52 protein-coding genes, 2 tRNA genes and 1 pseudogene (2 of these 55 running past the window's edge) are annotated in these 55,357 nt (G+C 69.2%); 28 read left to right on the forward strand and 27 right to left on the reverse strand.

Features of this window, described 5'->3' with window-relative positions:
- On the forward strand, window positions 1-201 hold the 3' portion of the coding sequence (locus tag QF037_RS29025) for a hypothetical protein (protein ID WP_307030154.1). 138 nt of this gene lie to the left of the window's left edge; the window shows 201 of its 339 coding nt (coding positions 139-339); the start codon falls outside the window, past its left edge; its stop codon occupies window positions 199-201.
- 87 nt (window positions 202-288) lie between these two features.
- On the opposite strand, the gene QF037_RS29030 is transcribed toward QF037_RS29025, so the two are convergent.
- Window positions 289-786, reverse strand: a complete 498-nt coding sequence (locus tag QF037_RS29030) for a peptidylprolyl isomerase (protein ID WP_307030156.1) — start codon at window positions 784-786, stop codon at window positions 289-291.
- A 209-nt stretch (window positions 787-995) separates the two neighbouring features.
- The gene (locus tag QF037_RS29035) at window positions 996-2,027 is read right to left on the reverse strand and encodes a hypothetical protein (protein ID WP_307030158.1); all 1,032 of its coding nucleotides are present in this window, start codon (window positions 2,025-2,027) and stop codon (window positions 996-998) included.
- Between the two features lie 101 nt (window positions 2,028-2,128).
- Between QF037_RS29035 and QF037_RS29040 the strand changes: the two genes are divergently transcribed.
- Window positions 2,129-2,704: a hypothetical protein gene (locus QF037_RS29040; RefSeq protein ID WP_307030160.1), complete on the forward strand. Its 576-nt coding sequence runs from the start codon at window positions 2,129-2,131 to the stop codon at window positions 2,702-2,704.
- Here QF037_RS29040 and QF037_RS29045 read toward each other — a convergent pair.
- On the reverse strand, window positions 2,697-2,903 hold the full coding sequence (locus QF037_RS29045) for a DUF397 domain-containing protein (protein WP_307030161.1): 207 nt from the start codon (window positions 2,901-2,903) through the stop codon (window positions 2,697-2,699). The genes QF037_RS29040 and QF037_RS29045 overlap by 8 nt on opposite strands.
- Window positions 2,900-3,748 (reverse strand): helix-turn-helix domain-containing protein, encoded by an 849-nt coding sequence (locus QF037_RS29050; protein ID WP_307030163.1) that lies wholly within the window; start codon window positions 3,746-3,748, stop codon window positions 2,900-2,902. The genes QF037_RS29045 and QF037_RS29050 overlap by 4 nt, the downstream gene beginning before the upstream one ends.
- Window positions 3,749-3,937: 189 nt before the next feature.
- On the opposite strand from QF037_RS29050, the gene QF037_RS29055 reads away from it, so the two are divergent.
- Window positions 3,938-4,522 carry an ATP-binding protein gene (locus QF037_RS29055; protein ID WP_307030165.1) on the forward strand — a complete coding sequence of 195 codons (585 nt, stop codon included), beginning with the start codon at window positions 3,938-3,940 and terminating at the stop codon, window positions 4,520-4,522.
- Between the two features lie 8 nt (window positions 4,523-4,530).
- Here QF037_RS29055 and QF037_RS29060 read toward each other — a convergent pair whose 3' ends face one another.
- Together QF037_RS29060 and QF037_RS29065 are read right to left on the reverse strand one after the other, a co-directional pair.
- Window positions 4,531-7,614, reverse strand: a complete 3,084-nt coding sequence (locus QF037_RS29060; RefSeq protein WP_307037418.1) for a DUF3427 domain-containing protein — start codon at window positions 7,612-7,614, stop codon at window positions 4,531-4,533.
- Between the two features lie 302 nt (window positions 7,615-7,916).
- Window positions 7,917-8,933 carry an SEC-C domain-containing protein gene (locus QF037_RS29065; protein WP_307030167.1) on the reverse strand — a complete coding sequence of 339 codons (1,017 nt, stop codon included), beginning with the start codon at window positions 8,931-8,933 and terminating at the stop codon, window positions 7,917-7,919.
- A 179-nt stretch (window positions 8,934-9,112) separates the two neighbouring features.
- On the opposite strand from QF037_RS29065, the gene QF037_RS29070 reads away from it, so the two are divergent.
- Window positions 9,113-9,895, forward strand: coding sequence for a hypothetical protein (locus tag QF037_RS29070; protein ID WP_307030169.1), 783 nt, complete (start codon window positions 9,113-9,115; stop codon window positions 9,893-9,895).
- A 41-nt stretch (window positions 9,896-9,936) separates the two neighbouring features.
- Here QF037_RS29070 and QF037_RS29075 read toward each other — a convergent pair whose 3' ends face one another.
- Window positions 9,937-11,409, reverse strand: coding sequence for a beta-1,6-galactanase (locus tag QF037_RS29075; protein WP_307030171.1), 1,473 nt, complete (start codon window positions 11,407-11,409; stop codon window positions 9,937-9,939).
- A 231-nt stretch (window positions 11,410-11,640) separates the two neighbouring features.
- A complete protein-coding gene (locus QF037_RS29080) occupies window positions 11,641-12,078 on the reverse strand; it encodes a DUF3592 domain-containing protein (RefSeq protein WP_307030173.1) in 438 nt (145 codons plus the stop codon).
- A 96-nt stretch (window positions 12,079-12,174) separates the two neighbouring features.
- Between QF037_RS29080 and QF037_RS29085 the strand changes: the two genes are divergently transcribed.
- Window positions 12,175-12,942: a class E sortase gene (locus tag QF037_RS29085; RefSeq protein WP_307030175.1), complete on the forward strand. Its 768-nt coding sequence runs from the start codon at window positions 12,175-12,177 to the stop codon at window positions 12,940-12,942.
- Here the strand turns inward: QF037_RS29085 and QF037_RS29090 are convergent.
- Window positions 12,939-13,307, reverse strand: a complete 369-nt coding sequence (locus QF037_RS29090; protein ID WP_307030177.1) for a hypothetical protein — start codon at window positions 13,305-13,307, stop codon at window positions 12,939-12,941. The genes QF037_RS29085 and QF037_RS29090 overlap by 4 nt on opposite strands.
- 96 nt (window positions 13,308-13,403) lie before the next feature.
- Window positions 13,404-14,852 carry an MFS transporter gene (locus QF037_RS29095; RefSeq protein ID WP_307030179.1) on the reverse strand — a complete coding sequence of 483 codons (1,449 nt, stop codon included), beginning with the start codon at window positions 14,850-14,852 and terminating at the stop codon, window positions 13,404-13,406.
- Between the two features lie 69 nt (window positions 14,853-14,921).
- Between QF037_RS29095 and QF037_RS29100 the strand changes: the two genes are divergently transcribed.
- The 4 genes from QF037_RS29100 (at window position 14,922) to QF037_RS29115 (ending at window position 17,664) form a co-directional block, all read left to right on the forward strand.
- The gene (locus QF037_RS29100) at window positions 14,922-15,449 is read left to right on the forward strand and encodes a winged helix-turn-helix transcriptional regulator (RefSeq protein ID WP_307030180.1); all 528 of its coding nucleotides are present in this window, start codon (window positions 14,922-14,924) and stop codon (window positions 15,447-15,449) included.
- Window positions 15,450-15,504: 55 nt separating this feature from the next.
- Window positions 15,505-15,807 carry a DUF6412 domain-containing protein gene (locus tag QF037_RS29105; RefSeq protein WP_307030182.1) on the forward strand — a complete coding sequence of 101 codons (303 nt, stop codon included), beginning with the start codon at window positions 15,505-15,507 and terminating at the stop codon, window positions 15,805-15,807.
- Window positions 15,808-15,980: 173 nt separating this feature from the next.
- A complete protein-coding gene (locus QF037_RS29110) occupies window positions 15,981-16,679 on the forward strand; it encodes a YidC/Oxa1 family membrane protein insertase (protein ID WP_307030184.1) in 699 nt (232 codons plus the stop codon).
- 127 nt (window positions 16,680-16,806) lie between these two features.
- Window positions 16,807-17,664 (forward strand): fumarylacetoacetate hydrolase family protein, encoded by an 858-nt coding sequence (locus QF037_RS29115; RefSeq protein WP_307030185.1) that lies wholly within the window; start codon window positions 16,807-16,809, stop codon window positions 17,662-17,664.
- A gap of 100 nt (window positions 17,665-17,764) precedes the next feature.
- On the opposite strand, the gene QF037_RS29120 is transcribed toward QF037_RS29115, so the two are convergent.
- Complete coding sequence (locus QF037_RS29120) at window positions 17,765-18,277, reverse strand: heme-degrading domain-containing protein (protein WP_307030187.1); 513 nt, start codon at window positions 18,275-18,277, stop codon at window positions 17,765-17,767.
- Window positions 18,274-19,368, reverse strand: coding sequence for a Gfo/Idh/MocA family protein (locus QF037_RS29125; protein WP_307030189.1), 1,095 nt, complete (start codon window positions 19,366-19,368; stop codon window positions 18,274-18,276). Before QF037_RS29125 ends, QF037_RS29120 begins: the two co-directional genes overlap by 4 nt.
- Before the next feature lie 56 nt (window positions 19,369-19,424).
- Here QF037_RS29125 and QF037_RS29130 point away from each other — a divergent pair, with 56 nt between their 5' ends.
- From QF037_RS29130 to QF037_RS29150, 5 genes are all read left to right on the forward strand, one after another.
- Window positions 19,425-20,537 (forward strand): ROK family transcriptional regulator, encoded by a 1,113-nt coding sequence (locus QF037_RS29130; RefSeq protein ID WP_307030191.1) that lies wholly within the window; start codon window positions 19,425-19,427, stop codon window positions 20,535-20,537.
- A gap of 645 nt (window positions 20,538-21,182) precedes the next feature.
- Window positions 21,183-21,935, forward strand: a complete 753-nt coding sequence (locus QF037_RS29135; RefSeq protein WP_307030193.1) for a hypothetical protein — start codon at window positions 21,183-21,185, stop codon at window positions 21,933-21,935.
- Between the two features lie 116 nt (window positions 21,936-22,051).
- Entirely contained in the window at window positions 22,052-22,831 is a 780-nt protein-coding gene (locus QF037_RS29140; RefSeq protein ID WP_307030195.1) for an HAD-IIA family hydrolase, read from the forward strand.
- A 103-nt stretch (window positions 22,832-22,934) separates the two neighbouring features.
- The gene (locus tag QF037_RS29145; protein ID WP_307030197.1) at window positions 22,935-23,474 is read left to right on the forward strand and encodes a hypothetical protein; all 540 of its coding nucleotides are present in this window, start codon (window positions 22,935-22,937) and stop codon (window positions 23,472-23,474) included.
- Window position 23,475: 1 nt separating this feature from the next.
- Window positions 23,476-24,129 (forward strand): class F sortase, encoded by a 654-nt coding sequence (locus QF037_RS29150; RefSeq protein ID WP_307037421.1) that lies wholly within the window; start codon window positions 23,476-23,478, stop codon window positions 24,127-24,129.
- Here QF037_RS29150 and QF037_RS29155 read toward each other — a convergent pair.
- Window positions 24,126-24,743 carry a hypothetical protein gene (locus tag QF037_RS29155; RefSeq protein ID WP_307030199.1) on the reverse strand — a complete coding sequence of 206 codons (618 nt, stop codon included), beginning with the start codon at window positions 24,741-24,743 and terminating at the stop codon, window positions 24,126-24,128. The genes QF037_RS29150 and QF037_RS29155 overlap by 4 nt on opposite strands.
- A 159-nt stretch (window positions 24,744-24,902) precedes the next feature.
- Here QF037_RS29155 and QF037_RS29160 point away from each other — a divergent pair, with 159 nt between their 5' ends.
- On the forward strand, window positions 24,903-25,922 hold the full coding sequence (locus QF037_RS29160; protein WP_307030201.1) for a glycoside hydrolase family 6 protein: 1,020 nt from the start codon (window positions 24,903-24,905) through the stop codon (window positions 25,920-25,922).
- Between the two features lie 55 nt (window positions 25,923-25,977).
- Here QF037_RS29160 and QF037_RS29165 read toward each other — a convergent pair whose 3' ends face one another.
- The 3 genes from QF037_RS29165 to QF037_RS29175 form a co-directional block, all read right to left on the reverse strand.
- Window positions 25,978-27,915, reverse strand: a complete 1,938-nt coding sequence (locus QF037_RS29165; protein ID WP_307030203.1) for a kelch motif-containing protein — start codon at window positions 27,913-27,915, stop codon at window positions 25,978-25,980.
- The gene (locus QF037_RS29170; protein WP_307030204.1) at window positions 27,912-29,897 is read right to left on the reverse strand and encodes a glycosyltransferase family 2 protein; all 1,986 of its coding nucleotides are present in this window, start codon (window positions 29,895-29,897) and stop codon (window positions 27,912-27,914) included. The genes QF037_RS29165 and QF037_RS29170 overlap by 4 nt, the downstream gene beginning before the upstream one ends.
- A 315-nt stretch (window positions 29,898-30,212) precedes the next feature.
- Complete coding sequence (locus tag QF037_RS29175; protein ID WP_373463829.1) at window positions 30,213-30,611, reverse strand: FadR/GntR family transcriptional regulator; 399 nt, start codon at window positions 30,609-30,611, stop codon at window positions 30,213-30,215.
- Window positions 30,612-30,860: 249 nt separating this feature from the next.
- Between QF037_RS29175 and QF037_RS29180 the strand changes: the two genes are divergently transcribed.
- Both QF037_RS29180 and QF037_RS29185 read left to right on the forward strand, forming a co-directional pair.
- Window positions 30,861-31,820, forward strand: a complete 960-nt coding sequence (locus QF037_RS29180) for an ATP-binding cassette domain-containing protein (RefSeq protein ID WP_307030206.1) — start codon at window positions 30,861-30,863, stop codon at window positions 31,818-31,820.
- Between the two features lie 36 nt (window positions 31,821-31,856).
- On the forward strand, window positions 31,857-32,693 hold the full coding sequence (locus QF037_RS29185; protein ID WP_307030208.1) for an ABC transporter permease: 837 nt from the start codon (window positions 31,857-31,859) through the stop codon (window positions 32,691-32,693).
- A gap of 65 nt (window positions 32,694-32,758) precedes the next feature.
- Here QF037_RS29185 and QF037_RS29190 read toward each other — a convergent pair whose 3' ends face one another.
- Together QF037_RS29190 and QF037_RS29195 are read right to left on the reverse strand one after the other, a co-directional pair.
- Complete coding sequence (locus QF037_RS29190) at window positions 32,759-35,875, reverse strand: BTAD domain-containing putative transcriptional regulator (protein WP_307030211.1); 3,117 nt, start codon at window positions 35,873-35,875, stop codon at window positions 32,759-32,761.
- A gap of 441 nt (window positions 35,876-36,316) precedes the next feature.
- Window positions 36,317-36,390, reverse strand: a tRNA-Lys gene (locus tag QF037_RS29195).
- A 224-nt stretch (window positions 36,391-36,614) separates the two neighbouring features.
- Between QF037_RS29195 and QF037_RS29200 the strand changes: the two genes are divergently transcribed.
- From QF037_RS29200 to QF037_RS29225, 6 genes are all read left to right on the forward strand, one after another.
- Entirely contained in the window at window positions 36,615-37,904 is a 1,290-nt protein-coding gene (locus tag QF037_RS29200) for a peptidoglycan-binding protein (RefSeq protein WP_307030213.1), read from the forward strand.
- 64 nt (window positions 37,905-37,968) lie between these two features.
- On the forward strand, window positions 37,969-39,108 hold the full coding sequence (locus tag QF037_RS29205; RefSeq protein ID WP_307030214.1) for an SPFH domain-containing protein: 1,140 nt from the start codon (window positions 37,969-37,971) through the stop codon (window positions 39,106-39,108).
- 98 nt (window positions 39,109-39,206) lie between these two features.
- Window positions 39,207-39,812: a lytic polysaccharide monooxygenase auxiliary activity family 9 protein gene (locus tag QF037_RS29210; RefSeq protein WP_307030216.1), complete on the forward strand. Its 606-nt coding sequence runs from the start codon at window positions 39,207-39,209 to the stop codon at window positions 39,810-39,812.
- Between the two features lie 34 nt (window positions 39,813-39,846).
- Entirely contained in the window at window positions 39,847-40,278 is a 432-nt protein-coding gene (locus QF037_RS29215) for a DUF3592 domain-containing protein (RefSeq protein WP_307030218.1), read from the forward strand.
- Between the two features lie 75 nt (window positions 40,279-40,353).
- On the forward strand, window positions 40,354-40,869 hold the full coding sequence (locus QF037_RS29220; RefSeq protein ID WP_307030221.1) for a DUF3592 domain-containing protein: 516 nt from the start codon (window positions 40,354-40,356) through the stop codon (window positions 40,867-40,869).
- A gap of 56 nt (window positions 40,870-40,925) precedes the next feature.
- Entirely contained in the window at window positions 40,926-42,575 is a 1,650-nt protein-coding gene (locus QF037_RS29225; protein ID WP_307030223.1) for an AMP-binding protein, read from the forward strand.
- 301 nt (window positions 42,576-42,876) lie between these two features.
- Here the strand turns inward: QF037_RS29225 and QF037_RS29230 are convergent.
- Window positions 42,877-42,950, reverse strand: a tRNA-Lys gene (locus QF037_RS29230).
- A gap of 97 nt (window positions 42,951-43,047) precedes the next feature.
- Window positions 43,048-43,806: an IclR family transcriptional regulator gene (locus QF037_RS29235; RefSeq protein ID WP_307030224.1), complete on the reverse strand. Its 759-nt coding sequence runs from the start codon at window positions 43,804-43,806 to the stop codon at window positions 43,048-43,050.
- Window positions 43,807-44,255: 449 nt separating this feature from the next.
- Here QF037_RS29235 and QF037_RS29240 point away from each other — a divergent pair.
- Window positions 44,256-45,468: pseudogene (locus QF037_RS29240) on the forward strand (RNA-guided endonuclease InsQ/TnpB family protein).
- 49 nt (window positions 45,469-45,517) lie between these two features.
- On the opposite strand, the gene ehuA reads toward QF037_RS29240, so the two are convergent.
- The 4 genes from ehuA to ehuB are packed head-to-tail and all read right to left on the reverse strand — an operon-like array spanning window position 45,518 to window position 48,606.
- On the reverse strand, window positions 45,518-46,279 hold the full coding sequence (gene ehuA, locus QF037_RS29245) for an ectoine/hydroxyectoine ABC transporter ATP-binding protein EhuA (RefSeq protein WP_307037423.1): 762 nt from the start codon (window positions 46,277-46,279) through the stop codon (window positions 45,518-45,520).
- Window positions 46,280-46,298: 19 nt separating this feature from the next.
- Window positions 46,299-46,949, reverse strand: coding sequence for an ectoine/hydroxyectoine ABC transporter permease subunit EhuD (gene ehuD, locus QF037_RS29250; RefSeq protein ID WP_307030227.1), 651 nt, complete (start codon window positions 46,947-46,949; stop codon window positions 46,299-46,301).
- Complete coding sequence (gene ehuC / locus QF037_RS29255) at window positions 46,946-47,680, reverse strand: ectoine/hydroxyectoine ABC transporter permease subunit EhuC (RefSeq protein ID WP_307030229.1); 735 nt, start codon at window positions 47,678-47,680, stop codon at window positions 46,946-46,948. Before ehuC ends, ehuD begins: the two co-directional genes overlap by 4 nt.
- Entirely contained in the window at window positions 47,677-48,606 is a 930-nt protein-coding gene (gene ehuB / locus QF037_RS29260; protein ID WP_373463830.1) for an ectoine/hydroxyectoine ABC transporter substrate-binding protein EhuB, read from the reverse strand. Before ehuB ends, ehuC begins: the two co-directional genes overlap by 4 nt.
- Before the next feature lie 96 nt (window positions 48,607-48,702).
- Here ehuB and QF037_RS29265 point away from each other — a divergent pair, with 96 nt between their 5' ends.
- Window positions 48,703-49,197, forward strand: coding sequence for a DUF3830 family protein (locus QF037_RS29265; RefSeq protein WP_307030233.1), 495 nt, complete (start codon window positions 48,703-48,705; stop codon window positions 49,195-49,197).
- Here the strand turns inward: QF037_RS29265 and QF037_RS29270 are convergent.
- Both QF037_RS29270 and QF037_RS29275 read right to left on the reverse strand, forming a co-directional pair.
- Complete coding sequence (locus QF037_RS29270; protein ID WP_307030234.1) at window positions 49,178-50,563, reverse strand: amidase; 1,386 nt, start codon at window positions 50,561-50,563, stop codon at window positions 49,178-49,180. The genes QF037_RS29265 and QF037_RS29270 overlap by 20 nt on opposite strands.
- 32 nt (window positions 50,564-50,595) lie before the next feature.
- Window positions 50,596-51,543 carry a D-2-hydroxyacid dehydrogenase gene (locus tag QF037_RS29275; RefSeq protein ID WP_307030235.1) on the reverse strand — a complete coding sequence of 316 codons (948 nt, stop codon included), beginning with the start codon at window positions 51,541-51,543 and terminating at the stop codon, window positions 50,596-50,598.
- 132 nt (window positions 51,544-51,675) lie between these two features.
- On the opposite strand from QF037_RS29275, the gene QF037_RS29280 reads away from it, so the two are divergent.
- From QF037_RS29280 to QF037_RS29290, 3 genes are all read left to right on the forward strand, one after another.
- Window positions 51,676-52,476: a maleate cis-trans isomerase family protein gene (locus QF037_RS29280; protein ID WP_307037425.1), complete on the forward strand. Its 801-nt coding sequence runs from the start codon at window positions 51,676-51,678 to the stop codon at window positions 52,474-52,476.
- A complete protein-coding gene (locus QF037_RS29285) occupies window positions 52,473-53,204 on the forward strand; it encodes a maleate cis-trans isomerase family protein (protein ID WP_307030237.1) in 732 nt (243 codons plus the stop codon). Before QF037_RS29280 ends, QF037_RS29285 begins: the two co-directional genes overlap by 4 nt.
- Window positions 53,205-53,408: 204 nt before the next feature.
- Window positions 53,409-54,497 carry an LLM class flavin-dependent oxidoreductase gene (locus QF037_RS29290; protein WP_307030239.1) on the forward strand — a complete coding sequence of 363 codons (1,089 nt, stop codon included), beginning with the start codon at window positions 53,409-53,411 and terminating at the stop codon, window positions 54,495-54,497.
- Here QF037_RS29290 and QF037_RS29295 read toward each other — a convergent pair.
- On the reverse strand, window positions 54,476-55,357 hold the 3' portion of the coding sequence (locus tag QF037_RS29295) for a putative bifunctional diguanylate cyclase/phosphodiesterase (protein WP_307030241.1). Its footprint extends 936 nt past the window's final position; the window shows 882 of its 1,818 coding nt (coding positions 937-1,818); its start codon lies off the right edge, out of view — the gene reads right to left on this strand; its stop codon occupies window positions 54,476-54,478. The genes QF037_RS29290 and QF037_RS29295 overlap by 22 nt on opposite strands.

Raw genomic sequence — 55,357 nt, forward strand, 5'->3', positions numbered from 1 at the left:
GACGAGTACACCTCATGGACCAAGAAGTACTCGGGTGGCGACTGCTCGGGTCACGCCTGGGTCCGTATCAAGGTCAACGGGAAGTGGCAGGGCTGGAAGCATGCCTCCGGAAAGATGACCATCGAGAACAGTGCCGGGAACACCGAGCTGAGCGAGCACAAGGGGTGCGCGGACTGCAAGGTGTACTTGCTGATCCCTTGACCGACCTGACCGACCTGACCGACCTGACCGATACGCGACGGCCGGCGCGATGAACACCGCACCGGCCGTCCGCGGAGGCTACCGGTGTCAGAGCTGACCGGACTCGGCGATGGTGATCTTCGCCGAGGTCGCGCCGTTGCCCGAGCCGAGCGACTCGATCTTCCTGACGACGGCCATGCTGGCCTCGTCGGCGACCTCGCCGAAGACCACGTGCTTGCCGTCCAGCCAGCCCGTCACGATCGTGGTGATGAAGAACTGCGAGCCGTTGGTGTTCGGGCCCGCGTTGGCCATGGACAGCAGGCCCGGACGGTCGTGCTTGAGCTTGAAGTTCTCGTCGGCGAACTTCTCACCGTAGATGCTCTTGCCGCCCGTGCCGTTGCCCCGGGTGAAGTCGCCACCCTGGAGCATGAAGTCCGGGATGACCCGGTGGAAGGACGAGCCGGCGAAACCGAAGCCCTTCTCGCCGGTGGCCAGCGCGCGGAAGTTCTCCGCGGTCTTCGGGACGACGTCGTCGAAGAGGTTGAAGTTGATACGGCCGGCGGGCTCGTCGTTGATGGTGATGTCGAAGTAGACCTTGGTTGTCATGGTCCTATCCTGCACTGTCGACGTTGGAGATCGTTTCCTTGGGTCGCCTCGGGGTCCAGCGTCGCCATGCGACCCGTCGCGAGGTGGGACGGCAGGGCCGGTCGCACGCTAGGGGAGCTGATGTGCAGTCGACCCTGCTTGGCGTGTCCACCCAAGACAGTCTCCCCGTGTCGGGGGCTGCCCGAGCCCGTAAGGCGGGAAGTGGCATATTAGGCGGGCACGGGGCAATCCAAGCAGCGGAAAGACCGAGGAGCGCCGGTCGCGATAGGGCCTCCCGTGAATTCAGAGAAGCCGCCGCTGTCGTTACGGTACACAAGGCCAATTCCGTGCTCGGCGAGCAGGCTGCGCAGGTCTTCGCGAGGGAGCGCAGGCGTTAGCACCATCAGGTGGAGCGGGTGACCGGGGGCTGCACTGCTCAAATGGTGCTGTGCATGCAGGAGTTGAGCGAGGGCCTGAGTAATTGAGTCGGCCGCTGCGCTACCCGTTGGTTGGTAAACCGTGTGGTTTGTTTGGTTGTATATCTCGAAAGAGAGCTGATCCGCTGAGTTCTGCAGGGATAACTCCATCTGCCCTATGGTCATCCCAGCTGCGGTTTCGTGTTCCTCAAAGGCTTCGGCTAGATCGTCGCGAAGGGCCTCTATTCGGGTGAGGTCGGTTTGTGGTTGGCGCTGACGTCTTCTGCGCCGGTATGCCCGAGCGATATTTCCTGCGGTCCGCTGGAAACGAATCCGAGGCCTGGGCGCCAGAGGCAGTGTGTCAGATTCTTCCCGTATGTATGGACCGGTGGGGCGCAATCGGAAAACAATGACGTTGCGGTCTTGACCTAGTTCATCTTTGGCTTCCCGTATGTCGTACGGTCTATGTTCATCAACCTTGAATTCGCCTATGTATTTGTGTGTTCGCGTGCCGCTTCCCGGGACATTGCCCACGGCGACGAACACATGCAGGGTGCGACCCATATTTGTATGTTCTAAGATGGCGAGATTTCCGCCCTCTAAGGTTTGGTCGCCACGCTTCCCGGCTCCGGTGTAAGTGAATATGGGGCCAAAGGAGTCGTCCTCGGTGAGCCATCCGTCCCGGTATCCATACCGCTTGCCTACTTTGCTGTCGGAGAATACGAGAACGTTCCTTTTCTCCCTGGCTGGGCAGATTCCGGCGAAGCCGCTGCCGCCGAGGACGGGGTGGATCTGCGCGCGCGTGAGGATGTCACCGGGCGTGAACCCGGTCGTGGGCGTCGTCATGATCAGAGGCTAATGGTCTGAGAGCCCATGGAGTGCTGGGAGTTGAGCAAGTTACTAAGGGGACCGTTGTGACCGCGCCACATCCAGGCGAGGATGGCGCGATGAGTGACTCGACGGGGACGGTCATCGCGGCTGTAATCGCCTTCGCAGCCGCGGTCATCGGTGCTGTCATCGCCGGGATGTACGCCAAGCGTGGGGCCGAAGCCGGTGGGCGTAAGGCAGTTGAGGCAGCGTTGGCGCAGGTGCATGGGCAGGCGGCGGCAGAACATTGGCAGTGGGTGCGTAGCCAGCGCCACCAGGCGTTTTCTGCTCTCCTTACGGCCTATGCGGCCTTGGATGAAGTGCTGGTGCGTATCGCGCCTGAAGTGCGAGGTGGGGTCGGACTTGATGAGACCGCTGGGCGTGAGTTTCGAGAGCGCACTGTTGACCTTAAGGCGAAAACAAGCCAACTGGCTCTTTGGGGTCCCAGTGAGGCTTACGAGCTCGCTCATGCCGTAACGCGGAAGTCGATGGCAGTGGTGGGCGCTTTGACGCAGGCGGCTGGCGCGAGTGCCGTAGGCCTGGACGTGGAATGGTCCAGTTTTGACCAGGCTAGAGGTGAGATGACCCAGGCCTACGCCGCTTTCCTACACAGGGCCGGAGAAATTATTCGTGATCCATTGCAGCCGGTCAGCTAGTGACATCTCCCACGCGGACTGTCAGAGCCTGTATGAAATTCTGCCAGGTAGTCGCGCTCAACGTGAGTTGTGGCCCTGAGGCGACTTTAGAGTCGCGCACCGTGACTGCTGCAGTGACCGTCGCAACTTCCAAGCACTCACCCCCCATGCCATTGCTGTAGCTGCTCCTGCGCCACTGGATGCTCGACGGCGGCGTCATCGGGAGGGCTCCTCCAAGCGTCTGGTGATCAGTAGGGCCGATCGCTGCGGGCTGAGAGCCAAGGCTCTGAGATGGTCGAATGCCTTCGTGTAGAGGGCCACGTCCTTGTGCTCTTCGAGGTAGACCGAGTCGCTGAGCCCTTCTCGGTAGACCAAGTCCGGGTCCTCCTGCTCCGGGAAGCCGAGGACCGTGAACGACCCCGTGGTGGGGTAGGCGCCCGCATTGAACGGCAGGACCTGAACGGTCACGTTCTTCAACTTCTGCATTTCCAGCATACGTTCGAGTTGGTGAGTCATGACCTGGCTGCTGCCGACCGTGTGGAGCAGAGCACTCTGGTGGACGACCGCCCACAGGTCGGGCGCGTCCTCGCTGGTGAGCAGTTCTTGGCGGCGCATCCGGACGTCGACCATGCGCTGAATGTCCTCGGGAGTGTGGTCGACCCATGCGCGACTCAGCTCAGCCGCATACTCGCCAGTTTGCAGGAGGCCCGGGATGAACTCGGCTTGGTAGGTGTGCAGATGAGATGCGGCCTGTTCGAGGCCGACGTACACCGAAAACCACGTGGGGATCGCGTCGCCGTGCGCGTGCCACCAGCCCTTTGTCTTGGACTCCTTCGCCAGAGACTTCAAGAGTTCGCGCAGTTCCTCGGAGGCGCTGTAGAAGCGGCACAGGCCGTCAACGTCTGAGGGCTGAACTCGTCCCTGCCCCGTCTCCATCCGACTGACCTTGGAACTGCTCCAGTCCAGTGCCTTGCCTACCTGGCTACAGGTCAGGCCACTCTCTTCGCGCAGCCGCTTGAGCTCGATTGCAAGACGGCGGCGTCTAGCCGTGGGAGATCCGGCCACAGCAACTCCTCGTGAAATAGCGGATGTTCCATCCCATCGGAAGAGAGGCGAAAGTCCAATCACTCTAAGGAGGGAATCCCTTCGTGCATGTTGCACGGCGGGACGGTCGCTGCGAATCTCTCACTGAGAGTCATCAGAGCGTGCACAGCGCGCAACGCAGCGTGTGGGAGGCGGTCGAAGGTGATCTACGTGAGCGAAGGTGTGGGACGAGAGCCCTGGGTGCACCTGTTCACTGCTCAGCCGAGTGAACTCGCCGAGCTGAGAAGGACGTTGCGGATCCGGCTCATCCTGTGGGGACTTCACGCTCACGTTGATGTGGCACAGCTCTGCGTATCAGAGCTGGTCACCAACGTCATCCGGCACGTCGGGGAAGGAACTCCCGTGACGCTGCGCATGGCGCTTCGCGAGCCGTATCTGCGCCTGGAGGTTGAGGACCCCGATATGCGCGCACTGCCCACTTTGCTCGCTGCGGGTGCAGGGATGGAATCGGGCCGCGGAGTGGCTCTCGTCGACATCCTGTCGGATCACCGTTGGGGGGTTTTCCTTCAAGGCGACTCGAAGGTGGTGTGGTGCGAACTTGCTACCGCCGATGTCCCTGCCGCCTGTGCCCTGCCCAGCGGCAGCAGTGCGCTGAGGGCGGTAGCCGCAGAAGAGGCCGCTATCGGGGTCATGGTCGACTTGTTGCACTGGCTCCATGCATGCGGCTATGACCCCGACGACGTGCTCGACCGGGCGCAGACTCACTTTGAGGCAGCGCTCGGCGAGGTCGTCTGAGGTGAGGCCTAGCCCGACGTGATGCCCGAGTACGACCACACATCCGCAGGCAGTTCCTGATGTAGTTGCCAGGTGATGGCCATGGGCTTGCTGCCCTCGTGCCGGAGAAAGGTTGCTGGCCCGAGCAGCATCCAAGGTTGGGCCTTGCCGATGTCGGTGTCCTTGTAGCGCCGCATGAACATCAGCACATGGCTTCCCCGTTGCTGGTGCTGCCGGTAGCGCAACCCTGTGGGGGAAGTGTCTGCGGTGGTGCTCTGTGACTCCCAGTGGAACAGCGAGGGGCTGAGCGCGTAATCCTTGTATCGAATGGTGGGCGAAAAATCCTTCTCGTTCTTCTCGAGAGTGATCAGCAGGGCATCCGTCTGATTCTGCTCGTCCCACAGGACACCCTGTGCAAAGGAGCCAGGCATCTGACCACCGAGGCGGGCGACCCCAAGCGCGGCCAGGATCTCAGAGCGGTTGTATGCACTGTGGATCTTCAAGGGGATGTGGGCATGCGGACCTTCTAGCGGGATGGGGAAGTGATCGGCTCGCCCCATCACGTGATCAATTGCCTGCCGTAGTTCGTCACGCAGGGCTCGCTGCGCACGGAGCGATTCGAGTCCCTGTGCGTAGGAGGTGAACCCACCAGCTTTGTCCCAGAGATTGAAGAAGAGCATCCGTGCGTATGTCTTGTCCCTCGGGTTCAGCGACTCGTATGTCGGTGCGTCATCGCTCAGCAAGCGGGTGTACGTTTCGGCGCGCTCGAGGTCATCGACGTGCAAGAACGCATGCACGCGTTTCAACAGGTCTTCCTCACCCGGCTGTTCAGGATGGTCGGTCAGACCAGCGCGTCGCAGGACGGACGTCCAGGAGTTGTGCGACTTGTACAGCTCCCTGATCTCGCGACGACTCTCCCTGAGGTAATCCGCGAGGAGCGGCGTATCGAAGGCCTTGGCTTCCTTAGCGAGGGTTTGGACGGTCGCCTTGATCTGGGTGCGGATGTTGTTCAGCACCAGTTCCTTGGACTTGCCTTCAAGGATGATCTGGCAGCCCGAGGGCAGCAGAGGAAAGTCATGCTCGGCATGCTCAAGGAGCCGGTTACGCGACAGGTTGGTCATCGCGCGGAACTGCTCCTCGAACCGGAACTCGGCTCGATGCTGACCGATGAAGTCGAGCACAGTGAGTACCGGCTTGTCGGGCGTGCGGCGTAGGCCTCGGCCGAGTTGCTGGAGGAAGACAGTGGCGCTGCTCGTCGGACGAAGGAGGAGCAACGTATCGACGTCGGGGATATCCAAGCCCTCATTGAAGAGGTCCACGGAGAAGATGACTTGGATCTCGCCGGCCTTGAGCTGGGACAGTACCCGGTCACGGACTTCGGGTTTCGACGCGCTGTCCAAGGCCTCGGCTTTGAACCCTGCATCCCGAAAGCGCTGCGCCATGAAGTGGGCGTGCTTTCTGCTGACGCAGAATCCGAGCGCCCGCATGCTCATCGGATCGGACGCCTTGTCCCGGACCTGCTTGATGACGATGCGGGCCCGGGCGTGATCGGCAGAGAACAAGTCGCCGAGTTGGCTCTGGTCGTATGTCCCACAACGCCAGTTGAGTCGAGTGAGGTCCGTACCGTCAGGCACGCCGAAGTAGTGGAACGGACAGAGGAGGTCGTTGTCGAGGGCCTCCCACAGTCGCATCTCAGCGGCGATTCGCCCATCGAAGAACTCGTCCTGGACGTTAAGCCCATCCGCGCGCTCGGGAGTGGCGGTGAGACCGAGGAGTTGCTTCGGCTTGAAGTGGTTGAGCACGCGGCGATAGGTGGCAGCCGTGGCGTGATGGAACTCGTCGATGACGATGATGTCGAAGTGTTCCGGATCGAACTGGTCGAGTCGCTGGTCGGTGAGCGATTGCACACTCGCAAAGACATGCTTCCAGTCGCGCGGTAGTTCGCCGGTGTAGAGGGCTTCCCCGAAGGATGCGTCATCGAGTACCTCGCGGTACATGCGCAGCGACTGCTTCAGGATTTCTTTGCGGTGTGCCACGAAAAGGAGCCGCGGGCACTGCTTCCCACCGCCCTGCCTGAAGAGGTTGCGGTAGTCAAGGGCGGCCATGACGGTCTTGCCCGTACCGGTCGCGGCGACAAGCAAGTTGCGCTGGCGACCGCGGACCTCGCGTTCGACGTGTAGCCGCTCCAACATGTCGGCCTGGTAGGGGTGCGGCCGAACCTCTAGACCGGAGAGGGTGATCTTGGAGTCTTGGTTGGACGGCGACCCGCCCGCCAGGCCCAGTGCTTCGTCCAACTTCCGGGCGTCGTGATCCGGGTCGTAGGGCTCAAAAGCGATGTCGTTCCAGTACGCGTCGAAGGTCGCCTCGAATTTGTTGAGCACCGCCGGAGTAGCCACGGAGGACAGCCGCACGTTCCACTCCAGGCCGTCGAGTAGAGCGGCCTTGGACAGGTTGGAACTGCCCACGTACGCCGTGTCAAAGCCACTCTCGCGTCGAAACAGCCAGGCCTTCGCATGAAGGCGTGTCGAGCGGATCTCGTAGTTGACCTTGACCTGAGCACCAAAGTCGCGGACGAGTCGGTCAAGTGCATGGCGATCAGTAGCGCCGATATACGTGGTGGTGATGACTCGGATGGGAACGCCACGTTCCGCCGCGGCGCGGAGCGAGTCTTCGAGTACGCGCAGCCCGTACCACTTCACGAACGCGCAGAGCAGATCGATACGGTCCGCCGTGGCCAGCTCAGCTCGCAGCTCACTGCCGAGGTTCGGGTCCTCGGGAGCATTGGTGATGAGGGCGGTCTCCGAAAGAGGCGTGAGCGGGCGTACCGCGTAGACGCCGGGTGCCTCTTTCTCAGCCAGTGCGAGGAGTTGGCGAGGTCCATCGGCGATCAACTCGACGGCATCACTGTTTCCGAGGTCGTCAGGATCGGATACGAGTGACTCGATGATTTGGTTGGCTACGGCGACACGCTTGTCGTGGGGCAGCTGGCTGAGCCGCTGTCTCACAGCACGACTGATATGCCGGGCGAGTACATGGGGTGACGATTCTTCGCTGACATCGTCATCGATGGCCTTCCAACCCGCTGCGTTCAACTGCTCTATCTGCGCCTGCATGCGCTGGGTGACGAGTTCCTCGTAAACACCCGCGACAGGCTGCGACAGATCCCCCGGCTGAGCCACGCTGATTTCCCCCACCCCTCATGTGGACCCTCACACACAGCAGTGGTTCTGTTGTAGCAGGTGAGGTTGATGGTCCTGTGGGCAACCGTGACTTCGCGCTCGGTACGACCTGGGCGGAGTGGACCACGGGCCCCTCGCGGCGTGGATGATCCTCAAGCCGGTGCCCAGCCAGACGGCGGCGAAGAGTAACGCGACCGAAAAGCCTGGCTGGGACATGTCCGGCCCCCACGGCTCCGCTATTCCTGCGTACCGTGGCACTCCCCATAAACCCGCCCCGACCCACACCAGCAAACCGCCCCCCGCTGCGGAGGCCAAGCCACCGCGCGCCCCCGGGCCGCCAGGGTCGTCGCGTACTGCGGCAGCAGCGCCCCGTCGCCGGGTGACGCGCCCTCCGACGCCGCGAAGGCCTCGTACGACGGGACGGTGCCCGTGACGATGCCCAGGTTCGGGGTGCCGGAGGCGGCCAGCTCCCGCAGGGAGGCCTCTATGGTCGCGAGGTGTTCTTCGTGGGAGGGGTACTCCTCCGCCAGCGTCGGATACGCCGTGACCAGTTCCGTCAGTTCGGCCGACGGCCAGTGCAGGACCGCCACCGGGAACGGGCGGGACAGGGCCTCCCTGAACGTGCCCAGCTCTGCCCGCAGACGGGAGATCTCCGCCGCCAGTTCCGTCGGGTTGTCCGAGCCCAGGGACCAGACGCGCTTCGGGTCGTGCAGCTCGTCCAACGGCACCGGCGACGTGTGGAGGGTGTCCGCGAGCATGTCCCAGTCGTCGTGGCCCGCGCCCAGCATGCGGCGGACCCGGTGGCGGCCGAACAGCAGGGGATGCGTGGAGTACGGGGGCTCCTGCACGTCCGCCAGGAGCAGGCGGGTGCCCTCGGTGAACGTCTCCTGGGCCGCCTCCAGCTCGTCGTGGGCCTCCAGGGCCTCCGCCACGATCACCCAGGGCGCCGGGTCCCGCGGTGACGCCGCCCGGACGCCCTCGATGATGGCGCGGGCCTCTGCCTCATGGCCGTACTCCCAGAGGTTCGACGCCTTGAGGGCGCGTACCAGGAAGGGGTTCTCCAGGGCGGTCTGCGATGCCAGCAGGCTGTCGTAGAGGGCGGTCGCCGCGGGGCGGTCGCCGGCCAGTTCCAGGTGGGCCGCGGCCTGCAGGAGCAGGGCTTCGGCGTCCTCGGGATACAGGCCGGCGGTTCGCTCCAGGCGTGCCGCTTCGGCGGTGTGGTCGACGTTCTCGGCAGGCGTGTCGGGGCGCATGGGGGACACCGTACTGCCGATGGCTCAATGAGGAGAGATATACGCAGGCCAGGACACTCGGCGGAGCCCTGGCCCGCCCTGTCGGCCGCCGGAGTGGATGAAGATGGTGGGCAACGACGACGGCGACGGCGACACCACAGCAACGGCAACACCACGGCACAGCGATACGGGGGCTTGTGATGACGGTGACCGGAATAGATACGACTCCGCGGTCCTCGATACGGGCGCGACTCATGGGCGTCCTGCTCGTCCTGCTGTCCGTTGTCCCGGCCGTGGGCGGCTGGCTGGTGTTCTCCGCCTGGCTGCCCTCCGACGTCGAGAGGTATCAGGACTACCGGGCCGCCGAGCCGTGCCCGGACCGATCGGCGGCAAGGGCGGCGGCAGAGGACTGCCTGCTCACGGTCGCCCTCACCGTCGAGCGCACGAGGAACGAGCCGGGCAAGAGAAGCGGCAGCTACACCGCGACCTTGGACGGCGCCCCCGTCTGGAGCGGAACCGTGTCCTTCGGTGATCCGGACCCGGTGCTGGAGCGGCTCGTACCGGGCGACCGGATCACCGGCACCCTCTGGCGGGGCGAGGTCATGACGGTGGGCAAGGGGGAGCTACGGCAGAACACCTCCGACGCGCCACGCGACGAGCCCCAGATGACGTACGCCATCGGCACGTTCCTGGGACTGCTCGCGGCGCTGGGGCTCGGGTTCGGCGCGGTGCGGATCGCCCGGCCCCTCGGTCACGAGCCGTTCACCTGGCGGCCGTTGGGGAAGACGCTGCTAATCGTCATGACGGTCGCCTGTGCGGGCGTGGGGTTGCCGGCCGTGTGGATCGGCGTTCCGTCGTGGATCGTGCCCGTCGTCGTCGTACCGATCGTCGCGGTCACGGCCTGGCAGCTCCACCAGCACGTGCGCCAGACCGCGGCCCGCGACCGCTCGCCCTCGTCGACGGAGCCGACGGAGCCGGCCTGATCAGCCGGCTCCGCCCCGGTGATCCGCCCCGGCCCGCTCCCTCAGATCGTCACCCCGTCGATCTGAATCGTCTGCACCGCCTTCGCCGCGAACGGCACCGCCACCGACTTCCCGCTCAGATACCTGTCCGAGTACGACCGGTACGCGTCACCGCCCGTCGTCACCGTGTTCCAGCGCGGGACCAGGCCGCCGGTCCCGCCCGTCACCGTCGTGAAGCGCGACAGGTCGAACGTCAGGGTCTGGGCCGAGGTCGAGGTGTTGAGGGCGACGATGACGAGCCGCTTCGCCGTCGCGTCGTATGCCGCCGTCGCATAGCTCACGCCCGTGTCCAGGATCCGCATGCCGGGGCGGATGTGGCGGCTGAACTGGGCCAGCACGTAGTACTTCCGCTCGATCGCGCCCGCCTTCAGGGTGTTCGCGTCGTACTTGATCACGCCCCAGCCCGCGCTCGGGTCCATGACCTGCCAGTAGACCCAGGCCGTCGGGTGCAGCCAGCGGAAGTCGTACAGGAGGTTGAAGGCCATGTTGTACCCGGTGCCGTCGCTGTCGCCGGTCTCCGAGTTCCACAGTTTCTTGCCGGCTGTCGTCACCACGTCCGTGTAGAGCTGGTCCCTGCGGCCGGCGGAGCCCTGGTAGCCGTGCACGTTGACCTGGTTGACGTACCCCTTCGTCGTGGAGCTGAAGGAGTTCCAGGTGGTGCGGGCGAGGTCGTAGCTCGTCTCGTCCGAGGCCGAGATCCGCACGCTCGTCAGCCCTCGGCTGTTCAACTCGCTGCGCATGTACGGCAGTACGGCGGCCTGGACCGTCGAGTCCATGTGGCAGCCCTCCTGGGTGCCGGTGGCGGTCCACCAGGACGACGAGGGCTCGTTGAAGGGGTCGACCGTCGCGAAGTTCACGCCCCAGTTGTTCTTGGCGCGGAGGGCGACGGCGGCGAGGTGGGAGGCGTGCTGGCGGTAGTTCCAGGTCTGGAGGTTGTTGCCGCCGCCCGAGGCGCCCGAGGGGTTGTGGTTGGAGCACATCCACCACATCGGCGAGTTGGCGAACAGCTCCGTCGTCGCGCCGCGCGCCACCGCCTTCGTCAGCATCGCGCGCTGGGTGGCGTCCGCGGTCCAGTCCCAGGCGGAGGAGGTGGGGTCCTCGTTGTTCCAGTCCTGCCAGTAGCCCTCGATCTGCTTGAACGCGGGGATGTTGGCGGAGGCCACCATCGACTGCCCGCCGACGGTGTTCCAGCTGCATGCGCCCAGGTTGTAGCGGGCGATGTTCATACCGAGGCCGGGGAGCGAAGTGCCGTTGTAGGTCGTCGACTTGGTGGTGAAGAAGAGGTCGGCGAAGTCGTCCCTCGCGCCGAACACGTTCGCCCACCAGGCGAGGGAGGTGCCCCAGCCCTCCCAAGTGCCGTACGACGTGCCGGGGGTGACGGCGATCGTGGCGTCCGCGCGTGCGGTGCCCGTCGCCAGGGCGCTGCCGAGGAGGGTGCCTCCTGCGGCTGTCAGCAGCGTTCTGCGTCGGATCATGGCTGTCCTGTCCGCCTCTCCGTGGGGCTCGACCGCCTGTCCCTGAACGGGCGGCCGGGCTGAAGACGTAGTGGCTCGCCCATCGCGCCCCCCGCGTGCCATCACGAAGCATCGAGTGTGGTGTGCGGGGTTGTCGAGATGCGTGACAGCGCTTTCTTTCTATCCGGCTTTCTATTTTTCCAACGGTTGTCAGAAGGGGCAGCGGTTAGTGAGCGCGGTGGATACCGGCGGTCAGTAGTGATACGTCGGCAGCAGCGTCGCGATCCGTATCAGCACCGCCGCCAGCGCGCCCACCCACAGCAGTACGCCCAGCCACATCCCGAACACCGCCGTCCTGTAACGCTCCGGGGTGTCCAGCGCCGCCGTGCCGGGGACACCCGGCGGGTGGATGATGCGGACCACCGCGCCTTCCGACAGCCGGTGCGCGCCCGGTCCCGAGGCGACGACCGCGTGCTCCTGCTGCTCGCCGTGCTCGTCGGTCCAGCGCACCACCGGATGCAGGGAGGGATACGTCCCCTCCCGAGACGCGGTGTGACCCGTCACGACCGCCTCCGCACGGCGGCCGATGCGGCGCAGCACATGCTCGGTGAGGGCGATCCGTGCCTCGTACGCCGTGAGGACGAGGCCGCCGAGGAACGGGACCAGGGTGAGGAGCCAGTACTTGCTCATGGCCGACGAGCTTATGGGGCTGGTCACTTGAGGTGGCAGCGCTTATCGTGCGGGCCCGGTGAAGGCGGCGTGCACAGGCGGAGGGCGGTGTACGGCATGCGGGTTCCCGTGGTGGGGCACGAGACCCGGCGTCGGCGTGTCCGTCGCCGGCGCGCGCTGTGGACGGGCGGCGAACTCCTGGTCACCGTAGGGGTCGTACTTCTGCTGCTCGTCGTCCATCAGCTGTGGTGGACCAACCGGGAGGCACGGCGGGGCGCCGAGCGGAAGGTGGAGGCGCTGGAGCGGGAGTGGGACACCGGGCGGGAGCCGGACATCGCACCCAGCCCGCGGAGCACGGACACCCCGAACACCGATACCGGCACCCTCAGTCGGCAGCCGCAACAGTCCACCACCCGCTCCCGACAACCCAGTTGGTCCCAGGCCTACGCCATCCTCACCATCCCCCGCCTCGGCCTCCGCGTCCCCGTCGCCGAGGGCGTCGGCAAGCAGGACGTCCTCAACAAGGGGTACGTCGGCCACTACCCCGGCACCCAACAGCCTGGCCAGGCAGGCAACTTCGCCCTCGCCGGGCACCGCAACACCCACGGCGAGCCCTTCCGGTACATCAACCGGCTCGCGCCCGAGGACACGCTCCAGGTCGAGACCGAGGACGCCGTCTACACGTACGCCGTGGACACGACCCTCGGCCAGACCTCGGCCCGCGACTCGGGAGTGCTCCGAAAGATCCCCCGCTCGACGGTCCACCCCACCCGCGGCTACACCGCGCCCGGCTACTTCATCACCCTGACCACCTGCACCCCGGAGTACACCTCCCGATACCGCCTGGTGGTCTGGGGCAAGCTGGTCTCGATGCGCCCCCGTTAGGACATGCGCCGCGCGCCACTCCTCAACGCGGGATGAACCCACGTGCGCAGCGCGCCGGGGACGTACTGCTGACTCGGCTGGTCTTCGGGAGGTCCAACGACTGGGCCCACACTCTGTACGACTGCGTTCCGGCCGAGGAGTGGAACGTTCGGAGCTCGCGGCCGGAACCGCGTGCGCAGCTGCTGGAGCCGGGCGAACTTGGTGATCTCCGTGGCGCTGTCGGAGGCGTAACCCCCTGCTTCCATCGCGACAGCCGCCGCCTGCTGGCTCATGCCGAAGCGCAGTGGGCCGACCCGTTCGAGCGGGGCGTAGTCCCACTGCGCTCGGTCGGACTCGGCGACCACGGCCCAAGGGTCCGGCCACATGGCGAGCACCTGCTGTCGGACAAAGGCGCCGCTGACCCGATCGGCGGCGCCGACCGGCATGATCCACCAGCCAGCCCCCGGGCCCGCCCCTCACCCTCATCCCCGCTCCCGCAGCACCCCCACCACACCCCCCGCCACCACGGCCAGCCCCGCCGACACCGCCATCGCGACATCCGCGCCCCGGGCCAGGCCTCCGTCCGAAGAGGTCGCGAGGGCGATCGTCAGGGCGACCCCCGCGCAGGACCCGATGTACCGGAGGGTCTGCTGGGCTCCCGATCCCATCGCCGCCCGCTGGGCGGGCACCGACTCCACGGCGAGCAGCGGCAACGCGGCGTTCAGTAGACCGCTGCCCACTCCCGCCACGACCAGGCCGGGGAGCAGGCGGGTCCAGGAGCCGGAGCTGACCGAGCCCAGCATGGTCAGGACGCCGGCCGCGTGGAGCAGGAAACCGAGGGCGAGTTGCAGCCGCGGGGATACCCGGCCGGACAGTCGGCGTGCCTGGAGTGCCACGGCGAAGGAGAGCCCCGACCAGAGCAGGAACAGCCAGGCGGTGTCCATCGCCGACAGTCCCATCGTCTGCTGGAGCAGGGCCGGCAGGAAGCTGAACAGCCCGATCACCGCGAGCCCCGTGAAGAGCCCGCCCGCGGAGGAGGCGAGGAAACCGGGGCGGCGGAGCAGACCCAGGTCGATCATCGGGGCCGCCGCGCGCCGCTCGACCACGACGAAGAGGGCCAGCAGCACCAGCGAGACCAGCAGCAACAGCCCCACCGGAGCCCGCAGCCAGCCGTCCCGGCCCAGTGTCAGGGCCGCGACCAGGGCGACCAGGGCCGACCCGAAGGTCACGGCTCCGCCGAGGTCTGGGCGGCGGCCACGCGGGGCGAGGGACGCGTGCCGGTCCACCGACGGCCGTTCCTCCGCCACGAGGTCCGGCGCCGCCCTCCTTTCCTCTACATGCGGCAACGCGCGCGCCGACACGGCCCCCACGACCACGGCGGCGGCGCCGAGCGCGACGTACGACAACCGCCAACTCGGCATGGCACCGGTCACGATCGGCCCCACCGCGATCCCGCCGCTCACGAACGCGCCCCACACCCCGGTCGCCCGCAGCCGCCCGGCCGGTGTCGGGAAGGCGTGGGCGATCAGGCCGAGGCTGCTCGCGAGGAGGGCCGCGCTGGCGGCGCCCTGGGCGATGCGGGCCAGGGTGAACAGCCAGGTGTTGGAGGCGAAGGCGCCGAGGATCGTGGTGAGGCCGAGCGCGAGGGTGCCGGCGACGAAGACCCGGCGGCGGCCGTAGTCGTCGGCGAGGCTGCCGGCGACCAGGAGGAGGGCGGCGAGACCGAGCGGAGTGCCGTTCAGGAGCCAGGCCTGGGCGGAGAGCGGGGTGTGCAGGGCGGCGGCGATGTCGGGGAGCGTGACCATCGGCGCGGTGTACGTCATCAGGGCCACGGCGGTGGCGGCGCTGGTCAGGGCGAGGGTGGGCCCGGCGGGTGGGAGGGGCGCCGGAGTCGGCACCTTGGTGATGGTTCGTTCACTGAACCTAGTCATACGGAGTACCGTAACAGGGTCGGTTCGGTGACTGAACCAATCGCTCGCAAAGTGGCTAAGGTGGACGGCATGGCACTGGGCAAGGACTACGCGACACAGGAGTGCTCGATCGCCCGCGCGCTGGAGATCGTCGGCGAGCGCTGGACGCTCCTCGTCGTCCGCGACGCCCTCTACGGCGTACGGCGCTACAACGACTTCCTCGGCCACCTCGGCATCCCCCGCGCCGTCCTCGCCGCCCGCCTCCAGATGCTCACCGAGGAGGGCGTCCTGGAGAAGCGCCGGTACCAGGAGTCGCCGCCGCGCGACGAGTACGTCCTGACCGACCGCGGTATCGAGCTGTGGCCCGTGGTGCGCTCACTCGGGCGGTGGGGCCGCGAGCACTACGACAAGACGGTGCTGCGCGCCTTCCGGCACACGGAGTGCGGCACCGAACTCGGCCCGTACGGCGAGTGCCCCGCCTGCGCGTCCGTCGTACCGCCCGCCGACATCCTCATGATTCCGGGCCCCGGACTCGATCCGGACCCGGTGGATCCGGTCAGCCGGGCTCTGCTGAAGCCCAAGCGGCTGTTGGAGCCTGTAGTGACCGATCAGGTATAACCGACACAGGTACGAATAACGTACGTCGTCCGGTGAGCGAGGGGAGGGGTGGCCGATGATCCGCGGTCCGCGCTCCGCCGTACCCCTGCTGCTCCTGTTCCTCCAGGTCGCACTCCTCGACACCGGCAGCCTCTCCGCCGCCGTCGCCCTCGCGGCGACCGCCGCGGCCGGCTCCGCCTTCGCCGCCTGCTCTCTGCTCGTCGCGCGCTGCGCACCCGCCGTACCGCCCACCCGGGTCCGTACGGCCATCCGCGACCGCGCCCGCCGCACGGCCTTCCTGCCGCAACGCGACCCCGACGCCAAGGGCCGCACCAGGCCCCGCGCACCGGGACACGCCCTCCTGGCGACCGCCGCGTAGGGGCACCCACCTTCTCTTCCGAAGCACCCCGAAGCACCCCGAGGCTCCCTGAGAGCACTCCCGGCTGCCTTTGAGAGGTGACGCGGACCCCGCGCTGGTCGTCATGCCGCACACCCTTCCCGGATCGCCGTATCCGGTTCCCGGCACTGACGAGACCCCCGGAGGGCTCACCCATGTCCGTCTTCGCCACCCTGGTCGAGCATCTCGCCGACCTCCTCCACCCCCTGCTCGGCGCATCCGCCGCGGCCGGCGCGATCGTCCTGTTCACCGCGCTCGTACGACTCCTCGTGCACCCCCTGTCCCGCGCGGCGGCGCGCGGACAGAAGGCCCGCACTGAACTCCAGCCGAAGATCGCCGAACTGCGGAAGAAGCACGCGAAGAACCCCGAGAAACTCCAGAAGGCCGTACTGGCCCTGCACGCCGAGGAGAAGGTCTCCCCGCTGTCCGGCTGTCTGCCGAGCCTGTGCCAGCTGCCGGCGTTCTTCCTCCTCTACCACCTGTTCTCGAACACGACCAACCCGCTCCTGACCCATCAGCTCTTCGCCGCCCCCCTCGGCAACCACTGGGCGGACGCGCTCGGCGACGGCGGCGCCTTCGGGGGAGCGGGACTCGTCTACGTCGGGCTGTTCACGCTGGTCGCCTGTGTTGCCGCATTCAACTTCCGCCGTACCAAGCGGATGATGGCCGCGAATCCGGCCGTACCCGTGGTCGACGGGCAGCCGATGACGGGGATGGGGGCGATGAGCAAGGTCATGCCGTTCATGTCCTTCTTCACGCTCTTCACCGTGGCGGTCGTGCCGCTGGCGGCCGCGCTGTACGTGGTCACCAGCACGACGTGGAGCGCGGTGGAGCGGGCGGCGCTCTACCGCTGATCACCAGGGTCTCGGTCCAGTCCGTGAACCGGGTATTGCGGACTGGACGCCGACCTTGGAGGATCGACCAGTCATCCGATGGCTGCACCCATGGGATGGCGCCCCGCGATCGAGGGAGATTGTGATCATGAAGCTGCTGCGAGTCGGTACGGCGGGAGCGGAGACGCCCGCGCTGCTCGACGCCGACGGGACGCTGCGGGACCTGAGCGGTCTCGTCCCGGACATCGACGGAGCGCTGCTCGCCGACGACGCGGCGCTCGGGCGGATCCGCACGGCCGCGGAGGCCGGCGAGCTGCCCGCGCTGGACGCCACCGGGCTGCGCGTCGGACCGCCGATCGCCCGGATCGGCAAGATCGTGTGCATCGGCCTGAACTACCACGACCACGCCCGCGAGACCGGCGCCGAGCCGCCCGCCGAGCCCGTCATCTTCTTCAAGGCCGCCGACACGGTCGTGGGCCCGCACGACACCGTCCTCGTGCCCCGCAAGTCCGAGAAGACCGACTGGGAGGTCGAGCTGGCGGTGGTCATCGGACGTACGGCCCGCTACCTCGACTCGCACGAGGCGGCGCTCGCGCATGTCGCCGGGTACGCGGTGGCGCACGACGTGTCCGAGCGGGAGTTCCAGATCGAGCGGGGCGGGACCTGGGACAAGGGCAAGAACTGCGAGACGTTCAACCCGCTGGGCCCGTGGCTGGTGACGACGGACGAGATACCGGACCCGCAGAACCTGTCGCTGAAGCTCTGGGTGAACGGGGAGCTGAAGCAGAACGGGACGACGGCCGAGCAGATCTTCCCGGTGGCGGAAGTGGTGCGGTACGTCAGCCAGTTCATGACCCTGTACCCCGGTGATGTGATCAACACGGGGACGCCGGCGGGGGTGGCGCTGGGGCAGCCGGAACCGAAGCCGTTCCTGCGGGCCGGGGATGTGGTCGAGCTGGAGATCGAGGGGCTCGGACGTCAGCGGCAGGAGTTCAAGGACGCGTAGACGCTCCGCTGGGAGAGCCGGGGAACTGCGGCTCGTACGTCAGCCGCGGGCTGTTCGTGGCTGGTCGCGCAGTTCCCCGCGCCCCTGGGTGGGTGCAGTGCTACCTGGTCTGTTTGGTCAGGAACTCCTCCAGCGCCTCCACCACGAACTTGTGGTCCTGGAGCTGAGGCAGACCGCTCACCGTCACGGAACCGATGACCCCCACACCCTCCACGGTGATCGGGAAGGAACCGCCGTGGGCCGCGTACTCGTCCGGGTCCAGACGTGAGGACTCCTCGAAGGTGGTGCCCTTGGCGCGGAAGCGGGCGCCGACCAGGTAGGAGGCGGAGCCGTAGCGCTCCACGACGCGGCGCTTGCGGTTGATCCAGGCGTCGTTGTCCGGGGCGGAGCCCGGCAGGGCGGCGTGGAAGAGCTGTTGGCCGGCGCGGTGGATGTCGATGGCGACGGGGGCCTGGCGCTCACGGGCCAGCTCCACCAGCAGGGAACCCAGGGCCCAGGCGTCGTCATGGGTGAACTGGCGGAAGACCAGGCGGCGTTCCTGTGCCTCCAGCTCCTCGATGGGCGGGGTCAGTTCCGGGTGGAACTTCGGGGTCAACTCGCCGCTGTGCGTCACAGCTTCACCACCACTCCGTCGTGGGCCGAACGGCGGGCCGCCTCGAGTACGTCGAGGGAGGCGGCCGCCTCCAGTGCGGTCACCGGGTTGGGACCGCCGTCGAGCAGGGCCTTCGCCACGGCCGCATAGTAAGCGGGGTAGTCCCCGGCGAGGGTCGGTTCGGGCCGACCGCCGCCCGTCAGCGGGGACTCACCGGCACCGACCCGCCCCCACAGCGACTCGGGCTCCAGCCCCCAGTCCTTGCCCTCGGCCGGCCGCTCGCCGTCCTTCAGGGCCGCCTCCTGGGGATCGAGGCCGTACTTCACATAACCGGCCCGCGAGCCCAGCACCCGGAAGCGGGGCCCGAGTTGGGCGGTGGTGGCCGTGGCGTACAACTGGGTCCGCACTCCGCTCGCGTGGGTGAGCGCGATGAAGGTGTCGTCGTCGACCGAGGCGCCGCCGCGCCGGATGTCCGACTCGGCGTACACCGAGGTGACGGGACCGAAGAGGACGAGTGCCTGGTCCACGAGATGGCTGCCGAGGTCGTACAGCAGACCTCCGATCTCTGCCGGGTCACCGGACTCCCGCCACCCGCCCTTGGGCTGCGGCCGCCACCGCTCGAAACGGGACTCGAAGCGCCATACGTCCCCCAGCTCACCGTCGGCGAGGAGCTTGCGAAGCGTCAGGAAGTCGTTGTCCCACCGCCGGTTCTGGAAGACGGAGAGGAACAGCCCCCGCTCCTCGGCGAGCGCGGCCAGCTGCCGCGCCTCGGCGGCGGTGCCGGCGACGGGCTTGTCGACGACGACCGGAAGACCGGCCTCAAGGGCACGGGTGCCGAGCGTGACGTGCGTCTTGTTGGGGGAGGCGATGACGATGAGATCCAGTTCGCCACCCCGCTGCTCGAACAGCTCGTCGGGCGTGGCGGCGACGCGTACGTCCGGGAACTCGGCGCGGGCCTGCTCCTGGCGCTCGGGGTTCGAGGTGACCACCGTGTCGAGGACGAGGCCCTCGGTGGCGGCGATCAGCGGGGCGTGGAAGACGGAGCCCGCGAGGCCGTAACCGATGAGGCCCACGCGGAGAGGGGTACCAGCCGTACCAGTCGTACCAGTCATGCCTCCCACTTTGGCAACGCTGTTGCCAAAGTGCAAGCCATAGGGAGAATGGTGGCGTGGACAGGACGAAGAAGTCGGCGAGCGGCGGGCGCCCGGTGACGGCCGGAGTGAACCTGCTCGGGCTGCGCAGCCACAACACCGCACTGGTGCTGGACCTGCTGCGCACTGCGGGAACCGAGGGCATCAGCCGCCTGGAACTCGCCGACCGCACCGGCCTCACCCCCCAGGCCGTCAGCAAGATCACCGCCCGGCTCCGTGAGGAGGACCTCGCCACGGAGGCGGGCCAACGGGCATCGACGGGCGGCAAGCCCCGGACGGTACTGCGGCTGGTCCCGGAGGCCGGCCACGCACTCGGAGTGCACCTTGACCGGGACGAGCTGCGGGCGGTGCTGGTCGACCTGGACGGGACCGTGGTGGGGGAGCGGTGCGTCGCCATGGACCTCGGGTCGGGGGCAGACGCCGTGGTGGAGGGGGTGGCCGGCCTCGCCGAGGCATTGCTCTCAGTCCTGCGGCCGAAGTCGGTACTCGGTGTGGGCGTGGCCCTGCCGGGACCGCTCGACCACGGGCGCGGCGTGCTGCACCGCGTCACCGGCTTCCCCGAGTGGGACGGCTTCCCCCTCCGTGACGCACTGTCGCACCGGCTCGGCATGCCGGTCGCCGTGGACAAGGACACCAACGCGGCAGCCCTGGGCCTGGCCGTCGGGGACGAGGCCGACTCCTTCGCCTATCTGCATCTCGGTACGGGACTGGGGGCCGGCCTGGTGATCGGCGGCAAGGTGCACCGGGGCGCCCGTACGGGCGCGGGAGAGTTCGGCCACCAGGTCATCCAACTCGACGGCCCACCCTGCGGCTGCGGAAACCGGGGCTGCATCGAGGCCCTGTGCCTGGGAGCCGTGGCAAGAGGAGACACAGAGGAGGCGGCCCGGGTACTGGGCGCAGGCGCCGCGAACCTGGTCGGCCTGCTCGACATCGACGTAGTACTCCTAGGCGGACGCACGGTCACCGCAGCGCCGAAACTCTTCGTACGAGGAGTACAGACAGCACTGGACGCCCGCACCCAGGGAAACGCCACCGTGCCCGTACGACTCGCCCCCGGCGGCCCCCGGGCCGTGGCCGAGGGCGCCGCCCAACTACTCCTCGCCCCACTGTTCGGCCGAGCAACAGGCTGAGCTGCCCACCGTAGAACCGCAGTCGAGGCCCCCAGGCGAAACGCACCCGCACCAGCGCACCGGCCCTGGCGGGGACCCACCCGTGCCAGCGCACCGTCCGCAGACGGGATGCACCCGCAGCGGCGCACCGCCGCACCGTCCCCATGCGGGACGCACCCGCACCGCCGCACCGTCCCCATGCGGGACGCACCCGCACCGCCGCACCGTCCCCATGCGGGACGCACCCGCACCGCCGCACCGTCCCCATGCGGGACGGGCCCGCGCCTGCGCACCGTCCCCAGGCGGGACGGGCCCGCACCACCGCGCCGCCCCAGGCGGGGACGCACCCGACCGCCGCACTGTCCCCAGGCGGGACGGGCCCGCGCTTGCGCAACGGCGAGAAGGGGACGTACCGGGGGGTGTCCGCCCGCAGCGTCGGGCGACCAACCAAGAGCACATCCCCAGCCCACCGCACCGCCCGACCGAGGACGGACACCCCCCGGTGCGGCACCGACCCCCAATCCGACCGTAGTGCGCAACGCGAACCCCCACCGAAGCCGCCACGGGCCGCCGCAGGCATCCCCCACCGCCGATCGGGCGGCATTCGACCCCAGCCCGGAGCGGCACCCCCCGTTCCCCACCCCCACCCGCCATGGTCATGTGTTTATGCGACTGTGCACCCCCGCCACCGCCACCCTCCCCCTAACCGCGGCAGCCGCCCTCCTCCTCACGCCCACCCCCGCCCAAGCGACCCCGGCCGCCCCCGCCGCGCCCACGTGCGCCGCCTCCGCCCGCACCTTCCCCCTCACCACCCGCATCCACGGCGGCCCCGACGCCTACGAGATCGGCGGCGGATACGGCACCTGGTACCTCGACCTCACCAACACCACGGACCGCACCTGCGAGAACATCCACCCGGTGGTGGTCCTCTTCGACAAGAAGCACGCCCTGGAACCCGACCAGCCCCAACTCGAGTTCTACGAGGGCAAGCGCCCCCACCCGGTCCGCTTCGAGACCACCGACGAGGACGAACTCGTAGGGGTGTTCCGGCAGGGCCTCACCGTCGCCCCCGGCAAGACCCGCACGGTGAAGGTCCGTCTCGCCCTCACCTCGGACGCGGTACCGAACGAGGTCACCGCGAACGCCGCGGTCGTACAACGCCATGAAGACGACGGCGACTGGGTGGGCCAGTCCAACGACTACCGCTTCGCCGTCGCCACCGACGCCGCCGCGCCGCCCCCGACCGACGCCGACGCCGACGCCGACGCCGACACCGGCACCGGCACCGCCGACGCCCTCCCCGACGCCGAAGAAGCCGCGGAACTGGCCCACACCGGCCCCAGCACTCCCGCCCGCCTCCTGGCCGCCGCCCTCCTCCTCACCACCGGCGGCACGCTGCTCCTGGCCCGCCGCCGCTGAGACACCCGAAAGCCGGCGGGAGGCCGAACCAACCGGAAGTCGGCCATTCCCTCAAGATCCGGCCACTGTCTAGGCTGGGGCCGACGCAGTACCGCGTACGGCAGGAGATCCCGCACATGGCAGACCGCAGGCCCATCGATTCGTGGCTCACCGACATGGACGGTGTGCTCATCCACGAGGGCGTACCGATCCCCGGCGCCGACGCCTTCCTGAAGAAGCTCCGCGAGTCCGGCAAGCCCTTCCTGGTCCTGACCAACAACTCCATCTACACCCCGCGTGACCTGCACGCCCGACTGCGGCGCATGGGCCTGGACGTGCCGGTCGAGTCCATCTGGACCTCGGCGCTGGCGACCGCCCAGTTCCTCGACGACCAGCGGCCCGGCGGCACGGCGTACGTCATCGGCGAGGCGGGTCTGACCACCGCGCTGCACGACATCGGGTACATCCTCACGGACCACGAGCCCGACTACGTGGTCCTCGGCGAGACCCGGACGTATTCCTTCGAGGCGATGACCAAGGCGGTCCGCCTCATCAACGGCGGCGCCCGCTTCATCTGCACCAACCCCGACGAGACCGGCCCCTCCACCGAGGGCCCGCTCCCGGCCACCGGCGCCGTCGCCGCGCTCATCACCAAGGCGACGGGCAAGCAGCCGTACTTCGCGGGCAAGCCCAACCCGCTGATGATGCGCACCGGTCTCAACGCGATCGGCGCCCACTCGGAGACCAGCGCGATGATCGGTGACCGGATGGACACCGACGTGCTGGCCGGGATGGAGGCGGGTATGCAGACGTTCCTGGTGCTCACCGGGCTGACCCGGCCGGAGCAGGTGGAGGACTTCCCGTACCGCCCGTCGAAGGTCGTGGACTCGATCGCGGACCTCGTGGACCGGATCTGAAACCCCACGGCCCATGAACACGACTCGTACGGAGTAGTGGCGGCCCCCTGAGGATGCGGGGCCGCCGCTCCCGGGGGACTCTCCACATATCTGGAGGTTCACGATGGGTTCACTACGCCTCACTATCTGCACCACACTGCTGGCAGTCACCGCACTGACCACCCCGGCGGCGCACGCGGCCGACGGCGCCGCAGTCGCAGTCACCCCGTCGTCCCCCGCCCCCGGCACCGACATCGCCCTGCGCGTGAGCGGCTGCGCCGAAAGAACCGGCACGGCCGTCTCCGCGGCGTTCGTCGCCGACGTACGGCTCACCGGGGCTGGGGGTACCCCCTCTGGGGGAGGCACCCTCGTCGGCGAGACCCGGGTCCGCACCGAACTGCGGGCGGGCTCCTACGACGTCCAGGTCACCTGCGGGGACACGTCCCACAAGGCCGCGGTCACCGTCGTACAGGAGCCGTCCCCGTACACCTCCCCCGTCGCCCCGGTCCAGGCGGGCGGCGGCGGCACGGCTCACCTCGGCGCCGTCGACGCCCGCACGGCCGGACCCGGGATCGCGCAGGTGGTGACCGGGCTGGTGCTGGCCGGGGTGGCGGCCGCGGCCGTGGTGTTGCGGAGGGTCCGCCGGAGCCGTGGGACCGACTGACATGCGCTCCTCCGGCACGGGCCGCCTCCTCACCGGGGTGGCCTGGGTGATGCTGCTGCTCGGACTGTGGCTGTGGGGGCGGGAGGTCACGGACGTGCGCAACGGGATATCCGCGCCCACGACCGGCGACGTGGCGGCGGTCGGACGGCCGCCCGGGGTCGAACTGCCGCCCCCCACCGAGCCGTTGAGGCCGGCGCTGCCGCAGCGCCTCGACATTCCCGGACTCGGCGTGCAGGCGCCCGTGGTGGCCCGCGGGCTCGACGGGGGTGGCGCGATCGATCCGCCGCCCTACGCCCAGGCCGGTGTCGTCGGCTGGTACGCCGCCGGGGTGAAGCCGGGGGCCGCCGGGGCCGCGTTGATGGTGGGGCATGTGGACACCGAGACCAGGCCCGCCGTCTTCTACAAGCTCAGCGCGCTGAAGCCGGGCGAGACGGTCCGGGTGATCCGCGACGACGGCAGGGTCGCCGAGTTCACCGTCGACGACGTCCAGGTCGTCGCCCGCGATCTCTTCGATGCCCGCCAGGCCTACGGGACACACGAGAAGGGCCGGGCCGAACTGCGGCTCATCACCTGCGGCGGCACCTTCGACCGGGCGAGCCGCAGCTATACGGCGAACGTGATCGTGTCGGCGTATCTGACGGGGACCGGCCTCTAGGCCCGCCGGCGCCACCTGTCCCGGTCGACGGCCCGCTCCCCCCGAAGCCGCCGACCGGGCTGGTCCTCAACCGCGCGCACGGGCTGCGGGAGTAACCCGGCGTGTTGTTCTGGAGCCCGAGGGACGCGGAATCGGCGAGGAGCTGGGCCATCGGCAGCTCCGAGCCGGACGACGGCTCCCCGTGCAGGGTGGCACGAAGACGTTGAGCGCGCCGAGCAGCCGATCGCTGTGCCGCAGGGGCACCGCGAAGGTCGTGACGTCGTCGTGGCGCAGCGCCCGCTCGGTGAACTCCGGCCAGCGGGAGGCCGCGCGGCCGCCCGGATCGAGACCGGCGGGACCGCCCTGCCGGAGCCGTAGGTGTCCAGGCAGGGGCCGCCGCTGTGCTGGGCCTGGAGCAGATCGAGCGCCATGTCCTCGTGCGCGCTGCTGCCCGTCAGCGAGACGGTCCGCCCGCCGTCGATGAGCATGATCCCGGCCGCCTGCGCGGCCAGCAGGTCGACGCAGTGGTCCGCCAGTCGCCGGAGGTATTCCTCGATGCCGAAGTCGTCGGACAGGGTGTCCGCCGCCTCCACCAGCGCGGCCGCCAGCCGGAGCTCCCGGGTGGTGTGGTGCATCCTCGCCCACTCCCCTTCGCCGCCCGCCCCGGTCCCAGCGCGCGCCTACCCAGACCATCGTGCTGTAACAGCTCCCCGACAAGGCTCGGGTGATCTCGTGTGCCCCACGACACGTATGTCAGGATTGAGCCTTGGACTGCAGCACCGAGGGGGAGTTGGATGTACGGCACGAGGGGGGCCGGAATGAGGACGTCCGCGATAGTGCTGGGGGCCGCACTGCTGATCGCCGGATGCTCCTCGTCCGGGGACAAGGACGAGCCGGACGACGAGTCCGGGGCCAAGATCACCCAACAGCCCAAGGGGACCGACCCGTTCTGGGTCAATCCGGAGGGCACCGCGGCCCAGCAGGTCGCGGAGTTCGAGAAGGCCGGCAAGGACGCGGACGCCGAACAGATCCGCAAGATCGCCGAGCAGCCCACCGGGCAGTGGATCGGCACGGAGAACCCCGAGCAGGAGGCGCGCGGCTTCACCGAGGCCGCCGAGAAGGCGGACCGTACGGCTCTGCTGGTCCTCTACAACATCCCGCACCGCGACTGCGGCCAGTACTCGCAGGGCGGCGCCGCCGACGGCAACGCCTACCGGACCTGGCTCGACGGTGTGGCCGCGGGCATCGGGGACCGCCCGGCGACGGTCATCCTGGAGCCGGACGCCGTACTGCACCTGGTCGACGGCTGCACCCAGGACGAGTTCCACGAGGAGCGCTACGACCTTCTCCAGGGCGCCATCACCAAGCTCAAGTCCCTGGAGAACACCAAGGTCTACCTGGACGCGGGCAACGCGGGCTGGGGGCACCCGGACCAGATCTTCGAGCCGCTGAAGTGGGCGGGCGTCGACAAGGCCGACGGCTTCTCGGTCAACGTCTCCAACTTCTACTCGACCGAGGAGTCCATCGCCTACGGCAAGCAGCTCTCCGAGAAGGTCGGCAACAAGCACTTCGTGATCGACACCAGCCGCAACGGCAACGGCCCCTACAACGAGGGCAAGGCCGACGAACGCTGGTGCAACCCGCCCGGCCGCGCCCTGGGTGAAACCCCGACGACGAAGACCGCGGACCCGCTGGTCGACGCGTACGTCTGGGTCAAGCGCCCGGGAGAGTCGGACGGCGAGTGCAAGGGCGGCCCGAAGGCGGGGGAGTGGTGGTCGGAGTACGCGTTGAACTTGGCGAAAGCCAGTAAGTAGCCGTACAGCGAAGGGCGCCCTCCGTCATACGGAGGGCGCCCTCACCTGCTACCGCCTAGGGAACCTTGACCCACTGTGCCTTGCTCGGCGTCCCCTGATCGTCATCGACGAACAGCATGTACCACCCCGACTGCACCAGGTTCTTGTTCTTCGGCACCGTCACCGTGATCTTGTCCCCGGCCACCTTGTACTTCAGCTCGATCGACCGCTGATCCACGTCGGTGACGTGCGTCGCCGCACTCGGCCGGATCAGCCGCACCTTCTCTATCGTCGAGGCGTGCTGCGAGGTGAACGTCCCGGACCCGCCGCGCTCGATGGTCTGCGGACCACCGGACAGCGACGGCCGTGAGTCCCGGTAGAGATACGGCGGCGTGTAGATCTCGATGCGCTGCTCGAACTCGCCCGGCTTGGTGTTGGCCTTGTCGCTGTAGAGCGAGTCCGAGCCGAAGAACATCACCCGGCCGTCGGGCAGCAGGATCGAACCGGAGTGGTAGTTGCGGCCCACCAGCGGATCGGCCACCTGCTCGAACGTGTTCGTCTCCGGGTGGTAGATCCGCGCCTGGAGGATGTTGGAGTCACCGCGCCCGCGGTAGTCCTCCGAACCGCCCGACACCAGGATGGAGTCGTCCGGCAGGACCGAGATGCTCGGGTACCGCGTGCCCTTCTCCAGCGTCGGCCCGTCCACGAACTTCGGGTCGTCCGCCTTCAGGTCGACGATCCGGGTCTTGTCGCTGGACTGGTCGGACTCGCCCACCCCGCCGCCGCCGACCACCATGTACTTCTCGTCCTGCGCCGGCGCGAGCAGCACCGTGCCGGACGTCTCCATCAGCTTGGGGTCGCTGAGCCCCGGCAGCTTGGTGAACTTGTTGGTGTCGACGTCCCAGACCCCGGGGTCGCGGCCCACGTTGTCCGGCCCGTAGCCCGCGTTGGATCCCGAGTAGAAGACCTTGCCGTTCTGCATCAGGAACAGCGCGGGGTACGTCGGGAACTGGCGGGTCTTCGGCAGATACGTCCAGGTCTTGGTCTTCGGGTCGAAGACCTCGTTCTTGCCCGGCACCAGCTGGCCGATGTCGTCGAGGCCGGAGACGCTGAGGACCTTGCCGTCGCTCAGGGTGGTGAGCGTCGGGTACCAGCGGGCCTCGTTCATCGGGTCGACCTTGATGTACTTCTCGGCGACCGGGTCGAACTCGTAGGCGTCCCGGATCCCCTGGAAGTCCTTCTTGTCGAGGGCGAGCTTCTGCGCGATGCCGTAGGTGTTGCGCGCGTCGGTGCCGGACAGCCCCTGGATGCGGTAGTTGTCCTGCGTACCCGTCTCGTGCGTCTTGCCCTGTTTCTGTGCCTCGACATATACCCGGTAGATACCGGGGTCGTTGCGCAGGAACGCGCCGGTCGCCTTGTCGAAGACCTTCTTCGCGCGCGGCACCAGCACCGAGTCCTTGGAGACGAACGTCTTGCCGTTCTCCTTGCCGGTGAACTTGGTGCCCGCGGGCAGCGTGATCGGCTTGTCCGGGTTCTCGTTGTGGACGATCATCAGGCCGCCGGCCTTGGTGACGTCACCCTTGAGCTTCTCGTACCGCTTCGTACCGCCCGCGATCAGCAGGTTGCCGTTGGACAGCTGCGTGTGGCCCGTGCAGAACAGGTCGCTGGGCGTGGGCACCTTCTTGACGGTGCCCTTGACCGGATCCCAGATACGGGTGTCGAACTTCTTGGCGTCGAAGTTCTCCTGGTTGTTCCCCGACCCCGCGACGAGCAGCACCTTGCCGGTGCGCAGCAGCGCCGCGTGGATCGTGTTCTGTCTGAACTCCTCCGGAAAATCGACGATTTCCCACTTGCCGTTGTCGGCTTTGTACTCCGGTTTGTTGATTTGGTACTGGTGGTATTTCTCGGTCCCGAAGCGGTAGAGCCACGGCCCGTTCATCCCGGCCAGTGCGAGTACCACCGCCGTACCTATCGCTAGGCGACGGGCACGACGGTGTCCGGCACGGTCGTTCATTCCTTACGTCCCCCAAGTCCACCCAGGGCGATTTGCATGGTCTGGTCGTTGCCCCCGCTGTTGCCGCCTCCGCCGCCCGGCTGAGAGGCGGCCCAGCTCGGCTTCTGGGCTGGCGCGTGCTGAGCCGGCAGGGGCTGCGGCTGGTACTGCTGCTGCGCCGGGACCGCCGGGTCCTGCGGCTCCTCGGCGGGCTTCTTCTTCTCCTGGCGCAGCATGTGCCGCCAGACGAAGATCGGCGTCGCGGTGATCAGCATGGCGAAGATCGCCCAGATGATCATCGCCGGGTGCGAGTGGCCGTAGACGAAACCGGCGGCGATCGAGGCGCCGAAGATCGCGATGAAGTACCAGTGGTAGCGGAAGGTCCCGAACCAGCGGTCGGGGCTGGCCGAGTCGCCCTTGGGGGTGACGACGAACTTGCTCTTGCGGCGCAGCGCGGAGTCGATCAGGGCCTTGGCGTACAGCGGCGCGGACAGCGCGGACATCACCATGCCGGCCACACCGCCGGAGCCCTCGGGCTCGTGCGGGGAGACGTTGTGCCTGCGGTTCCAGACGTAGAGGCCGATCTGCAGGGCGGAGGCGTTGCCGTAGAGCATCAGCCACACGGTGGGGTCGATGTTCACACCCGAGGCGCCCAGGCCCAGGAAGAGCGCGCAGCTGAGCGCCGCGAGGATCCAGTTGAGGGCGGACATCGGGTAGAAGATGATCATCATCGTGTAGTTGAAGAGCTTGCCCGGGGGCAGGGAGTACCAGCCCTTCCAGTACTGCTTGAGGATCGTCTCGTACGTCCCTCGGGACCAGCGCATCTGCTGCGTGAAGAAGTCCGTCCAGGCGCTGGGGCCCTCGCCGACCGCGAGCACGTCCGGGGTGTAGACCGAGCGCCACTTGCGGCCCGTCGCCGGGTTCTTGTGGCGGTGGATCTCGAAGCCGGTGGCCATGTCCTCGGTGATCGAGTCGTACAGGCCGCCGATCTGCTTGAGCGCCCTGATCCGCACGGCGTTGGACGTGCCGACGAACATCGGGGCGCCGTAGTAGTTGCCGGCGCGCTGGATGAGGGCGTGGAAGAGGAACTGCTGCGACTCGGCGGCCTTGGTGACGAAGTTGTCGTAGTTGCCGTAGACCTGCGGGCCGATGACGAAGCCGATGTCCGGGTCGCGGAAGAAGCCGAGCATCCGCTCCAGGTAGTTGGGCAGCGGCACGTGGTCGGTGTCGACCGAGGCGAAGTAGTCGTAGTCGTCGCCGTGGGCGTCCAGCCAGGCGTTGTAGTTGCCGTGCTTGGTCTTGGCGCGGTGCGGGCCCTTGGCCTGGTTCCACTTCGCGATGCCCTTGCGGGAGAAGTGGTGCACGCCGAGCCGGGCGCAGACCTCCTTGACCTCGGGGTCGTCACCCTCGTCGAGCAGCCACACATGCAGAAGGCCCCGGTGGCGCAGCTTGACCGCCGCCTCCAGGGTCTTGGTGACCATCTCCAAGGGCTCCTTCCCGGGCACGAAGGAGGTGAGGAAGGCCACTCTCGTGCCGGTCTCGGGCACCACCGGGATCGGGTCGCGGGCGACCAGCGTGGCGTGCGCGTTCGACAGCACGTTCATGCAGCGGAAGAACTCGATCAGGCCGATCGAGACGAGCATCACTATGTCGAGCGCGGGCAGCCACTTGAAGTCCACGTAGTCGCGCTCGGTCCAGTGCTCGGGCTGGAGCAGCCAGAACAGCAGGACCAGGGAGAGCACCGGCGCGGCGGCCAGCATCAGGGCGACTCTGAGGCGGTGTGTCTCCTGCGAGATCAGCGATCGGTACTCCACCTTGTAGGGCTTCGACGGATCGGGCTGGGTGAGGGGTCCGGCCAACCGGCTGTAGTGCTCGTAGTCGTACTTGGGCAGCGTCTTCTTGATCCGGCGGAACGTGCCCGTCCGGGTCTGTGAGGCCACCCTGAGCTGAGTGGTTTCAGACGGGTCGAAGTTCTGCCGGGCGCCCGTCGGCGTCGACGTCATGAGTCATCCCCCCACACGCGAGTGATCGCGTGCTTTGTCGGTTCCTTACGTCTGCTCGAGTCCCCCTCGACTCTTCACAGACGTATCAGTGGTGGCCGCAGTCACCACATTCTCCATACCAATAGACATGGAACTGCGACCTTCCGGTTGCATGATGCCCCCCTCGGCATCGTCCTATGAACGGGGCCCCCTCTCCCCGTCATCACCGGCAACCGGCTCCGTGCCCCCCAAGTGCCGCGTATCCGCAGCATCTTGAAAACCAGGTTTCTACGGTGTCAGGCATGATCGCAAGATGCGAAACGCGGTGTTTACCGGTCATACGCGTTCATTGTGGCCCCTGTGGGGGCCTTGTGGGGAGGTTGTGGACAGTCGGGCACGGATGTTGCCGAAGTGCTCTCTTATGGCCCCCTCTGCCCGTATCGCATCCCCGGACCGTACCGCACCCAAGATGTGCCGGTGCTGCCCGCAGATGATCCACGGATCCTGCGGCACACCCCCGAGATCCGTGCGTACGCGGTGGAAGGCGTCCCGGAACGCCTCCGGCATCTCGCTCGACGACACGTTGTCCACACCCCGGTACAAGATGGCGTGAAACGCTCGGTCGGTGTCGGCCAGGCCGTCGCCTCCGTGCGCGGCCTGTTGTTCCATACGGCCCACGAGCCCGTCCAGTTCAACGGGATCGGTCCGCCGCTCCTGGAGGGCACGAGCTGCCATGGGCGAGAGGGTATCCGGCCAAACGGCCGGAAGCGCCCGGTTCGCCCGAGGGGCTTTCGTGACCTGGCGTTTCCCTTCCTCTTCCCTGACCCCTCTCGTACATCCTGACCCCTCTCGTACGTCCTGACAGTCCTCGTACGTCCTGTCAGCGCGCCCGCCGGCTCTGTCAGCGGGATGTCCGCGGCCTGTCAGCGCCGCCCGGCAGAGTCCCGCTCATCGAGAACGGCACGCAGCTGACGAGGAGTTGAGATGTCCTACGCGATCCGCGCCGAGGGGCTGGTCAAGAAGTACGGGGACTTCACCGCCCTGGACGGGGTGGACCTGGAGGTCCCGGCCGGCAAGGTCGTCGGCGTCCTGGGCCCCAACGGTGCCGGCAAGACCACCACTGTGCGCATCCTGGCCACGCTGCTGCGGCCCGACGCGGGCCACGCGACCATCGGCGGGCACGACATCGCCAAGGACCCGGTGCGGGTACGCCAGCTGATCGGGCTGACCGGGCAGTACGCCTCGGTGGACGAGACGCTGTCCGGCGCCGAGAACCTGGTCCTGATCGGCCGGCTGCTCGGACTGTCCCGGCGGGACGCGAGGACCAGGGCCGCGGAGCTCCTGGAGAACTTCTCGCTCACCGAGGCCGCCAAGCGCCCCATCGCCACCTTCTCCGGCGGTATGCGCCGCCGGCTCGATCTGGCCGCGAGCCTGGTGGGCCGGCCTCGGATCCTCTTCCTGGACGAGCCCACCACCGGACTCGACCCGCACGCCCGCCAGGAGGTCTGGGACGTGGTCAAGGGGCTGGTCGCGGACGGCTCCACGGTCCTGCTCACCACCCAGTACCTGGAGGAGGCCGACCAGCTCGCCGACTCCATCACGGTGTTCGACAAGGGCCGCAAGGTCGCCGAGGGCCGGCCCGGGGAGCTCAAGCGCCGCGTCGGCGGACAGATCCTTCAGGTCCGCCCGACCGTGCCGGCCGACGTCCCGCAGGTGGCCGCGATCCTGGCCGAGCTGTCCGGGCATGCCGCCGCCGAGGAGTCGGGCGTGCTGACCGTGCCCGCCGACGAGCCGCTGCTGGTCTCCGCGGTCGCCCGCCGGCTCGACGGCGCCGGCATCCCGGCCGACGAGCTCGGGCTGCGGCTGCCGAGCCTGGACGAGGTGTTCCTCGCCCTGACCGGCCACGCACCCGCCGTAGCCACCGCCGAACCGGCCGCCGTCTGACCCCCGACTCTGCCCACCCGGAAGGACTCCATCGTCATGGCCACCGACATCCTCACCACCCCCGACACCGCCGCGCCGTCCGCCCCCGCCAAGCCGGCCCGGATCGGTCTCGTGCCCACGCTCCACCACAGCCTGGCCCTGGGCGGGCGGGGCGCCACCAAGTTCCTGCGCTCCCCGCTCCAACTGGTCGACGTGGTCCTGACCCCGATCATCTCCCTGCTGATGTTCGTCTACCTCTTCGGCAAGGCGATCTCCGGCGGCGACCAGGACGCCTACGTGCAGCTGATCGTCCCCGGCGTCATGGTGATGACCGTGTTCCAGGCCAGCATCGGCATCGGGGTCTCCCTCAACGCGGACGCGAGCACCGGGATCTTCGACCGGTTCCGTTCCATGCCGATCGCCCGCTCGGCCCCGCTGATCGGCGCCGTCCTCGCCGACTTCGTCCGCTACGCCGTGTGCCTGGGCACCCTGGTCGTCCTCGCGCTGATCATGGGGTACCGCCCCGACACCACCGTGCCCGCCGCGCTCGCCGCCCTCGGTCTGCTCATCGCCTTCGCGATGTCCTTCTCCTGGATGTCGGTGTGGCTCGGCATGGTGGCCAAGACCCCCGGCTCCGTGCAGGGCCTGATGACCATCCTGGTGCTGCCCCTCACCTTCGCCAGCAACGTCTTCGTGCCCGCCGACGACATGTCCGGCTGGCTCCGCGCCTGGTCCGACGTCAACCCCGTCTCCCTCATGGCCGACACCACCCGAGGCCTCCTCGGCGACGGCGCGGTCGCCGCACCCCTGGCGGGCAGTCTGGCGTGGATGGCCGGCATGGTCGTGGTGTTCCTGCCCCTGGCGATGCGCGCCTACCGCAAGAACAACGGCTGACCCGGTGACCGAGCTCGACGGGGTGGGCGCCGCACGTCACGTGCGGCGCCCACCCCGTCGTCGTGCTACTCCGCCCGCACCGGAGCCCGCACCGCCCGCACCCCCAGCGCCTCCCGCTCCAGCCAGTCCCGCGCCTGTGCCCGAGGCATGGCCGCCCCCTTCCGGTACGCCGCGCGATACCCCTCCTCGCCCAGCGCCTCGACCATCCGCCTGCGATGCCCCTGGAGCTCCGGCTCCCCGGCGTCGAAGGCGCCGCGCATGACCTCGCTGATCCCGAACGCGGTCGCTCCGGCGGTCGGGTCGCCCTCCAGGGTGCGCAGTCCGCCCAGGAGTTCGGCGACCCAGGCCAGGCCCGCCCCGGCGCCCTGGCCGAAGAGAGCGCCCGCCGCCCGGGGGAGCAGAGACCGGGCCTCGGCGGCGCGGCCTTCGGCGAGGTGGTTCTCGACGCGGGTGCTGACGACCAGGTCGCGGGCGAGTTCCGCGAGGTCGGGGCGGCGGCGGGACAGCGCCTCCAGGTGGTCCAGGGTCCGGTTCGCCTGGTCCACGTCCCCGGACATCCGGTGCGCGTTGGCGAGGCCGACCAGGATGTTGGCCTCCAGCCGCAGCTGGCCGCGCTCCCTGGCCTGGCGGTGTGCGGCGCGCAGATCACGGAACGCGCCGTCGAGGTCTCCGCTGCGCCGCCGCTCACGGGCGAGTCGCGCCTTGCTGAGATAGAGGTAGTCCTCGGTGCCCAGCTCGGAGCTGAGGACGACGGCCCGTTCGAACGTCGCGATGGCCGAGGCGTGCTCCCCGCGCAGCGAGTGGTCACGGCCGATCGGCATCAGCGCGAGCACGATCCCCCACCGGTCACCCACCGCCTCGAAGCCCCGCAGCGCCTCGATCCGCGACGCCACCCCGGTCTCCAGGTCCCCCTGCTCGGTGAGCGCGAAGTCCCGGGCGAGATGGGCACTGGCCCGCACCCACGGATCGGACGAGGCGAGCAGATCGTCAGCCGTCGGCGAGCTGCCCCCGAAGGCGACCCGGGACATCCGCAGGAGCAGCCCGGCGGGATGGAACTCACGGTCCACCGCCGAGTCCCCGCCCAGGGCCGCCGGTCCGGCGGCGGAGTCGGCCACGGCCGCCAGATGGGTCTCGAGCCGGCTGCCCATCCCCCGGATGCCCCAGTACCAGAACATCGCGGCACCGAACCGCACCGCCGTCTCCCGGTCCCCGGCCTCCCGGACGAGCCGCAGCGCGTGCGTGAGGTTGTCGTGCTCGCTGTCGAAGACGGCGGTGGCGCGCAGCTGTGCGCCGGTGCGCAGGAGCGGTTCGTGCCGCTGGGCCAGGGCCAGGTGGTACGCCGTGAAGCGGGCCGTCAGGTCGTCGCCGGACTCGGCCAGGCGCCGGGCCGCGTACGCGCGGACGGTGTCCAGCATCCGGTAGCGCGACTCACCGTCGGCGTCCCGGACCTCCTGCACCAGCGACTTCTCGATCAGCGCGCCGAGCACGTAGAGGACGTCGTCGGCGGGCACCTGCGGGTCCGAGCAGACCGTTTCCAGGGCCGCGAGCGTCGCCCCGCCGGGGAAGGCGGACAGTCTGCGGGCGAGGATCCGCTCCGGCTCGTCGAGCAGGTCCCAGCTCCACTCGACCATCGCAAGCAGGGTGCGCTGACGCGGCAGGGCCGTCCGGCTGCCGGAGGAGAGCAGCCGGAACCGGTCGTCGAGGCGGCGCGCGATCTGCTCCACGCCCATCGACCGCAGCTTTGCCGCGGCCAGCTCCAGGGCGAGCGGCATCCCGTCCAGACGGCGGCAGATCTCCAGGACGGCGTCCAGGTTCGACTCGTCGAGGGTGAACCCCTGCCGGACCCCGGCGGCCCGGTCCACGAACAGCCGGACCGCGGCCGCCGCCATCGCCTCGGCCGGCTCGGGCGACCCCGTGGGGACGTCCAGGGGCCCGAGGTGGAACAGCGACTCGCCGTTGATGGCCAGGGGTTCGCGGCTGGTGGCGAGGATGCGCAACTCGGGCAGGCGTACGAGGAGTTGCTCGGCGAGCTCGGCGACCTCCTCGACGACGTGCTCGCAGTTGTCGATCAGAAGCAGGGTGTCGCCACTGCCGAGGAGCTCCGCCGTCCGCTCCACCGCCGAGGCCTGCTGGGCCCCGCCGCCCTCGTACAAACGGCCGTCGGTGGAGCTGAGCGCGCCGAGCACCACGTCGGCCAACTGGTCGAGGCGGCTCACACCCGCGAGGGGCACGAAGCGGACGCGGTCCCGGGCGTGCGCGGCGTCCCGCGTCGCGGCCTCCAGGGACAGCCGCGTCTTGCCCGCGCCGCCCGGGCCGACCAGGGTCACCAGACGGGCCGAACCCATCAGATCCGCGAGCCGGTCCAGTTCGCCGTCGCGGCCGACGAAGCTGGTCAGCCGGGCCGGCAGTCGACTCGGGGCGTTCGTGGGTCGTGCCGCCGGGCGCTCCAACTCGCCGCGCAGCAACGCGAGGTGGATCTCCCGCACCTCGGCCGACGGGTCGACGCCGAGCTCGTCGCCCAGCCTGCCGCGCAGGTCCTCGTAGACGGCGAGGGCATCGGACTGGCGGCCCGCCGCCGACAGCGCACGCATCCGCAGGCCCGCGAGGCGCTCGCTCAACGGTCGTCGCGCGCCGGCGGCCTCGAGGTCGGCCAGGACGTCGGCGTACCGCCCCGCCCGCAGCTCGGCGTCGAAGCGGTCCTCGACGGCCGCGGCCCGCAGTTCGTCGAGGCGGGTGGCGGCCGCGCCCGCGAACGGGGCCTCCAGCACATCCGCGAGGGCCGCGCCCCGCCACAGGCCCAGCGCGGCCGTGAGCGTCCGTGCCGCCTCCTCGGTCCGGCCTGCCGCGAGAGCGTGTCGGCCCTGGGCCGCCAGGTCCTCGAAGCGGTACGTGTCCACGTCCTCTTCCTGCACGGAGAGCCGGTAGCCGCCCGCCACGGCGTCCACCGTGCCGGTGCCGCGCAGGGCCTTGCGCAGCCGGGACACCAGGGCCTGCAGCGCGTTGGCCGCGTCGGCCGGGGGCTGCTCGCCCCACAGGCCGTCCACCAGGGAGTCCACGGAGACCGGGCGGCCGCCTTCGAGAGCGAGCCGGGCGAGTAGCATCCGCAGCCGCGCCCCGCCGATGTCGACAGGACCGTCCCCGCCGTGCACCCGCACCGAGCCCAACAGATCCACCCTGAACATGTCAATTCCCCCACCCGCCGAGCCGCCCCTCGACCCCAACGCGCGCTAAGGATCACCCACTTGACCGCCCCGGTAAACCCCCGCCCGAGCCCCCGGCAACACGAAAGGCCCCCCGCACTCGCGAGAGGCCTTCGTTGTCTGTGCGCCGCCAGGGACTCGAACCCCGGACCCGCTGATGCTGCATCCCCCGGGGGGCAACCCCCGGACCCCCGGCCGTCTCTGCGGCGCCGGAGAGATTCCGCCCGCCCATGACGAAGGCCCCCCGCACTCGCGAGAGGCCTTCGTTGTCTGTGCGCCGCCAGGGACTCGAACCCCGGACCCGCTGATGCTGCATCCCCCGGGGGGCAACCCCCGGACCCCCGGCCGTCTCTGCGGCGCCGGAGAGATCTCGCCCGCCCATGACGAAGGCCCCCCACCTGAGTGAGAGGCCTTCGTTGTCTGTGCGCCGCCAGGGACTCGAACCCCGGACCCGCTGATTAAGAGTCAGCTGCTCTAACCAACTGAGCTAGCGGCGCCTGCTGACCCGGAGAACTCTACCCGATGTTTAGGAGTGCTCCGGACCGCCTCACCAGGGGCGGAGCGGTCGCCGTACATCATTCGGACCGTCAACATGCGCGTCGGGACGACAGTTGAGAAACTGACGAATGTGCACAGTCGCGGACATTTCCATCTGGAGTGTGAGGGGAATCGCATGGAGGCTCCGGGATTCAAGGAACCGGTATTCGAGGAATTCGATCCCATGAGCGACTGCGACTGCCCCGGATGTGTTCACTGGCGGCGCGTACTGCCGCATTCCCGCACCGGCCGCCACCCGGCGGCCCACCCCGCGGCCCACCGGGCGGTCGTGCTCGCCGCGGCCGCCTCCACCGTCCTCGTCGGCCACGCCGCCCCCGCCCTCGCCGCCCCGCACGCCCCCGCCCGTCCCGGCGTTTCCGCAGGTGACGAGCCCGACACCCCGCAGGGCGGCAAGGCCCCGCTGCACGGCCCGGGCGGCAAACCGGCGGTGATCAGGACACCGGCCACCACCCGCGCCGAGATCATCACGCGGGCCAAGAACTGGGTCGCCGAGCAGGTCCCGTACAGCATGTCGGAGTACTGGTCCGACGGTTACCGGCAGGACTGCTCGGGCTTCGTCTCGATGGCCTGGAACCTGCCGGGCAACGAATGGACGGGCAGCCTCGACCAGTACGGGGTGAAGATCCCCAAGGACGATCTCCAGCCCGGCGACATCCTGCTGTTCCACAATCCCGCGGACCCCCAGAAGGGCTCGCACGTGGTCATGTTCGGCGGCTGGACGGACTACACGCACACCTACTACATCGCCTACGAGGAGACCCGCCCGCGCGCCCGCAAGCAGGCCACCCCGTACGCGTACTGGAGCAACTCGGCCCGCTACACCGCCTACCGCTACAAGGGGCTGACGGCGGGCACGCCGGGCAGCGACAAGCCGAACGAGCCGAACGAGCCGTCGCCGACGGAGGCCGCCCCGTACCCCGGCGCCGCCTACTTCGGCCCCGGAGCCAACAACAAGTACGTCACCGAGCTGGGCCGCATGCTCGTCGAGCGCGGCGCCGGGCGCTACTACACCTCGGGCCCGGGCCCCCGCTGGACGGACACCGACCGCCGTGCCACCCGGGCCTTCCAGCAGGCACAGGGCTGGCAGGGCCGGGACGCGGACGGGCTGCCGGGGCCGCAGACTTGGACGCTGCTGGCGACGGGCCAGGGCAAGGACATCGACGAGACCGGGGCGGCCGCGCCCGCCGCACCGGGGCCACCCTCCTCGCACGGGGTGTCCGGCTATCCGGGGCGGGCGGTGTTCCGGCCCGGCGTCAGCAGCAAGTACGTCACCCTGCTCGGAAAGCAGCTGGTGAAGAAGGGATTCGGCAAGTACTACACGACCGCTCCCGGTCCGCGCTGGGGCGAGGCGGACCGCCGGGCCGTGGAGGCCTTCCAGCGCACCCAGGGCTGGCGGGGCGGCGCGGCGGACGGCTATCCGGGGCCGGAGACCTGGCGGCGGCTGTTCGCGTAGGCCGCTGTCCCGCAACAACCCATCCACTGTCATGACGTTTCTGGCGCGGAGGCTGGAGGCACGCATGAGCACGACCACTTCCCACACCCCCTCATCGACACCGGAGCCCGAAGGGCCGGCCGAGACGGCCACCGCGTCCCGGCCCGCCCGGCTCATCCAGAACGAGGTGACCACCGAGATCCCCGTCCACCTGCTCTTCCGCGACGAGCCGGACCCGGCACCGGTGCCGCTGGGCCCCGCGATCGTGGGGCGCCGGCAGGGCACCGGCGAGCAGCCGCGCTTCCGGCGCCCACTACCGGCCGGACCGCGCCCCGCGGCCCAGGTCGACCCGGACCTCGTGGAGCGGCCCGCGCGGGTGCTGCCCGGCTCGGCGGGGGTGATCGCCGGGATCTGCGGGACGGCCGGGTGCGTGGCCGCCTCGTGGTGGGCGGGCCTGCTCTCGCCGCTCGCGATGGAGGCGCTGCGGCTGCCGGAGTACGCCGGCGCCGGGCTCGGTCCCGCTCAGTGGGCCGCGTACGCCGGGGCCGGTGCCCTGAGCCTGTTCGGCTTCGGCGGGCTGGCGCGCGGGCGGACCGGACGGGCCTGGGTGCTGGGCCTCTTCGGCCGCTACCGGGGCACGGTCCGGCGCACCGGTCTGATGTGGGTCAACCCGCTGCTGCTGCGCCGCCGGGTCGATGTCCGGCTGCGGCACTGGCGCGGCGAGCCGATGCCGGCCGCCGACGGCAACGGGGTCGCGCTGCGGGTGGTCGTCCTCGTGGTGTGGCGGGTGCGGGACACCGTGCGGGCCACGCTGGGGGTCGAGGACCACGAGACGTATCTGCGCGAGTGCGTGGAGGCGGCGCTGGCGCGGGTGCCGGTGGAGCCGCCGGGCTCGGCGAGGGCGTCGGTGGACTCGGTGACGGACGCGCTGACCCGGCTGGTGGCGGCGGACGCGGGGCCGGTCGGCCTGGAGGTGTTCTCGGTGCAGCCGGTACGCGTCGAGTACGCCCCGGAGGTCGCCCCCGCGATGCACCGCCGCCGGATCGCCGCGCTGGACGCCCAGCACCGGTCGAGCGTGCTGACGTCGGTCGTGGACTCGGTGGAGGACACGGTGACCCGGCTGACCATGCGGGGCCTGGTGGAACTGGACGACTACGAACGCAAGGCGCTGGTCAAGGACTTGACGGTGGCGTTCTGCGCGGGACGGGGGGAGACGGGGCAGTGATTGGTCTGGACATGCTCAAGTAACGGCAATAATCTGGGACTTGGTCTAGACCTGCACGGCTCACTGAACTTCCCCCACGTTCTCCAGGGAGCGGCAGCATGCGCAAAAAGACCAAGTGGTACGCCGCCGTGCTGGGCCTCAGCACGGCCGGAGCCCTCGTGCTCTCGTCCGGCGGCGCGAGCGGACACGGCTACACCGACCTCCCCGTCAGCCGGCAGAAGCTCTGTCAGAACGGCACCGTGACCAACTGCGGCGACATCCAGTGGGAGCCGCAGAGCGTCGAGGGCCCCAAGGGCTTCCCCGGGTCCGGTCCGGCCGACGGGACGATATGCAGCGGCGGCCACAGCCGGTTCAGCCAGCTCAGCTCGCCGAAGACCCCCTCGGGCGGCGCCTGGCCCACCACCAAGGTGACGGGCGGTCAGAGCTACACGTTCCGCTGGCAGTTCACCGCACGCCACGCCACCACGGACTTCAAGTACTACGTCACGAAGGCGGGCTGGAACCAGAACCACAACCTCGCCCGCTCCGACCTCAACCTGACCCCGTTCCTCACGGTCCCGTACAACAGCCAGCAGCCCCCGGCCACCCTCTCCCACAGCGGCACCCTGCCGTCGGGCCTGAGCGGCCACCACGTGATCCTCGCGGTATGGACGATCGCGGACACCGGCAACGCGTTCTACGCCTGCTCGGACGTCACCTTCTGATCAACCTGATCAACTCCGGTAGGGTCCGCGTTCCGTGAACCCCTACTTCAACATAGTGATGCCCCTGATGATCGCCCTCCTGGTCTGGGGCGGGTACGCACTCGTACGCCGGACCAGGGAGCGGCGAACCGCCTGGGAGAGCGGACTGACCGCCCGGGCACGGGTGGTACGCGCCTGGGCCACGACCCAGATGGTCAACAACGTGGCCCGGCGCGTGCAGTGGCACGAGTACGACTACACCACCGGCGACGGCCTCGCGGTCCGCTTCAAGGAGAGCGGCGGCCCCCGGGACCGCGCCGGCGGCGAGGAGGTCCTCGTGTACTACACGCCCGCGGACCCCGAGAAGGCCACCGCTTGTGAGCCGCAGCCCGGCAAGGACACGGCGGGCATGGTGTTCGGACTGTTCTTCATCGGGGCGGCCGTCATCGCGATCCTGTATGCCTGGACGACCGTGCCGGAACTCTGAGCGTTACTTGAGACAGTCCGGTACTCCCGGCGGGTACGTTCCCTCCACGATCAGTACTTTGACCGGGGGAGCACCATGGACGTCGTCTTCTACCTCGTACCCAGCCTCATGCTGGCCGGAGTTCTCTACCTCTCCTACCGGGTGCTGCGGCGCTCGCTGCAGATCCGCAGTGCCTGGAACAGCGGGCTGACGGCCGAGGGGCGCTGTCTGCGGGTGTTCACGACGATGCACGGCGGCGGTGGCGACTCGTCCGTGAGCACCACGCTGCACCATGTCTACGAGTTCACCGCCCGCGACGGCCGCACGGTCCGCTTCGAGGAGGAGAACGGGCCGGCGACCAACCTCGAGGGCGACTTCGTCACCATCCACTACGCCGAGGGCCAGAACGTGGTCGCCACGGCCAAGCCGCCGCAGCGTGGCAGGCTGGCGGCGTCCACTGTGGGCATCCTGGCGTTCCTCGGGGTGTTCGTGGTGTTCTGCGTCGGCTTCATGGTCACGTTTCACGCGATGTCCGACGAGTTCGGCTTCGGCGACGATGTCGACGACACCACCAACACCGTCGTCGTGGACGGCGTGACGCTGACCCCGTGACCCCATGACCTCACGGGTCTCCACATCTGACGGTCCATCAACTACCGTGCGTCGCCATGGAGTCCAACAGGCGCACGGTCGCGGAACTCGTCGCCGCCCGGTGGGACGATCACCGGCCGGGACTGTGGTTCGAGGAACGGACGCTCACCCATCACCAGGTCGCGGCCGCCGCCGCGGCCCGGGCGGCACTGCTGACCGACTCGCTGCCGCCGGGCGCCCATATCGGCGTCCTCCTCGACAACACCCCTGAATATCCCCTCTGGTTGAGCGCGGCCGCCCTCGCCCGCGCCGCCGTCGCCGGCATCAACCCCACCCGCCGCGGCCCCGAACTGGCCCGCGACATCCTGCACACCGAATGCCGCGTCCTGGTCACCGAGCCGGCCCAGCTGCCTCTGCTGGAGGGCCTCGAACTACCGGGTGTCCAGCTGCTGGTGACCGGCACCGAGGAGTACGACGCCCTGCTCGCGCCGTACGCCGACGCCCGACCGGACGCCTCCGCCGCCGCTCCGGGCGACCGCCTCCTCCTCTACTTCACCTCGGGCTCCACCGGCGCGCCCAAAGCCGCGATCTGCACACAGGGCCGACTGGCCGCCGCGGGGCGCGCGCTGGCCGACCAGTTCGGGGTCGGGCCCGAGGACGTCCACTACATCTGCATGCCGATGTTCCACGGCAACGCGGTGATCGCCGACTGGGCCCCCGCGCTCGCGGCCGGGGCGGGGGTCGCGCTGCGGCGGCGGTTCTCGGCGTCGGGGTTCCTCGCGGACGTACGGCGCTACCGGGCGACGTACTTCACGTATGTGGGCCGGGCCGTGCAGTACCTCCTGGCCACCCCGGAGCGCGACGACGACCGGGACAATCCGCTCCGCATGGGCTTCGGCACCGAGGCCGGGGCCGTGGACGCCGCGGCCTTCGAGCGGCGGTTCGGGGTGCGGTTGGTGGAGGGGTACGGGTCCTCGGAGGGCGGGGCGGCCGTGCAGTGGTCGCCCGGCACGCCGTCCGGAGCCGTCGGACGGGCGGGGCCCGGGCTCGTCGTCCTCGATCCGGAGTCGCGCAAGGAGTGCCCGGCGGCCCTGTTCGACGCGGCCGGGCGGCTGCTCAACGGCGACGAGGCGATAGGGGAGCTGGTCAACCAGGGGCCGAACCCCTTCGAGGGCTACTGGCGGAATCCGGAGGCGGAGGGAGAGCGGCGGCGGGACGGCTGGTACTGGACGGGGGACCTGTTCTGCCGGGACTCCGACGGCTACCTCTATTTCGCGGGCCGTACGGACGACCGGCTGCGCGTCGACAGCGAGAACCTGGCCGCCGCGATGATCGAGAACATCCTCGCGCGATACGAGGGCGCCGGCGCCGTCGCCGTCTACGCGGTGCCGGATCCGGTGACCGGGGACCAGGTGATGGCGGCGATCGCCGGGAGCTTCGAACCGGAGCGGTTCGCCGCGTTTCTGGCCGCGCAGCCCGACCTCGGGACGAAGATGGCGCCCCGGTTCGTCCGGGTCGTGGACCGGATGCCGGTCACGGCGACGAACAAGATCCACCGTGCCCTGCTGCGCAGAGAAGGCTTCCGCTGCACCGACCCGGTCTGGTGGCGCCCACCCGGCGAGCCGACCTACCGGAAACTGACCCCCCAAGACATCGAAGGACCCCTCGCTCCCACGAGAGGCCCTTCTGAAGTGCGCCGCCAGGGACTCGAACCCCGGACCCGCTGATGCTGCATCCCCCGGGGGACAACCCCCGGACCCCGGGCCGCTGCCGGGCGCATCCCCAGCTGTGCCTGTGGCGCGAGGGAGCAGCGGCGTCATGCCGAAGGGCCCCTCGCTCCCACGAGAGGCCCTTCTGAAGTGCGCCGCCAGGGACTCGAACCCCGGACCCGCTGATGCTGCATCCCCCGGGGGACAACCCCCGGACCCCCGGCCGCTGCCGGGCGCACCCCCAGCTGTGCCTGTGGCGCGAGGGAGCAGCGGCGTCATGCCGAAGGGCCCCTCGCTCCCACGAGAGGCCCTTCTGAAGTGCGCCGCCAGGGACTCGAACCCCGGACCCGCTGATTAAGAGTCAGCTGCTCTAACCAACTGAGCTAGCGGCGCATGACTCTCGCCAGCTGCATTTTCTTGCCTCGCGGCCGGCGACGAAGAAAATAGTACCCGGTCCTGGGGCGTGCTTTTGACCACCGGTGGGCGGTCCTCAGATGGCGAGGCTCAGCAGTACCGGGGCCGCGTTCCTGTTTAGGGCGTCCGCCGCCTGGCGGAGCCGGTGGGCGTGCTCGACGGGGAGGGAGAGGGCCAGGCAGCCCACCGACGAGCCCGCGGTGATCGGGACGGCCGCGCAGACCGTGCCCACCGCGTACTCCTGGAGGTCGAGGTGGGGCACCGTCGGTGGCTGGGACTCCAGGCGGGACAGCAGGAGCTTGTCGCTGGTGATGGTCCGCGAGGTGAGGCGGGCCATCTTGTGCCGGGAGAGGTGGTCGCGGCGGCTGTTGTTGTCCAGCTGGCCCAGCAGGCTCTTGCCGAGCGCGGTGGCGTGGGCGGAGTAGCGGAAGTCGACCCACTCGTTGACCACCGGGGTCGTGGGCCCGTCCGCGTACTGGGTGATGGTGACCTCGCCGTCCACGTAACGGCTGAGATAGACGGCCGCGCCGACCGAGTCGCGCAGCCGGTCCAGCGTGCGCTGGAGCGTCTCGCGCAAGGCCTGCTCACGGTCGTGCGCGGAGCCGAGGCGGGTCAGCGCGTCCCCCGTGACGTACGCGCCGTCGGCGACCTGCTCGACGTAGCCCTCGCGGCGCAGCATCAGCAGGAGCGTGGTCAGGCGCTCCGGGTCGATGTCGGTCTGCTTGGCGAGCTCGGTATCGGTGACTCCGGTGGTGTGCCGCGCCACGGCCTCCAGGACGCGCAGCGCGTCCTGGGCCGAGTGGTTCGGCGCGGTCGGCTCGTGCTTCAGCGCCACGGTGTTCCCCCTGCGCTCAGTCGCTCTACAACTGGGGCCGTAATCCGGACAGCTAATCCTCTCTACGATAACGGGCAAGAGGCTTGAAGTGAGGGCCTGTTGACGATATTCCATCCCTCTCAGCAGGGGCGCTGGCCCGTTGGCATATGCCAAAGTCATGCCCCAGTGACGGGACCTCGCACATCGGGCCCTTCACCTTTTTCTTGCGGGGAGGAGTCGTATCCGGTTGTCGCGACGCGGAGCGTCGCCGCATCCGGTTCAGGGCGCGGAGCGCTCGTACGGCAGTCGGCCCTTGCCGAGGTGATGCGAACGCGTGTGCCTGTGATCGCTGGTCGGGGTGGTGGCTGTGGGAACGGGGGGCGTTTGTGCGGCTGTCGTACGTATGGTCCACAAGGGTTCGGGACGGCACGGTGTCCCGGCCGGGGACCGTGAGGGGCGAGATGGCGCAGATGAGGGTGGCTGCGAAGGTCGGGCATGCCCGTTGCACCTACCGGCTGCGCGTGTCGTCCACCGCCCGCACCGCCCTGGCGGCAGAGTGGGACCGATGCCGCTGGCTGTGGAACGAGTGCGTCGCCAAGTCCAGGGCCGTACACCTGCACAACAGGGCCACCGGCCAGAAGGCCACGTGCGGCCCGGCTCAGCTCGACAGGATGCTGACCGAGGCCCGCACTCGTACGCCGTGGCTGCGTGAGGGCTCGTCGGTTGTCCAGCAGCAGGTCATCCGCGACTTCGGCACGTCCCGGGCCAAGGCGCACAAGGACATCACAGGGCGCCTGCCCATGGCGCGCCGGGCCGGGATGCCGAAGTGGAAGTCCAAACGCGAGGTACTGCCGACGCTCAACTACACGAAGCGCGGGTTCCGGTTGAAGGACGGCCTGCTGCACCTGGCGGGCGGCATCGTCGTGGCGGTGGTGTGGTCGCGGGAACTGCCGGCGGAGCCGTCCTCGGTTCGCGTGTACCAGGACAGCGTCGGGCATTGGTACTGCTCGTTCGTTGTCCCCGCCCAGGTCCAGCCCCTGCCGGAGACCGGGCGCGTGCTCGGCGTCGACTGGGGCGTGAAGGAGACGGCGACCACCACGTCCGACGCGCACGACCTGCCGCACGCCGGGCACGGTAAGAAGGCCCAGACAAAGCTGACCCGGTAACGACCGGATGATGGCCCGTCGCAAGCCGAAGAAGGGCAAGCCCGGATCGAAGGGCTACCGCGAGGCGAAGAAACTGCGGGCGAAGGCGCACAAGAAGGTCGCGAGGCAGCGTGAGGACACCGGTCGTAAGTGGGCCAAGAAGGTTGTCCTCGACCACGACGCCATCGCGGTCGAGGACTTCCGTTCGAACTTCCTGGCCAAGAGCACCATGGCCCGCAAGGCCGCTGACGCCGCCATCGGCGCCACCAAGGCCGCTCTGATCGAGATGGGCCGCAAACACGGGCGGGACATCCGCCTCGTACACCCCGCGCACACCACGATGGACTGCGCGCGCTGCGATGCGAGAGCCAAGCACGCACTGCCGCTGGGTGAGCGCACCTACACCTGCACCGCGTGCGGAAACGTGTCCCCACGGGACAAGAACTCCGCACGCGTCATGCTCGTCCGGGCAGGTCTCAACCCGGCTGGTGCTGAGGGCGTAAGACCTCCTGGAGCGCTGCTCCAGGAGGCAGCCTGAGCCAGGAATCCCCTCCCCCTTCAGGGAGTGGAGGATTCAATTCTTGTAGTCAGAGCACCGCGCTGAGAAATTCCCGGGTCCGGTCCTTCGCCGGCTCGCTGAAGATCTTCTCCGGCGGACCGGACTCGATGATCCGCCCGGAGTCGAACATCAGGACCTGGTCCGAGATGTCCCGGGCGAAATTCATCTCGTGGGTCACACAGAGCATCGTGATGTCGGTGGTGCGGGCGATGTCCCGGAGCACGTCCAGGACGCCCGCGACCAGCTCCGGGTCCAGCGCGGAGGTCACCTCGTCCAGCAGCAGCACCTTCGGCCGCATCGCCAGCGCCCGCGCGATCGCCACCCGCTGCTGCTGGCCGCCGGAGAGCTGGGAGGGACGGGCGTCGCACTTGTCGGCCAGGCCCACCAGGTCCAGGAGGTCCCGGGCGCGCTCCTCCGCCTCGTCCTTGGACATGCCGAGGACGGTGACGGGCGCCTCGGTGATGTTCCTGAGCGCCGACATGTTCGGGAACAGGTTGAACTGCTGGAACACCATGCCGATCTGCTTGCGGATCTCGCGGACCTGCTTCTCCGGCGCGGGGAACAGCTGCTGCCCGTCGACGGTGATGATCCCCTCGTCGGGCTTGGTCAGCGTCATCAGCAGCCGCAGGATCGTGGTCTTGCCCGACCCGGAGGGCCCGATGAGGGTGACGTGCTTGCCGGCCTCGACGGAGAAGTCCAGATGGTCCAGGACGGTGTTGTCCCCGAACCGCTTGGTGACCTGCTCGAGGCGGATCAGCTCGCCGCCGGGCCGCTTGTCGGCGGGGTTCATGTCGGGGGTCTGCTCGATGTCAGTGGACAAGACGACGCTCCAGGGCTCGCACGAGGAGGGAGGCCAGATAGGCGATGAGGATGAAGGCCACGCCGATCACGGTCAGCGGCTCGGTGAACTGGAAGGTCTCCTGGGCGAAGAGCTTCGCCTGCCCGAGCATGTCGAGGACGGTGATCGCCATCAGCAGCGGCGTGTCCTTCAGCATGGCGATGACGTAGTTGCCGAGCGCGGGGACGACCCGGCGGATCGCCTGCGGCAGGATCACCACCCGCCACGTCCTGGTCACCGGCAGGTTCAGTGCCGTCGCGGCCTCCCACTGGCCGACGGGCACCGCCTCGATGCCGGCCCGGTAGACCTGCATCGTGTACGTCGAGTAGTGCAGGCCGATCGCGAAGACGCCGGTGGTCAGCGCCGAGAACGTCAGGCCCCACTCGGGCAGTACGTAGAAGAGGAAGAACAGCTGCACCAGCAGCGGGGTGTTCCGGATGAACTCGGTGACCGCGCCCACCGGCCAGGTCACCCACCGGGTCGGCGCCCGCATCAGCAGCGCCCACACCAGGCCCAGCGCGAAGGAGATCACCGAGCCCAGCGCCAGCGCCTGCAGGGTGACCAGCAGACCGTCCCAGAACTGCGGCATGAAGTCGCCGACCGCTCCCCAGTCCCACTTCATCCGAGAACACCACCCGAGGAGGAGGCGCCGACACCGGTCGTCTCGGCGCGTTTGAGTTCATGCGCGGAGATCCCGCGCGCCGGGGTCTTCCCGACTCCCGCCTTCAGCTTTTTCTCGAGCCCGCGCATCACACGGGTGAGCAGGAAGGCGATCACGAAGTAGATGGCCAGCAGATACGTGTAGATCTCCTGGCTCTCCTGAAGCGCCAGCCGCACCAGGTTGCCGCTGAACGCCAGGTCGCCCATGCCGATGATCGACACCAGCGCGGTGCCCTTGAGCAGCTCGATCAGCAGGTTGGAGAACGGCGGGATCATCTCCGGCACCGCCTGCGGCAGCAGGATCAGCCTGAGCCGCTGCCAGGGCGTGAAGCTGAGCGCGATCCCGCCCTCCTTCTGCGCCGGGTCGACCGCGTTCAGAGCGCCGCGCACGATCTCCGAGCCGTACGCGCCGTAGGTGAGCCCGAGCGCCAGTGTGCCCGCCCACATCGGCACCAGCTGCCAGCCGAAGGAGATCGGCAGCACGAAGTACACCCAGAAGATCATGATGAGCGCCGAGGTCCCGCGGAACACCTCGGTGTAGAAGCCGGCGAGGAAGCGCACGATCCACAGTCGATGGGTGCGCGCGACACCGACGACGAACGAGACGGCGGCCGCCAGCAGGGCGCTGAAGACGAGCAGTTGGACGGTCGTCCACACGCCCTTGAGTACGAGTTCCCACAGTCCGGTGGTCATCCGCCGCACAGCTCCTTCGCGGTGAGGTCGGTCATCTCGGCCTCCGTGAACCCGAAGGGCCGCAGGATCCGGAACAGCTCCCCGCTCTTCTTCAGCTTCCGCAGCTCCACGTTGAAGGCGTCCCGCAGCTTCGTCTCGGTCAGCCGGAACGCGAACGCGCCCCCGTCGACATGCGGTTTGCCGTCCACCAGGGGCGCGAAGGCCTTGGTGGCCTCGGTCTTGGCGGACTTCTTGACGACCTCGCGGGTGGTGAGCGCGGTACCGGCGAAGACATCGGCCCGCCCGGACTCGACGGCGTTCAGCCCCGCGACCTGATCGGGGACGATGAGGATGTCGCTCTCCTTGTACCCCGCGTCGACGGCGTACTGGATCTCGGCATACCCGGTCCCGGTGGCGAACTTGGCCTTCTTCTCGACGACGTCCTGGTAGTCGTGCAGCCCCTTGGGATTGCCCTTGCGCACGATGAACGAATCGAGCATCTGGTAGTCCGGATCGGCGAAGATGACCTGGTCACAGCGCTCGGGATTCACATACATCCCGGCGGCGACCACATCGAACTGCTGTGAGTTCAGTCCCGGAATGAGCGACCCGAACTCGGTGGGCACGGGCTGTACGCGATCGACCCCCAGCCGCTTGAAGATGGCCTTCGCGAGCTCGGGCGCCTCGCCGGTCAGCTCGCCGTCCTTGTCGATGTAGCCGAAGGGGATCTCGCCGGCGATTCCCAGCCGTACGACACCTGCCGCCCTGAGGCGTTCGAGCAGATCACCGCCGTCCGTCGTCGACGCCGTGGCCACCCGCGAGCAGCCCGCGGCCCCCAGCGCACCGAGCGCCGCCACCCCCGCGAGCAGCGATCGGCGAGTGGTTCCGGGCGTGCTTCTGTCGGTCCGAACGTCGTTTCGAATGTCGTTTCGTATCGGTGGAGCCATGGCGGCGCGGCTACCCGACCGGATGCGACTTATGCCGATCGATTCGAGCCCGATCCTGACCGAGGCGCCCTTGACCGGCGGGGGACCATGGAACGTATGGCTGACCGCTACATCGAAGTCTCGCTGGTCAAGCGGGGGATCACCGGTACGGCGAAGCTGCTGGACGATCGTGCGCCGATCACCTGCGCGGCCGTCTGGGATTCCCTCCCGCTCGCCGGCGACGTCTATCACGCGAAATACGCCCGCAATGAGATCTACGCCCTTTTCCCGCCTTTCGCGAAAACGGAGCCACCCCTGGAAAATCCGACAGTTACCCCCATCCCTGGAGATCTCTGCTATTTCTCCTTCGCGGGTACGGAACTGGGCACCAAGTCCTACGGCTACGACCGCGAGGTCCGCGCGGGCACGACGGTGGTCGACCTGGCCCTCTTCTACGAGCGCAACAACCTGCTCCTCAACGGCGACGTGGGCTGGGTGCCCGGCATCGTCTGGGGAGAGGTGGTGGAGGGGCTGGCGGAGCTGGCCGAGGGGTGCAACGACCTCTGGCGGTCAGGGGCGTCGGGGGAGACGCTCAGCTTCCGGAGGGCGTGACCGCGTCCAGCGCATGAGCCGCCCGCAGCACCAGATCGTCCCGGTGCCGGGCGGCCACGATCTGGAGCCCCACCGGCAGTCCGTCGCCGTCCACCCCCACCGGGACGGACGCGGCCGGCTGCTGGGTCATGTTGAAGGGGTACGTGAACGGAGTCCACCCCGTCCACCGGCGATGCCCCGAGCCCTTCGGCACCTCCGCGCCCGCCTCGAAAGCCGTGATCGGCACCGTGGGCGTCACCAGCAGGTCGTACGACTCGTGGAAACGGCCCATCCGGCGCCCGAGATCCATGCGGACGTCGACCGCGGCGAGATAGTCCAGCGCGCTGTACCGCGCCCCCAGCCCGCAGATCTCCCGCAGCCCCGGATCGAGCAACTCCCGCTGATACGGCCCGAAATGCTGGGTCACCCGAGCCGCCCCGCTGAACCACAGGGTGTGGAAGGCGTCCACCGGGTCGGTGAGGTCGGGGTCGGTCTCCTCGACGTACGCGCCGAGCCGGGCCAGGTGTTCCACCGCCCGCCGCACCGCCGCCGAGACCCCCGGCTGCACCCGCACCTGTCCGCCGAGGGAAGGGGAGTAGGCGATCCGCAGACCCCGTACGCCTTCCCGCAGAACACCCTGGTGGGAAACGGCACTTGGTCCCATTCCCGACCAGTCCCGCGCGTCCGGCGCCCCGATGACGTCCAGCATCAGCGCCGCGTCGGCCGCGTCCCGCGTCATCGGCCCCACATGCGCCAAGGTGCCGAACGCGCTCGCCGGATACAGCGGCACCCGACCGTACGTCGGTTTCAGCGCGAAGATCCCGCAGAAGGCCGCCGGGATGCGCACACTGCCTCCGCCGTCCGTGCCCAGCGCCAGCGGGCCCGCGCCGAGCGCCACGGCCGCCGCCGCGCCGCCGCTGGAACCGCCCGCGGTGCGTGAGGGGTCGTGCGGGTTGCGGGTGACCCCGGACAGCGGCGAGTCCGTGACACCCTTCCAGCCGAACTCAGGCGTCGTCGTCTTGCCCAGGAACACCGCGCCGTGCTCACGCAGCCGGGCCACGGAGGGCGCGTCCTCGTCCCAACGGCCCTTCTCCGACAGTGCCTTGGAGCCCTTCAGGGTCGGAGCGCCCCGCATCAGCAGGATGTCCTTCACCGTGACCGGCACCCCGTCGACCAGCCCCGCGGGCTCACCGCGCCGCCATCGGTCCGCCGACTCCCGGGCCTGCGCGAGCGCCTCCTCGGCGGTGATCCGAACGAACGCGTTCACCTCCGGCTGGATCCGCTCGGCCCGCTCCAGGGCCGCCCGGGTCACCTCGACGGGGCTGAACTCGCCCTTGCGGTAACCATCGACGAGCTGTACTGCGGTCAGTTCGGTGAGCTCTGTCATCCGCCCCTCCGGCTCTCTGTGACATGGCGCCGTCAGTGCCCCGGTACGTATCCGCGCTTCTTGTCGACCACGTTCAGCAGCGGCTTGCCCGCCGCCCAGCGGTCGTACAACTCCAGGAACTGCGAGCCGAGTTCCTCCCGCCAGCCGATCGTGTCGCCGCTCATGTGCGGGGACACGATCAGATCCGGTACCTGCCACAACGGGCTGTCGGGGCCGAGGGGTTCGTGCGCGAAGACATCCAGCGCCGCACCCGCGATCCACCGCTTGCGCAGCGCGTCCGCCAGGTCGTCCTCGACGACTAGCCGGCCACGCCCGACGTTCACGAAGCGCGCCGACGGCTGCATCACCCCGAACCGCCGGGAGTCGAACATCCCGTACGTCTGCTCGGTCAGCGGCGCCGCCGCGATCACCCAGTCCGCGCGGGCGATCAGCCGGTCCAGGTCGCCCGGGCCGTGGATGCCGGTGCGCGGGGTACGGCCGACGACGGCCGTGGTGATCTCAAGTGCCTTGAGCGTGCGGGCGATCGTCCGCCCGATGGGCCCCGAACCGACGATCACCGCCCGCGTCCCCGCCACCCGCCGCGACTCCCGGTGCCGCCACACGCCCTCCCGCTGGAAGTCCAGCGTCCGGGGCAGATCCTTCGCCATCGCGAGAACGAGAGCGGCGACGTACTCCGCGATGGGCTGGTCGAAGACGCCGCGCGCATTGGTCACCACCGTGTCGGACGCGGCGAGTTCGGGGCACATCAGATGGTCCACACCCGCACTCGCCGTATGCACCCAGCGCGGCCGGGGCCCCTCACCCGGCCAGGCCGCGCGCACCGCGTGGGAAGTGAAGTCCCAGACCAGCAGGACATCGGCGTACGGCAGCCGTTCGGCCAGCGCCGACGCGTCCGTGTGCTCGACGCGGGCGCGGCCGGTGAGACTGCCGAGGCGGGGGAGGGGATCGGCGTCCAGGACGAGAAGGGTGGGGGCGGTCATCCGAAGCCGTTCCTCCACAGGCGTCTGACATGCGCGGATTGACCACGCTCGCACCCGAACCTACCTTCGTCAACACGGGCGCGCGTACGGTCCGTTGTCCCCCCGTCTCTCACCGTGAGGCCGGTGCCTGCCATGGACCTCTCCTTTCTTGGTGGACCGCGCCCCCAGCGCGGTGTAGGTGTCGTCGCCCCCTTCGACTTCGCGCTGGACCGCGAGCTGTGGCGCTGGGTCCCCGACGAGGTGTCGCTCCATCTGACCCGCACGCCGTACGTCCCCGTCGAGGTCAGCCTCGACCTGGCCCGTCTCGTCAGTGAGCACGAGACACTGCACGACGCGGTACGCACCCTGAACGCCATCACGCCCGAGGTCGTCGCCTACGCCTGCACCTCCGGCAGCTTCGTCGGCGGGGTCGCCGGGGAGCGGGCGATGTGCGAGGCGATGACGAGGGCGGGCGCGGTGCCGTCCGTGACGACTTCCGGCGCACTTCTGGAGGCGCTGATCGACCTCGGCGTACACCGTGTCGCCCTGGTGACGCCGTACACCGTGTCGGTGACCCGGGCCCTGGAGGAGTACGTCGCCGAGGCGGGCATCGCGGTCACCGGCTGCGCCTTCATGGGCCTGACCAGGCACATCTGGAAGGTCCCGTACCGGGAGGTCGTCGCCATGGCCCACAAGGCCGTCCGCCACAGCGCCGACGCGCTGTTCATCAGCTGCACCAACCTCCCGACCTACGACATCATCCCGCAACTGGAGGCGGAACTGCGCATCCCGGTGCTCTCGGCCAACCAGGTCACGATGTGGGCGGCGCTGCGCCGACTGGGTACCCGGGCAGTAGGGCCGTACCAGGCGCTGGTCGATCCGGCGGCACGGTCCGGCCCCGTGTTCCCGCAAGAGAAGCAGCCGAAAGAAGAGCAGCAGGAAGGCTGGTCATGACCGCACTCGGATTTCTCTACCCCGGCCACTCCGCCGAGGACGACTATCCGCGCATCGAGCAGCTCCTGGGCAGCGACGTCCGCCTCGACGTGGTCCACACCGACATCGGCGAGGACGCCCACCGACCCGACGCCCTGCGCCGCATGGGCTCCGCCGAACGGCTCGCGGCGGGTGTCGGGGAACTGCGCATGGCGGGCGCCGAGTCCGTGGTGTGGGCCTGCACCAGCGGCAGTTTCGTCTACGGCTGGGAGGGCGCCCACGAGCAGGTGCGCAGCCTCGCCCGTACGGCGGGCCTGCCGGCTTCCTCCACCTCCTTCGCCTTCGTGCACGCGGCCCGGGAGATCGGGGCGCGCCGGGTCGCGGTCGGGGCGACCTACCCGGACGACGTGGCGGCACTGTTCGCGGAGTTCCTGCGGGCGGGCGGCCTGGAGGTCACCGGTGTGAAGGGCGCCGGGATCATCACGGCGGCCGAGGTCGGCACCTGGGGCGAGAAGGAGGTCTTCGCCCTGGCGAGGTCGGCCGACACACCCGACGCTGATGTGATCCTCCTCCCGGACACGGCCCTGCACACCGCCGCCCACCTCCCCGCCCTGGAGAAGGAACTCGGCAAACCGGTCCTCACCGCCAACCAGGTCACGGTCTGGGAGGGCCTGCGCCTGACCGACCGCAGGGTCAACGCACCGAGCCTGGGCTCCCTGTTCACGAAGGAACCGATCGTCCAGGTGTAGGCCCCGTCTCGCTGGTTGGTCAGCCCCTCCGGCGTTTGAGGAGCGGGGGTCCAGGGGGCAGCGCCCCCTGGAGCGGGGTCGAAGGGGCGGCAGCCCCTGGGGATGGGAACGGGTAAGGGCGGCGGGGGCGAAGGAATAACCGGAGCCACCCTCCTGTTACACGCCGAAGGACAGCGCACGGCACCCACCACAGGAGGCACCACAGTGACGGCAGACGAGATTCGGGGAACGATCCACGGCACCGCCCCCGTCCCCCTCTCCGTACTGGACCTGGTCACCGTCGGCGCCGGCCGCACCGCCACGGACGCACTGCGCACCAGCGTCGACCTGGCCAAGCTGACGGAGTCCCGCGGCTTCCACCGCTACTGGGTCGCCGAACACCACTCCATGCCGGGCGTCGCCTCCTCGTCCCCCGCCGTGATCCTCGCCCACCTCGCCGCCCACACCACCCGCATCCGCCTCGGCTCGGGCGGCGTCATGCTGCCCAACCACGCCCCGCTGGTGATCGCGGAGCAGTTCGGCACCCTGGAGGCGATGGCCCCGGGCCGCGTAGACCTGGGCCTCGGCCGCGCCCCCGGCACCGACGGCGCCACGGCAGCGGCCCTGCGCCGCAGCGAACGCCTCAACGAGGGCGCCGACGACTTCCCCGAGCAGCTCGTCGAGCTGACCCGCTTCCTGGACGACGACTTCCCCGACGGCCACCCCTACCGCCGTATCCACGCGGTCCCCGGCCCCATCCAGTCGACGTCCCCCGGCGGCGTCCAGTCCCCGCACCGCCCCCCGATCTGGCTCCTCGGCTCCTCCGGCTTCAGCGCCCGCCTCGCCGCCACCCTCGGCCTGCCGTTCGCCTTCGCCCACCACTTCTCGGCGCAGAACACCGTCCCGGCCCTGGACCTCTACCGCGAGTCCTTCCGCCCGAGCGCGGTCCTGAAGGAGCCGTACGCCCTCATCGGCGTCTCCGCCCTCGCCACGGTCGACGAGAAGGAGGCCCGCCGCCAGGTCCTCGCCGCGAGCCTCAACATGGTCCGGCTGCGCACCGGCCGCCCCGGCCTCGTCCCCACCCCCGAGGAGGCCGAGGCCTACGACTTCAGCCCCATGGAACGCGACTTCATCACGTCCTGGAACGCCAACGTGATCCACGGCTCGGTGGACGAGGTCCGCGCCGGCCTGGACGACCTCCAGAAGCGCACGGGCGCCGACGAGCTCATGCTCACCTCCCACGCCCACAGCGCGGAGCTGCGTCTGCGCAGCTACGAACTGATCGCCGACGCCTACGGGTTGCCGGCGGTCTGACCGCTCATCAACTCGGAGATACGATCCGGCGCCACCGGCCGCGAGTACAGCCACCCCTGGCCGGTGTCGCAGCCGATGCGGCGCAGCCGGGAGGCCTGGGCCGAGGTCTCGACGCACTCCGCGGTGACGGTGAGACCCAGCCGGTGGGCCAGCTGGATCATCGCCTCCACGACGACCTCGTCGGCCGGGTTGGGCGGGGCGCCCGTGCCCTCGTACTGGAAGCCCCTCACGAAGGAGCCGTCCAGCTTCAGGACCGCGACCGGGAGGCGGCTGAGGTAGGCGAGGTTGGAGTAGCCGGTGCCGAAGTCGTCGATGGCGATGTGGACGCCCATGTCGCTGAGGGCCTGGAGCGCCTGGAGGGGGCGGCCGGCGGAGCCCATGACCGCCGACTCCGTCAGCTCCAGCTGCAAAAGGCCCGGGGCCAGGCCCGTCTCCGCGAGGATCTCGGCGACGTCCTCGACGAGGTCGGAGTCCCAGACCTGGCGGACCGCGACGTTCACGCTGACGAAGATCGGCGGCTCGCCGGGATGGTCCAGCTGCCACTGCCGCGCCTGACGGCAGGCGGTGGCCAGCACCCAGCGGCCGAGCTGAACGATCGAACCGTCCTCCTCGGCCAATCCGATGAACCGATTCGGCGTCAGCATGCCGAACTGCGGGTGGTTCCAGCGGACCAGCGCCTCGACGCCCCGCAGACGGCCGTCCTCCATGCCGACCAGCGGCTGGTACTCGAGCGTGAACTCACCGCGCTCGATGGCCGGCCGGAGCGTGGAGGCGAGCGCCTGGCGGGTCATCCGGTGGGCGTTGCGCTCCGGGTCGAAGAGCGTCCAGCGGGCCTTGCCGTCGGCCTTCGCCCAGTACAG

The organism is Streptomyces canus, assembly GCF_030815415.1.
In the GTDB taxonomy this organism is placed as follows: domain Bacteria; phylum Actinomycetota; class Actinomycetes; order Streptomycetales; family Streptomycetaceae; genus Streptomyces; species Streptomyces canus_F.

What these genes read in the sequence shown, in the direction of transcription:
- QF037_RS29030 (WP_307030156.1), bottom strand. Translation starts at nt 786, where the DNA reads ATGACAACCAAGGTCTACTTCGACATCACCATCAACGACGAGCCCGCC.
- QF037_RS29035 (WP_307030158.1), bottom strand. Translation starts at nt 2,027, where the DNA reads ATGACGACGCCCACGACCGGGTTCACGCCCGGTGACATCCTCACGCGC.
- QF037_RS29040 (WP_307030160.1), top strand. Translation starts at nt 2,129, where the DNA reads ATGAGTGACTCGACGGGGACGGTCATCGCGGCTGTAATCGCCTTCGCA.
- QF037_RS29045 (WP_307030161.1), bottom strand. Translation starts at nt 2,903, where the DNA reads ATGACGCCGCCGTCGAGCATCCAGTGGCGCAGGAGCAGCTACAGCAAT.
- QF037_RS29060 (WP_307037418.1), bottom strand. Translation starts at nt 7,614, where the DNA reads ATGCAGGCGCAGATAGAGCAGTTGAACGCAGCGGGTTGGAAGGCCATC.
- QF037_RS29065 (WP_307030167.1), bottom strand. Translation starts at nt 8,933, where the DNA reads ATGCGCCCCGACACGCCTGCCGAGAACGTCGACCACACCGCCGAAGCG.
- QF037_RS29070 (WP_307030169.1), top strand. Translation starts at nt 9,113, where the DNA reads ATGACGGTGACCGGAATAGATACGACTCCGCGGTCCTCGATACGGGCG.
- QF037_RS29075 (WP_307030171.1), bottom strand. Translation starts at nt 11,409, where the DNA reads ATGATCCGACGCAGAACGCTGCTGACAGCCGCAGGAGGCACCCTCCTC.
- QF037_RS29080 (WP_307030173.1), bottom strand. Translation starts at nt 12,078, where the DNA reads ATGAGCAAGTACTGGCTCCTCACCCTGGTCCCGTTCCTCGGCGGCCTC.
- QF037_RS29085 (WP_307030175.1), top strand. Translation starts at nt 12,175, where the DNA reads ATGCGGGTTCCCGTGGTGGGGCACGAGACCCGGCGTCGGCGTGTCCGT.
- QF037_RS29090 (WP_307030177.1), bottom strand. Translation starts at nt 13,307, where the DNA reads ATGTGGCCGGACCCTTGGGCCGTGGTCGCCGAGTCCGACCGAGCGCAG.
- QF037_RS29095 (WP_307030179.1), bottom strand. Translation starts at nt 14,852, where the DNA reads ATGACTAGGTTCAGTGAACGAACCATCACCAAGGTGCCGACTCCGGCG.
- QF037_RS29100 (WP_307030180.1), top strand. Translation starts at nt 14,922, where the DNA reads ATGGCACTGGGCAAGGACTACGCGACACAGGAGTGCTCGATCGCCCGC.
- QF037_RS29105 (WP_307030182.1), top strand. Translation starts at nt 15,505, where the DNA reads ATGATCCGCGGTCCGCGCTCCGCCGTACCCCTGCTGCTCCTGTTCCTC.
- QF037_RS29110 (WP_307030184.1), top strand. Translation starts at nt 15,981, where the DNA reads ATGTCCGTCTTCGCCACCCTGGTCGAGCATCTCGCCGACCTCCTCCAC.
- QF037_RS29115 (WP_307030185.1), top strand. Translation starts at nt 16,807, where the DNA reads ATGAAGCTGCTGCGAGTCGGTACGGCGGGAGCGGAGACGCCCGCGCTG.
- QF037_RS29125 (WP_307030189.1), bottom strand. Translation starts at nt 19,368, where the DNA reads ATGACTGGTACGACTGGTACGGCTGGTACCCCTCTCCGCGTGGGCCTC.
- QF037_RS29135 (WP_307030193.1), top strand. Translation starts at nt 21,183, where the DNA reads ATGCGACTGTGCACCCCCGCCACCGCCACCCTCCCCCTAACCGCGGCA.
- QF037_RS29140 (WP_307030195.1), top strand. Translation starts at nt 22,052, where the DNA reads ATGGCAGACCGCAGGCCCATCGATTCGTGGCTCACCGACATGGACGGT.
- QF037_RS29145 (WP_307030197.1), top strand. Translation starts at nt 22,935, where the DNA reads ATGGGTTCACTACGCCTCACTATCTGCACCACACTGCTGGCAGTCACC.
- QF037_RS29150 (WP_307037421.1), top strand. Translation starts at nt 23,476, where the DNA reads ATGCGCTCCTCCGGCACGGGCCGCCTCCTCACCGGGGTGGCCTGGGTG.
- QF037_RS29155 (WP_307030199.1), bottom strand. Translation starts at nt 24,743, where the DNA reads ATGCACCACACCACCCGGGAGCTCCGGCTGGCGGCCGCGCTGGTGGAG.
- QF037_RS29160 (WP_307030201.1), top strand. Translation starts at nt 24,903, where the DNA reads ATGTACGGCACGAGGGGGGCCGGAATGAGGACGTCCGCGATAGTGCTG.
- QF037_RS29165 (WP_307030203.1), bottom strand. Translation starts at nt 27,915, where the DNA reads ATGAACGACCGTGCCGGACACCGTCGTGCCCGTCGCCTAGCGATAGGT.
- QF037_RS29170 (WP_307030204.1), bottom strand. Translation starts at nt 29,897, where the DNA reads ATGACGTCGACGCCGACGGGCGCCCGGCAGAACTTCGACCCGTCTGAA.
- QF037_RS29175 (WP_373463829.1), bottom strand. Translation starts at nt 30,611, where the DNA reads ATGGCAGCTCGTGCCCTCCAGGAGCGGCGGACCGATCCCGTTGAACTG.
- QF037_RS29180 (WP_307030206.1), top strand. Translation starts at nt 30,861, where the DNA reads ATGTCCTACGCGATCCGCGCCGAGGGGCTGGTCAAGAAGTACGGGGAC.
- QF037_RS29185 (WP_307030208.1), top strand. Translation starts at nt 31,857, where the DNA reads ATGGCCACCGACATCCTCACCACCCCCGACACCGCCGCGCCGTCCGCC.
- QF037_RS29190 (WP_307030211.1), bottom strand. Translation starts at nt 35,875, where the DNA reads ATGTTCAGGGTGGATCTGTTGGGCTCGGTGCGGGTGCACGGCGGGGAC.
- QF037_RS29200 (WP_307030213.1), top strand. Translation starts at nt 36,615, where the DNA reads ATGAGCGACTGCGACTGCCCCGGATGTGTTCACTGGCGGCGCGTACTG.
- QF037_RS29205 (WP_307030214.1), top strand. Translation starts at nt 37,969, where the DNA reads ATGAGCACGACCACTTCCCACACCCCCTCATCGACACCGGAGCCCGAA.
- QF037_RS29210 (WP_307030216.1), top strand. Translation starts at nt 39,207, where the DNA reads ATGCGCAAAAAGACCAAGTGGTACGCCGCCGTGCTGGGCCTCAGCACG.
- QF037_RS29220 (WP_307030221.1), top strand. Translation starts at nt 40,354, where the DNA reads ATGGACGTCGTCTTCTACCTCGTACCCAGCCTCATGCTGGCCGGAGTT.
- QF037_RS29225 (WP_307030223.1), top strand. Translation starts at nt 40,926, where the DNA reads ATGGAGTCCAACAGGCGCACGGTCGCGGAACTCGTCGCCGCCCGGTGG.
- ehuA (WP_307037423.1), bottom strand. Translation starts at nt 46,279, where the DNA reads ATGAACCCCGCCGACAAGCGGCCCGGCGGCGAGCTGATCCGCCTCGAG.
- ehuD (WP_307030227.1), bottom strand. Translation starts at nt 46,949, where the DNA reads ATGAAGTGGGACTGGGGAGCGGTCGGCGACTTCATGCCGCAGTTCTGG.
- ehuC (WP_307030229.1), bottom strand. Translation starts at nt 47,680, where the DNA reads ATGACCACCGGACTGTGGGAACTCGTACTCAAGGGCGTGTGGACGACC.
- ehuB (WP_373463830.1), bottom strand. Translation starts at nt 48,606, where the DNA reads ATGGCTCCACCGATACGAAACGACATTCGAAACGACGTTCGGACCGAC.
- QF037_RS29265 (WP_307030233.1), top strand. Translation starts at nt 48,703, where the DNA reads ATGGCTGACCGCTACATCGAAGTCTCGCTGGTCAAGCGGGGGATCACC.
- QF037_RS29270 (WP_307030234.1), bottom strand. Translation starts at nt 50,563, where the DNA reads ATGACAGAGCTCACCGAACTGACCGCAGTACAGCTCGTCGATGGTTAC.
- QF037_RS29275 (WP_307030235.1), bottom strand. Translation starts at nt 51,543, where the DNA reads ATGACCGCCCCCACCCTTCTCGTCCTGGACGCCGATCCCCTCCCCCGC.
- QF037_RS29280 (WP_307037425.1), top strand. Translation starts at nt 51,676, where the DNA reads ATGGACCTCTCCTTTCTTGGTGGACCGCGCCCCCAGCGCGGTGTAGGT.
- QF037_RS29285 (WP_307030237.1), top strand. Translation starts at nt 52,473, where the DNA reads ATGACCGCACTCGGATTTCTCTACCCCGGCCACTCCGCCGAGGACGAC.